Source organism: Variovorax sp. BGA-UO-ETr-C22 (assembly GCF_059567965.1).
In genome coordinates, this window is the sequence record NZ_JCAQPA010000006.1 from 284,657 (window position 1) to 339,102 (window position 54,446).

The 54,446-nt window shown below is 67.3% G+C and carries 58 protein-coding genes (2 of these 58 running past the window's edge); 24 read left to right on the forward strand and 34 right to left on the reverse strand.

Annotation, left to right across the window (positions count from 1 at the left end; all coding sequences use genetic code 11):
* From AC57B8_RS02890 to AC57B8_RS02935, 10 genes are all read right to left on the reverse strand, one after another.
* On the reverse strand, positions 1-1,101 hold the beginning of the coding sequence (locus AC57B8_RS02890) for a TonB-dependent siderophore receptor (protein WP_496478599.1). Its footprint begins 1,407 nt before the window's first position; 1,101 of the gene's 2,508 nt are visible here — the first part of the coding sequence; the start codon lies at positions 1,099-1,101; its stop codon lies off the left edge, out of view.
* A gap of 130 nt (positions 1,102-1,231) precedes the next feature.
* The gene (locus AC57B8_RS02895) at positions 1,232-2,221 is read right to left on the reverse strand and encodes a FecR domain-containing protein (RefSeq protein WP_496478600.1); all 990 of its coding nucleotides are present in this window, start codon (positions 2,219-2,221) and stop codon (positions 1,232-1,234) included.
* A 2-nt stretch (positions 2,222-2,223) separates the two neighbouring features.
* Positions 2,224-2,748: a sigma-70 family RNA polymerase sigma factor gene (locus tag AC57B8_RS02900; RefSeq protein WP_139703058.1), complete on the reverse strand. Its 525-nt coding sequence runs from the start codon at positions 2,746-2,748 to the stop codon at positions 2,224-2,226.
* A 73-nt stretch (positions 2,749-2,821) separates the two neighbouring features.
* A complete protein-coding gene (locus AC57B8_RS02905; RefSeq protein ID WP_496478601.1) occupies positions 2,822-3,193 on the reverse strand; it encodes a VOC family protein in 372 nt (123 codons plus the stop codon).
* A gap of 84 nt (positions 3,194-3,277) precedes the next feature.
* Positions 3,278-3,817 carry a DUF6886 family protein gene (locus AC57B8_RS02910; protein WP_496478602.1) on the reverse strand — a complete coding sequence of 180 codons (540 nt, stop codon included), beginning with the start codon at positions 3,815-3,817 and terminating at the stop codon, positions 3,278-3,280.
* Positions 3,818-3,918: 101 nt separating this feature from the next.
* On the reverse strand, positions 3,919-4,128 hold the full coding sequence (locus tag AC57B8_RS02915; protein ID WP_070061083.1) for a DUF4287 domain-containing protein: 210 nt from the start codon (positions 4,126-4,128) through the stop codon (positions 3,919-3,921).
* Between the two features lie 55 nt (positions 4,129-4,183).
* Positions 4,184-4,600, reverse strand: coding sequence for a VOC family protein (locus AC57B8_RS02920; RefSeq protein ID WP_159276378.1), 417 nt, complete (start codon positions 4,598-4,600; stop codon positions 4,184-4,186).
* A 123-nt stretch (positions 4,601-4,723) separates the two neighbouring features.
* Complete coding sequence (locus tag AC57B8_RS02925; protein WP_496478603.1) at positions 4,724-5,206, reverse strand: hypothetical protein; 483 nt, start codon at positions 5,204-5,206, stop codon at positions 4,724-4,726.
* Positions 5,207-5,253: 47 nt separating this feature from the next.
* On the reverse strand, positions 5,254-6,006 hold the full coding sequence (locus AC57B8_RS02930; protein ID WP_496478604.1) for a class I SAM-dependent methyltransferase: 753 nt from the start codon (positions 6,004-6,006) through the stop codon (positions 5,254-5,256).
* Positions 6,007-6,128: 122 nt separating this feature from the next.
* On the reverse strand, positions 6,129-6,443 hold the full coding sequence (locus tag AC57B8_RS02935) for a DUF3050 domain-containing protein (protein ID WP_143599017.1): 315 nt from the start codon (positions 6,441-6,443) through the stop codon (positions 6,129-6,131).
* Between the two features lie 27 nt (positions 6,444-6,470).
* On the opposite strand from AC57B8_RS02935, the gene AC57B8_RS02940 reads away from it, so the two are divergent.
* Complete coding sequence (locus tag AC57B8_RS02940) at positions 6,471-6,608, forward strand: hypothetical protein (protein ID WP_493192026.1); 138 nt, start codon at positions 6,471-6,473, stop codon at positions 6,606-6,608.
* 112 nt (positions 6,609-6,720) lie between these two features.
* On the opposite strand, the gene AC57B8_RS02945 is transcribed toward AC57B8_RS02940, so the two are convergent.
* The 7 genes from AC57B8_RS02945 to AC57B8_RS02975 form a co-directional block, all read right to left on the reverse strand.
* The gene (locus AC57B8_RS02945) at positions 6,721-7,029 is read right to left on the reverse strand and encodes a hypothetical protein (protein ID WP_496478605.1); all 309 of its coding nucleotides are present in this window, start codon (positions 7,027-7,029) and stop codon (positions 6,721-6,723) included.
* A gap of 131 nt (positions 7,030-7,160) precedes the next feature.
* Positions 7,161-7,409, reverse strand: a complete 249-nt coding sequence (locus AC57B8_RS02950; protein ID WP_496478606.1) for a DUF1272 domain-containing protein — start codon at positions 7,407-7,409, stop codon at positions 7,161-7,163.
* Between the two features lie 66 nt (positions 7,410-7,475).
* Complete coding sequence (locus AC57B8_RS02955) at positions 7,476-7,985, reverse strand: GNAT family N-acetyltransferase (RefSeq protein WP_496478741.1); 510 nt, start codon at positions 7,983-7,985, stop codon at positions 7,476-7,478.
* Between the two features lie 66 nt (positions 7,986-8,051).
* The gene (locus tag AC57B8_RS02960) at positions 8,052-8,501 is read right to left on the reverse strand and encodes a GNAT family N-acetyltransferase (protein WP_496478607.1); all 450 of its coding nucleotides are present in this window, start codon (positions 8,499-8,501) and stop codon (positions 8,052-8,054) included.
* Between the two features lie 20 nt (positions 8,502-8,521).
* Positions 8,522-8,845, reverse strand: a complete 324-nt coding sequence (locus tag AC57B8_RS02965; protein WP_496478608.1) for a hypothetical protein — start codon at positions 8,843-8,845, stop codon at positions 8,522-8,524.
* A 91-nt stretch (positions 8,846-8,936) separates the two neighbouring features.
* Entirely contained in the window at positions 8,937-9,377 is a 441-nt protein-coding gene (locus AC57B8_RS02970; protein WP_496478609.1) for a P-loop nucleotide/nucleoside kinase family protein, read from the reverse strand.
* Positions 9,378-9,460: 83 nt separating this feature from the next.
* Positions 9,461-9,955, reverse strand: a complete 495-nt coding sequence (locus AC57B8_RS02975) for an Lrp/AsnC family transcriptional regulator (protein WP_496478610.1) — start codon at positions 9,953-9,955, stop codon at positions 9,461-9,463.
* A gap of 65 nt (positions 9,956-10,020) precedes the next feature.
* Here AC57B8_RS02975 and ilvB point away from each other — a divergent pair, with 65 nt between their 5' ends.
* Positions 10,021-11,808: a biosynthetic-type acetolactate synthase large subunit gene (gene ilvB, locus AC57B8_RS02980; RefSeq protein ID WP_495303696.1), complete on the forward strand. Its 1,788-nt coding sequence runs from the start codon at positions 10,021-10,023 to the stop codon at positions 11,806-11,808.
* A gap of 101 nt (positions 11,809-11,909) precedes the next feature.
* On the opposite strand, the gene AC57B8_RS02985 is transcribed toward ilvB, so the two are convergent.
* From AC57B8_RS02985 to aptA, 10 genes are all read right to left on the reverse strand, one after another.
* On the reverse strand, positions 11,910-13,145 hold the full coding sequence (locus tag AC57B8_RS02985; RefSeq protein ID WP_496478611.1) for an NHL repeat-containing protein: 1,236 nt from the start codon (positions 13,143-13,145) through the stop codon (positions 11,910-11,912).
* Positions 13,146-13,586: 441 nt separating this feature from the next.
* The gene (locus tag AC57B8_RS02990; RefSeq protein ID WP_496478612.1) at positions 13,587-15,311 is read right to left on the reverse strand and encodes a hypothetical protein; all 1,725 of its coding nucleotides are present in this window, start codon (positions 15,309-15,311) and stop codon (positions 13,587-13,589) included.
* A gap of 23 nt (positions 15,312-15,334) precedes the next feature.
* Positions 15,335-15,973 (reverse strand): FMN-binding negative transcriptional regulator, encoded by a 639-nt coding sequence (locus AC57B8_RS02995; RefSeq protein WP_496478613.1) that lies wholly within the window; start codon positions 15,971-15,973, stop codon positions 15,335-15,337.
* Positions 15,974-15,983: 10 nt separating this feature from the next.
* Positions 15,984-16,973, reverse strand: a complete 990-nt coding sequence (locus tag AC57B8_RS03000; protein WP_496478614.1) for an alpha/beta hydrolase fold domain-containing protein — start codon at positions 16,971-16,973, stop codon at positions 15,984-15,986.
* Positions 16,970-18,631: an ABC transporter ATP-binding protein gene (locus tag AC57B8_RS03005; RefSeq protein ID WP_496478615.1), complete on the reverse strand. Its 1,662-nt coding sequence runs from the start codon at positions 18,629-18,631 to the stop codon at positions 16,970-16,972. The genes AC57B8_RS03000 and AC57B8_RS03005 overlap by 4 nt, the downstream gene beginning before the upstream one ends.
* Complete coding sequence (locus AC57B8_RS03010) at positions 18,628-19,443, reverse strand: ABC transporter permease (RefSeq protein ID WP_496478616.1); 816 nt, start codon at positions 19,441-19,443, stop codon at positions 18,628-18,630. Before AC57B8_RS03010 ends, AC57B8_RS03005 begins: the two co-directional genes overlap by 4 nt.
* Positions 19,440-20,384, reverse strand: coding sequence for an ABC transporter permease (locus AC57B8_RS03015; RefSeq protein WP_070061073.1), 945 nt, complete (start codon positions 20,382-20,384; stop codon positions 19,440-19,442). The genes AC57B8_RS03010 and AC57B8_RS03015 overlap by 4 nt, the downstream gene beginning before the upstream one ends.
* 15 nt (positions 20,385-20,399) lie before the next feature.
* A complete protein-coding gene (locus AC57B8_RS03020) occupies positions 20,400-21,998 on the reverse strand; it encodes an ABC transporter substrate-binding protein (protein WP_496478617.1) in 1,599 nt (532 codons plus the stop codon).
* A 38-nt stretch (positions 21,999-22,036) separates the two neighbouring features.
* Positions 22,037-23,134 (reverse strand): C45 family autoproteolytic acyltransferase/hydrolase, encoded by a 1,098-nt coding sequence (locus AC57B8_RS03025; RefSeq protein WP_447774672.1) that lies wholly within the window; start codon positions 23,132-23,134, stop codon positions 22,037-22,039.
* A gap of 47 nt (positions 23,135-23,181) precedes the next feature.
* A complete protein-coding gene (gene aptA / locus AC57B8_RS03030; protein WP_307585019.1) occupies positions 23,182-24,540 on the reverse strand; it encodes an omega-aminotransferase AptA in 1,359 nt (452 codons plus the stop codon).
* Between the two features lie 164 nt (positions 24,541-24,704).
* Between aptA and AC57B8_RS03035 the strand changes: the two genes are divergently transcribed.
* Genes AC57B8_RS03035 through gabT form a run of 3 tightly spaced genes read left to right on the forward strand, consistent with a single transcriptional unit; the run spans position 24,705 to position 28,226 of the window.
* The gene (locus AC57B8_RS03035; RefSeq protein ID WP_487849427.1) at positions 24,705-25,652 is read left to right on the forward strand and encodes a GntR family transcriptional regulator; all 948 of its coding nucleotides are present in this window, start codon (positions 24,705-24,707) and stop codon (positions 25,650-25,652) included.
* A 14-nt stretch (positions 25,653-25,666) separates the two neighbouring features.
* Positions 25,667-26,905, forward strand: coding sequence for a serine hydrolase (locus AC57B8_RS03040; protein WP_492742943.1), 1,239 nt, complete (start codon positions 25,667-25,669; stop codon positions 26,903-26,905).
* 31 nt (positions 26,906-26,936) lie between these two features.
* On the forward strand, positions 26,937-28,226 hold the full coding sequence (gene gabT, locus AC57B8_RS03045) for a 4-aminobutyrate--2-oxoglutarate transaminase (RefSeq protein ID WP_496478618.1): 1,290 nt from the start codon (positions 26,937-26,939) through the stop codon (positions 28,224-28,226).
* A gap of 4 nt (positions 28,227-28,230) precedes the next feature.
* Here gabT and AC57B8_RS03050 read toward each other — a convergent pair whose 3' ends face one another.
* Positions 28,231-28,614: a response regulator gene (locus AC57B8_RS03050; protein ID WP_062473196.1), complete on the reverse strand. Its 384-nt coding sequence runs from the start codon at positions 28,612-28,614 to the stop codon at positions 28,231-28,233.
* Positions 28,615-28,850: 236 nt separating this feature from the next.
* On the opposite strand from AC57B8_RS03050, the gene AC57B8_RS03055 reads away from it, so the two are divergent.
* From AC57B8_RS03055 to AC57B8_RS03070, 4 genes are all read left to right on the forward strand, one after another.
* Positions 28,851-29,648 (forward strand): acetoacetate decarboxylase family protein, encoded by a 798-nt coding sequence (locus tag AC57B8_RS03055; RefSeq protein WP_496478619.1) that lies wholly within the window; start codon positions 28,851-28,853, stop codon positions 29,646-29,648.
* Positions 29,649-29,694: 46 nt separating this feature from the next.
* Entirely contained in the window at positions 29,695-30,510 is an 816-nt protein-coding gene (locus AC57B8_RS03060; protein WP_496478620.1) for a helix-turn-helix transcriptional regulator, read from the forward strand.
* Between the two features lie 31 nt (positions 30,511-30,541).
* The gene (gene dusA, locus AC57B8_RS03065) at positions 30,542-31,537 is read left to right on the forward strand and encodes a tRNA dihydrouridine(20/20a) synthase DusA (protein WP_496478621.1); all 996 of its coding nucleotides are present in this window, start codon (positions 30,542-30,544) and stop codon (positions 31,535-31,537) included.
* A gap of 164 nt (positions 31,538-31,701) precedes the next feature.
* Entirely contained in the window at positions 31,702-32,487 is a 786-nt protein-coding gene (locus AC57B8_RS03070) for an IclR family transcriptional regulator (RefSeq protein WP_062473201.1), read from the forward strand.
* A 138-nt stretch (positions 32,488-32,625) separates the two neighbouring features.
* Here AC57B8_RS03070 and AC57B8_RS03075 read toward each other — a convergent pair whose 3' ends face one another.
* Positions 32,626-33,273: a GntR family transcriptional regulator gene (locus AC57B8_RS03075; RefSeq protein WP_062473203.1), complete on the reverse strand. Its 648-nt coding sequence runs from the start codon at positions 33,271-33,273 to the stop codon at positions 32,626-32,628.
* A gap of 130 nt (positions 33,274-33,403) precedes the next feature.
* On the opposite strand from AC57B8_RS03075, the gene scpA reads away from it, so the two are divergent.
* The 7 genes from scpA to AC57B8_RS03110 all read left to right on the forward strand — a co-directional run bounded on the left by scpA (position 33,404) and on the right by AC57B8_RS03110 (position 42,291).
* Positions 33,404-35,569: a methylmalonyl-CoA mutase gene (gene scpA / locus AC57B8_RS03080; protein ID WP_307693159.1), complete on the forward strand. Its 2,166-nt coding sequence runs from the start codon at positions 33,404-33,406 to the stop codon at positions 35,567-35,569.
* 11 nt (positions 35,570-35,580) lie between these two features.
* Positions 35,581-36,054, forward strand: a complete 474-nt coding sequence (locus tag AC57B8_RS03085; protein ID WP_062473207.1) for a GNAT family N-acetyltransferase — start codon at positions 35,581-35,583, stop codon at positions 36,052-36,054.
* A gap of 44 nt (positions 36,055-36,098) precedes the next feature.
* Positions 36,099-37,097, forward strand: a complete 999-nt coding sequence (gene meaB / locus AC57B8_RS03090; protein ID WP_496478742.1) for a methylmalonyl Co-A mutase-associated GTPase MeaB — start codon at positions 36,099-36,101, stop codon at positions 37,095-37,097.
* A 61-nt stretch (positions 37,098-37,158) separates the two neighbouring features.
* Positions 37,159-38,703, forward strand: coding sequence for an acyl-CoA carboxylase subunit beta (locus AC57B8_RS03095; protein WP_099790205.1), 1,545 nt, complete (start codon positions 37,159-37,161; stop codon positions 38,701-38,703).
* A gap of 20 nt (positions 38,704-38,723) precedes the next feature.
* Positions 38,724-40,772 carry an acetyl-CoA carboxylase biotin carboxylase subunit gene (gene accC / locus AC57B8_RS03100; RefSeq protein WP_496478622.1) on the forward strand — a complete coding sequence of 683 codons (2,049 nt, stop codon included), beginning with the start codon at positions 38,724-38,726 and terminating at the stop codon, positions 40,770-40,772.
* The gene (gene bioB, locus AC57B8_RS03105; RefSeq protein WP_496478623.1) at positions 40,772-41,809 is read left to right on the forward strand and encodes a biotin synthase BioB; all 1,038 of its coding nucleotides are present in this window, start codon (positions 40,772-40,774) and stop codon (positions 41,807-41,809) included. Before accC ends, bioB begins: the two co-directional genes overlap by 1 nt.
* Entirely contained in the window at positions 41,806-42,291 is a 486-nt protein-coding gene (locus tag AC57B8_RS03110) for a VOC family protein (protein WP_056580047.1), read from the forward strand. The genes bioB and AC57B8_RS03110 overlap by 4 nt, the downstream gene beginning before the upstream one ends.
* On the opposite strand, the gene AC57B8_RS03115 is transcribed toward AC57B8_RS03110, so the two are convergent.
* Positions 42,281-42,778 (reverse strand): Lrp/AsnC family transcriptional regulator, encoded by a 498-nt coding sequence (locus AC57B8_RS03115; RefSeq protein WP_062473217.1) that lies wholly within the window; start codon positions 42,776-42,778, stop codon positions 42,281-42,283. The genes AC57B8_RS03110 and AC57B8_RS03115 overlap by 11 nt on opposite strands.
* Positions 42,779-42,894: 116 nt before the next feature.
* On the opposite strand from AC57B8_RS03115, the gene yedA reads away from it, so the two are divergent.
* A complete protein-coding gene (gene yedA, locus AC57B8_RS03120; RefSeq protein ID WP_496478624.1) occupies positions 42,895-43,818 on the forward strand; it encodes a drug/metabolite exporter YedA in 924 nt (307 codons plus the stop codon).
* A gap of 12 nt (positions 43,819-43,830) precedes the next feature.
* Here yedA and AC57B8_RS03125 read toward each other — a convergent pair whose 3' ends face one another.
* The 4 genes from AC57B8_RS03125 to AC57B8_RS03140 form a co-directional block, all read right to left on the reverse strand.
* The gene (locus AC57B8_RS03125) at positions 43,831-44,466 is read right to left on the reverse strand and encodes a LysE family translocator (RefSeq protein ID WP_095947175.1); all 636 of its coding nucleotides are present in this window, start codon (positions 44,464-44,466) and stop codon (positions 43,831-43,833) included.
* A complete protein-coding gene (locus AC57B8_RS03130) occupies positions 44,463-45,095 on the reverse strand; it encodes an RnfABCDGE type electron transport complex subunit B (RefSeq protein WP_496478625.1) in 633 nt (210 codons plus the stop codon). Before AC57B8_RS03130 ends, AC57B8_RS03125 begins: the two co-directional genes overlap by 4 nt.
* Positions 45,096-45,114: 19 nt before the next feature.
* On the reverse strand, positions 45,115-46,572 hold the full coding sequence (locus tag AC57B8_RS03135; protein ID WP_139704962.1) for a polyhydroxyalkanoate depolymerase: 1,458 nt from the start codon (positions 46,570-46,572) through the stop codon (positions 45,115-45,117).
* Between the two features lie 155 nt (positions 46,573-46,727).
* Positions 46,728-47,924, reverse strand: a complete 1,197-nt coding sequence (locus AC57B8_RS03140) for an amino acid aminotransferase (protein WP_390343342.1) — start codon at positions 47,922-47,924, stop codon at positions 46,728-46,730.
* Positions 47,925-48,029: 105 nt separating this feature from the next.
* Between AC57B8_RS03140 and uvrB the strand changes: the two genes are divergently transcribed.
* From uvrB to hscA, 7 genes are all read left to right on the forward strand, one after another.
* Positions 48,030-50,147, forward strand: a complete 2,118-nt coding sequence (gene uvrB / locus AC57B8_RS03145) for an excinuclease ABC subunit UvrB (RefSeq protein ID WP_496478626.1) — start codon at positions 48,030-48,032, stop codon at positions 50,145-50,147.
* A 238-nt stretch (positions 50,148-50,385) separates the two neighbouring features.
* Positions 50,386-50,922, forward strand: coding sequence for a Fe-S cluster assembly transcriptional regulator IscR (gene iscR / locus AC57B8_RS03150; protein WP_056580055.1), 537 nt, complete (start codon positions 50,386-50,388; stop codon positions 50,920-50,922).
* A gap of 88 nt (positions 50,923-51,010) precedes the next feature.
* A complete protein-coding gene (locus AC57B8_RS03155; protein WP_062473230.1) occupies positions 51,011-52,231 on the forward strand; it encodes an IscS subfamily cysteine desulfurase in 1,221 nt (406 codons plus the stop codon).
* 50 nt (positions 52,232-52,281) lie between these two features.
* Positions 52,282-52,704 (forward strand): Fe-S cluster assembly scaffold IscU, encoded by a 423-nt coding sequence (gene iscU / locus AC57B8_RS03160; protein ID WP_062473231.1) that lies wholly within the window; start codon positions 52,282-52,284, stop codon positions 52,702-52,704.
* 1 nt (position 52,705) lies between these two features.
* Entirely contained in the window at positions 52,706-53,029 is a 324-nt protein-coding gene (iscA, locus tag AC57B8_RS03165; protein ID WP_007828190.1) for an iron-sulfur cluster assembly protein IscA, read from the forward strand.
* Between the two features lie 63 nt (positions 53,030-53,092).
* Positions 53,093-53,611 carry a Fe-S protein assembly co-chaperone HscB gene (gene hscB / locus AC57B8_RS03170; protein WP_070061053.1) on the forward strand — a complete coding sequence of 173 codons (519 nt, stop codon included), beginning with the start codon at positions 53,093-53,095 and terminating at the stop codon, positions 53,609-53,611.
* Positions 53,612-53,617: 6 nt separating this feature from the next.
* Positions 53,618-54,446, forward strand: the 5' portion of a protein-coding gene (gene hscA / locus AC57B8_RS03175; protein WP_496478627.1) for a Fe-S protein assembly chaperone HscA. The gene runs 1,034 nt beyond the window's last position; 829 of the gene's 1,863 nt are visible here — the first part of the coding sequence; the start codon lies at positions 53,618-53,620; the stop codon falls past the right edge of the window.

A 54,446-nucleotide genomic window follows, 5' to 3' on the forward strand; every position in this document is an offset into this window, starting at 1 on the left:
GCCGAAGCCGACGGTGGTGTCGGGGGAAATGTCGTAGTCGATGGCGCCGTAGAGCGAGCGCGTCTTGCGCCACACGTAGTCGGTGAACGAGTGGCTGCGGTCTTCGTCGACCACCACGCGGCCGCGCAGCGTGCCTTCGGCATTGAGCGGACCGCCGGCGTCGAGCTGCGCGCCGTAGTGGTCCCACGAGCCTGCCTTGCCGGTGAGCGTGAGCGTCTTCTCGGGCTGGCCGCGCTTGCGCACGAGGTTGATCGCGCCGCCCGGGCTGCCGGTGCCTTGCAGCAGGCCCGAGGCGCCGCGCAGCACTTCCACGCGGTCGAAGAACACCGTGTCTTCGGTGGCCCAGTTGCCCAGCGAGTACATGTTGCGCGGCACGGGCACGCCGTCGTATTGCCAGGCGTCGATCTGGAAGCCGCGCGACGTGAGGACCATGCCCGGCCCCACGCCCTTGACGCCCACCACGCCCGTGACGTTGTTGACCGCGTCGCGCAGGTCGACGAGGCCCTGGTCATCCATGCGCTGGCGCGTGATCACGCTCACCGATTGGGGAATGTCCTTGAGTGCCTGCTCGCCCTTGCCGAGCGTCAGCGCGCGCGCCGTGTACGAGCGCGTGCCTTCGGTGGTGGCGCTGCGCTCGGCCTCGGCCATGACGGTGACCGGTGCGAGCGTGGTGCTCCCGTCGGCGCCGGTGTCTGCAGGGCCGCCGATGCTCGAGCGGCGCAGTGCATACGCGCCGCCCGCACCACCCGCCGCCTCGAGGCCCGAGCCGGCCAGCAGCCGCGCGAAGCCTTCGCCCACGGCATGCTGGCCCTGCAGGCCGGGCGATCGCTTGCCCTGTGCGAGGGCAGGCGGAATCGTGATGCTCACGCCGGCAGAGGCGGCGAAGCTCGACAGGGCCTCGTCGAGTGGGCCGGGCGCGATGTTGTAGGCCTTGCGTGTTTCGGCTTGTGCGGCTGGTGCGTTGGGCAAACCCGGTGTCTGCGCGGCGACCGTCCCGGCGGCAGCGCACGCCATGGCGAACAACGCGCCATGCACGGCGAGCGACAGCGCACGCAACGAGACGGTGTCGGAATCAAGGGGGGACGGTCGGCGACGGGCCATGGATTTCTCTCTCTCCTGCAAGGGGTGTGAAGTTGCTGTTCCTCAAGGCTTCACACGCGAGGAAAGAAAAGGGGACAGGCCGCGACAGAAAAAATCGCAACGGCCGAAATCGCCGCCGGCACCCGATGCCTCAACCGCCCGGCGCCACCACCGTGACCCAGTAGCGCGTGCGAAAGAGCACGTCCACCGGCAAGGCCTGCGGCAGGCTGTCGAGCACCGGGCCCGTGTCGCGCAGCTGGAACACGCCCGACACGCGCAGGTCGGCCACGGCCGGATCGCAGCGCAGCACGCCGGGCCGGTAGCGGCCCAGCTCGGCGAGGAAGTCGTGCAGCCGCATGTTCCTGGCGCGCAGGACACCGCGCGACCAATCGTCGGCATCGGCGGCTGCCGCCGTGATCTCGCCGATGGCCGCCGAAGAGAACATGGCCTGCTCGCCGGCACGCACCACCGCCGCCAGGCTGCGCGCGTGGTCGGGGCGAACCTCGACCGCGCCGTCGAGCACCGTCAGATGGCTGCGATCGTCTTCGTGCTGCCGGACCACGAAGCGCGTGCCCAGCGCACGCAGGCGCCCCTGCGCGGTCTCGACGATGAAGGGGCGGTAGGTGGGGTCGGAAGAGGGCACGGCATCGGGCGCCGTCTCGATGAGTATTTCGCCCGCATGCAGCCGCACCACGCGCTGCGTCGCGCCGTAGGCCACGTCGATGGCCGTCGCGGTGTTGAGCTGGATGCGCGTGCCGTCGGCCAGGCGCAGTTCGCGGCGTTCGCCCGTGGCGGTGCGGTGGTCGGCCAGCCATTCGCGTGCCGGCGATGCGCGCCAGGCCAGCCAACCGGCAGGCGCTGCGGTCAGCAGCACTGCGAGTGCCTTGACGGCTGTGCGGCGATCGCTTCGCACCGCGCGGCCCAGCACCGGCATCGACAGCGCGCCCGGCAGCCTGCCGAACTTGCCACTGACTTGCTCGGCGCGCTGCCAGGCCGTTTCGTGCGCGGGGTCGGCCGCCCGCCAGCGCGTCCATTGCGTGCGATCGGCCGCCGTGGCCTCGCCCGACTGCAGCAGGACGAACCATTGCGCCGCCTGCAGGGCGACGGCCTTGTCGACCCCGACCGCCATCGTGCGTTGCATCGTCACGCGACCAGCAGGATGCAGCGGGCCATGGCCTCGGCCATGTAGCGCTTGACGGTGCGCTCGCTCACGCCCAGCTTCGTTGCGATCTCCGCGTAGCCCAGTCCTTCGAGCTGCGCCATCAGGAAGGCCTGGCGCACCGGCGGCGCCAGGCCGTCGAGCATCGCGTCGATCTCCTGCAGGGTTTCGAGAATGATCGCCTGCTGCTCGGGCGAGGGCGCCAACGGTTCGGGCAACGCGCTCAAGGCCTCGAGGTAGGCCTGCTCCAGCGAACGCCGCCGGTACAGGTTGGCCAGCAGCCGCTTGGCAACGACCGTCAGGTAGGCGCGCGGCTCCCGCAATTGCCAGTCGCACTGCTTCTCGGGCGTGTGATCGGGCGCGGTGAGGATGCGCAGGAAGGTGTCTTGCGCCAGGTCTGCCGCGTCGAAGGCATTGCCGAGCTTCCTGCGCAACCAGCCCTGCAACCACCCGTGGTGCTCGCTATAGAGGGTGTGGATGTGCGGGTGCAGAGCGGGATCGGCGGCCATGGCGGACGTAGTGCGGTGGCCAGGCCATCCAAATAAGAATTATTCTCATTGTATGACGGCTGCGCACCAATGGCTATGTTCGGGGCTGCTGCACCAACTGAAGTTCGTTGCCGGCGGGGTCGCGCAGCGTGGCGAGGATGCCGCCCCATGACTGCGGCTCGGGGAGGCCGCTGAAGGCGACGCCGCGTGACGAGAGTTCGGTGTACTTCGACTGGATGTTTTCCACGTCGAAAGACAGGCCTGTGAAGCGGCCCACCAAGGCCAGGTCTTCTGGCGGGGCATCTGCTTCGACACTTTCGACCACCAGGCTCAGGGGGCCTGCGTCGAACACGCAAAAGCCCTGGTCGCGGCCGTCGGCCTTCAGGGGCAGGCCGAGGATCTCTTCATAGAAGCGGGCGGCGAGGGCGAGGTCCTGGACGAAGATGCGGGCGGTGTGAAGCTGCATGGTGTCTCCCGGGTGAGGACGAGGTGTGTACTGTCGAAGGGCAACAGATCGAGATGACCACTTGCCCTCGGTTGGGCATTGAGGTCAGGCCCAACCCGACGCATTGCGCAAGCGTATGCCACTGGCATGCAGCGTGCTGTTCCAGACGCCACGCAAGGGCAGCAACGAGTCGACAACCCGCAACTCGGTGTGGCTGTCGTTCAAGGCCAGGGGAAGATTCGCGATTCTTTCGCAGCCCAGCGGACGCACCACGTTTCGACTGACGAACATGCCTGCGTCTTCAATGCACTCGAACGATTGGACGGGAAACTCGTAGCGGAAGATCGAGCCAGATCGATGGCGATCCACCCAGGCGCGCTCTATGAAAGCAACGGCCTGTACGCCGCACGGAAGATCGCCCATCCACGCCATTCGATCATCGTGGCTCGATGCCGAGTGCGCCCAGACAACGATGCGCGGGCACTCTCGCGGAAAGAGATACAGCCGCTGGTGATCGGCATCGATGGCCCACACGAGTGGGCTGTTGAGCCATTCCTGACCGGGTTTGCGCAGTGCTGGCTGGCGCACAGGGCGTGGAGTGAACTGATCGATCAGACCGTCTTCGCTGAAGTGAAAGAGGCGCATGTCGGGGCGTCAAAGGTCGACTCGAGTCGTCGCGGCGAAAAGGCCGCCCGCTCGCATGACCGCGAGCCGAATGTATGCATTCTTGCCGCTGATGGCGCGTGCTATTTCTTCGCAAGAAACGCTGCAACCAAGGCATTCGCATGCCCGTGACCCATCTGGTGCTGCGTCTTGAGCTGGCTCACGAGCTCCATGTGCTTCAGCGGACCCGCAGCCTGAAGAATGTCCATCCAATGCGCGATCGGCTGGCCGTAGGTCTTCTCGATGGAGGGGAAGTACGAGGCGGGTCCTTTTACCTTGGCGGTCTCGGTCATGGGCGGTTCTTTCGCAGGTGGAGAGTGAGGTTCACGCAAACGTGGGAGGGCATTCTTACAGCTGCCAGCTCCTGTTGCTGGCATTGGGCTGGATCAGGTCCCACATGTTTCCGCACAGGTCCTTGAACACCGCCACGATCCCGTGCGGCTGTTCCTCCGGTGGGCGAACGAATTCGACGCCGGCGGCCTTGTACTTTTCGTAGTCGCGCCAGAAGTCGTCCGTGTACAGGAACAGGAACACACGGCCGCCAGCTTGGTCGCCGACAGCGCGTTGCTGCTCTGGCGCCGACGCTTGCGCCAGGAGAAGGCAGGCCCCTTGTCCGCCCTGCGGCTTGACCACGACCCATCGCTTTCCTTGCGCAGGCACGGGCGTATCTTCGACGAGTTCGAAGCCCAGTGTGCCGACGAAGAATTCGAGCGCCTTGTCGTAGTCGGGGACCACCAAGGAGACGAGGCCGAGTGATTGGTGCATGGGTCGCGATTGGAAAAATCAGGGATGGTAAGGCGGTGCATCGCTCATGTGCGAACCTGGCCCGCTTGCGATCGGTATCGGCGCAAAGGGCCTGAAGCAGAAGCTCAGGCAGTGCGAGCTAGCCTAGGCTGACACCCCCGCTTCGCCAACACATTCATTGGAGTTGGGATTGATTCGACCCAGGCCAAAACTTCGCCCATTCGCGCCCCAGCCTCTGGCGTCCAACGCGTCATCGGTCACATCGAAAACTTTGAAGTTCCACTCCGCTCCGGGCCGAGGAAATAGTAGAGTCCCGTTCGACTCGGTGTACCTAAGTGTCCACTTGTTTCTTTGGACTTTCCAGGTGCCAGATGCCTTCACGACCTTAGACAGCTTCCTGTTGGTGATCAGGCTCTCTACACCACGCCCCTTGAATGTCCCATCCGCCTCGAACTTGAACACGACCGACCCGGGAAAAGCTGAGTCACTGCCTGAAGTTCCGACCCAACAGCCAACGAGCCTTCTCTCCAGATCTGGATTTCTTGAAAGAACCTTTTCGTTGAAAAGGGCACCGCCTACGAGCGCAGCAAGTGCGAAAAATCTCCAGGAGATACGGGGCAGCTTCATGGTTGGCTGGTGTCTGCTAGTGCCCGCATTCTGCCCGCGGAAGCAAGCTACCCAGTCACAGGCTTGGTTCCGACCAAGACGGGCTGATAGAACGCGGCGTCGAGTCGCTTCACGTCCTCGAAGCCAGCCTCTCTCATCAGCTCGCAAAGACGTTCGACTGAGATTGCGTAGTACCTGGAGCGCATGACATGGGTCTTCACCAGCCCGGTGGCCAGTTCGTTTTCGACGACGAACAAGGAAAGGTCGTAGTGGTCGCCGTCGAAATCCCAGACCTGGAACAGCACGTACCGCTTGCCGTCCTCAACCCGCGCGCCATAGTGCTTGACCAGGTTCGTCCCGCGCTCCTCTTTGTCGTAGTCCCTGACCGTGATGACGCATCCGCCGCCGGGGCGCAAGCACGCGATGAACTGGCGCAACGCAAGCAGCAGGTCTTCGTCGGTCAGCAAGTGAGGAACCGAGTTGTCGCACGAAATGACGAGGTCATATCCAGTACCGTGGTCCTCGTGGGCCGTGCGCATGTCTCCGACCCTGAAGTCGATAGCCAAACTGCGAAGGTCCGCTTCGCGCCGTGCACGTTCGATTTCTCTGGCCGACAGGTCAGACCCGACGACGGAGTAGTCCCGCCCGGCAAGCGCGAGAGTCTGGGTGCCGATGCCGCAGGAGACGTCGAGCACCGTGCGATGCCCGGGCCATTCTGATTGGATGACGCTGTCGAGCTGCTCGCCCTGCCGCCGGATGCTGTGGCTCCAGTCGGGGAAGATCAGGTGATACAGCGGGGCGAGGTCGTCGTAGAAGTCCATGGTTTGACGTCAGGCTGTGAGGGGCATCGCCAGTTTAGAAATGGTCGGCCGAGCGAAGGGCTGGTCCTGACTGGTGTCCGCCCTAGCGGCAATAGGTCAGTGTCAAGGTGGCAAGCTGTGTATCAGTTTCGAGGCTGCGATCCGATCGATTTACAGGCAGTGCAATAGCTGGAGAATTCTTCGATACCGTTGGAGCGCGCCCACACGAGCAAATCTTCCGGAGAATGTGCACATATCTTGATGTATCTACCGCCGGTAAACGCTGCTGCGTCGGTGTGCGGCTTGTGCGTGGAAATGGAATGACAGGTCGCGCGGTGGAGTACGAAGTAGCGTGCGGCTGGCCTTCGAAGAGTGTTGGCGACAAACCCTTCAGGATTGACGTGCAACCAACGTTCGTAGCTGGTTTCGTCGCGGTCGAAAAGCTCTGCATTGGACATTTATCTCACTCCTTCTTTCCTGTGGTCATGCTGACGCCACCTGACTTTGAAGAACAGGGGAATGCCCGGCAGTGGCCGAGCCTCGCCGCCGAGGAGCAGGTCGATACGGATACTTGCCTGCTTCGTCGTGGAGAACTGCACTCGGGATTTTTTGAAGATGCTTGAGGCAGCGGCTGTTTGAAGTCGCACTCATCGTGCCGGCATACATCTTTCTTTCGTCGCATTTTTGGCCAACGCGGTGAATGGTTGGTCGTGGCCGCATCCCGCCCTATTCAGGCTACGGAAGGACAAGATTATTGAGTGCTTCTTGAAGACTCCACTGCTGCCACCCAGGCTGCGCAATCGAACCATCAGAGCGCAGGGGAGAAAGATTGAATCCTTCTTCTACATCCTCGAAGTACATGGCGACGGAGCGATGCATCGCAACAATGAAAACGCTCTCGTATTTGCCGAAGCGCTCGATAGCCGTGAGGCGAAATGGAATGCGGTACTGGGAGAAAGTTTCCCGCTCCGTCAGCGTGCACTCTGAGAGTTGGAGTTCTACCAAGGCTTCAAGCTCACTGGCCGAGATCGGCGACCATTCCATGATTTCTCCCGAGCGAACTTGGATGGAAGGATTTTGTCCGAACAGTTTCGCAGGGCCTCGCGACGCAGACATCAACGTCCGCTCTTCTTGGCCACTGGCAGTCGTCGATGGGACGAATCTGGCGCGGCACTTCACGACGCCGCCGCGCAACCTTCAGGCTTGAAAACCCGCGTCGTCGAACCCGGAAACTTCTCAAGCTTGGCCGCTGGCCGCGACGGGCGCGGAAGCAATTCGCCGCCGCAGTTCGGGCATGTTCCTGCAAGGCGTCCGCTTGCGCACTCGCTGCAGAACGTGCACTCGAAAGAACAGATGCGGGCATCGACTGAATCCGGCGGCAAGTCTCGGTTGCAGCATTCACACCCGGGGCGCATTTGGAGCATGGCGAAACCTCAGAGAGAGTTTTGTCGGTTGAGCTTAAACGAGGGCAAGGTGGTCGATGGTGGAAGTCAGTCCGTCGATCCAACAGGGCCGAGTGCAAGGCTCATCGACTGCACCATCAGATTCGAGTGTTCCCGCAGTGGCTCCAGCGCGCCGTCGGGGCGGAAGCTGTGAGCTGCGTACAGGCGCATCGCCGGCGTATCTCCGGCAGTGACGCCCAAAAAAACGCGCTTCACTCCAACGCTCTCGGCCCAAGAAATCGCCTCCTTGAGCAAAGCTCGACCGGCTCCCATCCCTCGTGATGCGGGATCAACCCACATCTGGAAAAGATGGGCGACAGCCGGTTCATCACTGGACAACTTGCACCAGATCAGACCGCATGCGTCGTCGCGATTGAACGCGAAAAGGACACGATCCTTCCCGGACGACGTAGCCGTGGCAATTCGAGCGGACCACATCGCATCGCTTCTCGTGGCCTCCGCCTCGTACGTGCTTCCGAAGGCGTCCGGCGAGTCGAGCAACGCCCGCAGGCGCAGGTCTCGATAGGTCTTCCATTCGTCGGGTTTGGCTGGTTGCACCGAGATCAAGTCATTACCTTCGGGTTAGGGGTCATGTGTGGGCCGAATGCCGCCTATCGATCCGCTTCATCGATGCAGGGAAATCGGATGGCGAACCAGAAAGCAATGCGTGTCGCTGGCGCTCTCGTGGACGAACCCGTGGCGCCCGTACAGCGCGCCGACCGGGTTCCACTTCAGATGCTCCAGCCGCACCGCCTGGTTGTCTTGATCCGCTTGGGCCAGCAGTTGGCGAAGCACCGCTGAACCGATGCCGGCGCGCTGGAAGGCCGGCAAGACGTAGAACTCACCGATGCGGCGATGACCGTCGACCTCCCATGTGGCGATCGTGCCGACCGGTGTGCCGCCCTTGAGGATGACCGACCACGGGCGCTCCTGCCATCGGCTTTGGTGCAGGCTCCGCTGGAAGTCGTCATCCCATCCCCATCGCGCTGCCACGTAGGGGCCGAGCGCCTGTCGCTTGGCATCGAACGCAAATTCGAAATCCGAGTCGAGGGCGGTGCGCAAGGTGGGGGTCATGGGCGGTCGTTCATTCTGGTTCACCACCGGGTGTTGCGACGCATGCGATCCAGGCGGCTGCTCATGATCCACGCAACCACCGGCCCAATCACCATCCCAGCCAGGCAGCTCCACACAACGACATGGCTCTTGAGTTCCAGCAGCCAGGTGAGCATCGGGTACTGCGCGGCCACGGCGTCCGGGAAGCTCCACCAATAGGAAGAGCCGCGGCTGGCGCCCGTGCGATGCTTGGTGCCGTCGAGCCAGTACGCGGCCAACGGTGCAAGGCCCAGATAGGCAAACATCGCGGCCCAGGGCCCGAGCACGATGGCGCCCAGGAAGGCGTCGATGAAACGGGAGCGCATCGATTTACCGCTCACGCACGCGCCGCCAGATCAGGTCCGCCGCCTCGCTAGTACTCACCAGCGCCGAGTCGATGACCAGGCGGCTCGTGCCTCAGGCCTCGTAATCATTCCGAAGCACAGCCTCCCAGCTCGGCAACGCAAAGCCCGCCATGTCGGCTTCCCGGTTCTCCACGCGCCTGCGATGCTCAACGACGTCAGAGCACACGACCTCCACCTCCACCAGATGCGACGACGTCTCGGCCGCCACGGCCCGCCACGCCTCACGCGTGACTGACAGCGGATTGACGCAATCAGCAATCACGGACATGCCGAGCGCAAGGTTGGACCGAGCGAGCGCGTACGCGACGACATAGCCCGCCGGGCCCACGTCGTCAGCGCGTCCGTTCGCGGTCTTCAGCGCATGCTCGATGGCGTCGATGCGCAGGTACACCGAAGGGACGCGCGTCACGAGTTCGCGCGCGATGGTGGTCTTGCCTGTGCCGGGCAGTCCGCTCAGGACGATCAGGGTTCGGGGTTCCGAAGTCGATCTCATGGAAGGGGAAGGGGATGGCGTCTGCGAAGGGCCGTTCGTCGGCGATCGTACCCACCATTCGTTCATGCGGGCCCGTCGACCCGTCAGATCAGCGGCACCGTCGCTTCCTTGAGCACCCGCAGCACGAAGTGCGACTTGCTGTGGCGAATGCCGGGAATCTTGTAGAGCTTCTCGCGCAGCAGTCGCTCGTAGTCGCGCGTGTCGCGCACGGCGATGCGGATGTAGTAGTCGTAGTCGCCCGACACCAGGTAGGCCTCCTGGATCTCGGGAATGGTGGCGAGGGTGCGGCCGAAGTCGTACAGGGTTTCGTCGGTGTGGCTCTCGAGGGTGACCTGCACGATGACCGAGTCGTGGTACCCCAGCTTGGCCGGGTCGACGTCGACGGTGTAGCGCTTGATGACGCCCGAGGCCTCGAGCTTCTTGATGCGCGTCCAGCAGCTGGTGGGCGACAGGCCGACCTCGTTGCCGATCTCCTGCAGGGTCTTGCGCGAGTCGAGCAGCAGCACCCGCAGGATCGCCAGATCGGTCTTGTCGAAAGATCCTTCGTTGTCTGACGATGTTCGGCGATTAGTTTTCATGTTTCGTGCTTAAACAGCCAAAAGAAAGAAGCAAATTCTGCCTCAAGAGCGGAAGAATTGAGGGCATGCGACTGCTCGACCTTCCCCCCACATCCTCGCCCTCCCTCTCGCCGGCCATGCCCGAGACCCCACCCCGCGTGCGCAACGGCGCCGAAGCGCTGCTCGACACGCTGGTCGAATGCGGCGTCGACACGATCTTCGGCTACCCCGGCGGCGCGGCGCTGCCGCTGTACGACGCGCTGCACGGCGAACCCCGGCTGCGCCATGTGCTGGTGCGCCACGAACAGGCGGCGGTGCATGCGGCCGAGGGCTATGCGCGCAGCACGGGCCGCGTCGGCGTGGTGCTGGTCACCTCGGGGCCGGGCGTGGGCAACACGATCACGGGGCTGCTCGACGCGATGAGCGATTCGGTGCCGGTGCTGTGCATCAGCGGGCAGGTGTCGACGGCGGTGATCGGCACGCAGGCTTTCCAGGAGAGCGATGCGCTGGGCATGTCGCGCCCGGTGACCAAGTGGAACCGGCAGGTTCGCGCGGCCGACGACGTGCCCGCGCTGGTGCGCCGCGCGCTCGACATCGCCACCACCGGCCGCCCCGGCCCGGTGCTGCTCGACGTGCCGAAGGACATCCAGCTGATGCGCCTCACGCACGGCGCGGCGCCGGCCCCGCTGCGCGCGCTGCGCACGGGCCGCGCACCGCTGCCGCCGCGGGCGATGCTGCAGCGCGCCGCTGACCTGATCTCGACCGCGCGCCGGCCGGTGCTCTACGGCGGCGGCGGTCTCATCAACTCGGGGCCGGCGGCCTGCGAGGCGTTCACTCAGCTGGTGCACCGGCTGCATGCGCCGTGCACGCTCACGCTGATGGGGCTGGGCGCGTTCCCCGCGTCCGACCCGAAGTTCGTCGGCATGCTGGGCATGCACGGCATGCTCGAAGCCAATCTCGCGATGCACGAGGCCGACCTGGTGGTATGCGTGGGCGCGCGTTTCGACGACCGCGTGACGGGCAAGCTCGACGAGTTCTGCCCGCACGCCCGCAAGATCCACATCGACATCGACCCCGGCAGCATCAACAAGGTGGTGCACGTCGACGTGCCGATGGTGGGCGACTGCGGCGCCATCGTCGAAGCGCTGCTGGGGCTGCTGCCCGACGAGTTTGCACCCGAGCGGCTGGCGCCGTGGTGGGCGCGCATCGAGCGCTGGCGCGCCGAAGACTGCCTGGCTTTCACGCCGTCAACCGAAGAAATCCTGCCGCAGCAGCTGATGTCGTCGCTGCAGCGGGCCATCGCGGGCCGCGATGCGATCGTCTCGACCGACGTGGGCCAGCACCAGATGTGGGCCGCGCAGTACCTGCGCTTCGACAGCCCGCGCCACTGGCTCACCTCGGGCGGCGCCGGCACCATGGGCTACGGGCTGCCCGCGGCCATCGGCGCGCAGATCGGTCACCCCGACGCGCTCACGGTGTGCGTGAGCGGCGACGCCTCGGTGCTGATGAACATCCAGGAACTGTCGACTGCCATGCAGCACGGCACGGCGGTGAAGCTGGTGCTGAGCAACAACGGCTACATGGGCATGGTGCGCCAGTGGCAGGAGCTGAACCACGGCAACCGCCTGAGCCACAGCTGGAACGAGGCGCTGCCCGACTTCGTGGCGTTGGCGAAGGCTTTTGGTTGGGGGGCGCGGCGGGTGTCGGACCCGGCGGAGCTGGAAGAGGCGCTGGTCGAATGCCTGGAGAGCAAGGGGCCGTTTTTTCTCGACGTGCAGGTGGCGGCGCAGGAGAACTGCTTTCCGATGATGCCGTCGGGGTGCGGGCATCACAGGGTGATGCTGGCGAAGGACAGGTGGTACGAGGGGGAGTGAGGGCAGGGGCCTGACAACATCGCGCGGCCTCCATCGCCGCTCACCGCCGCAGACGGCGGCTGACGCGGCGACGCGCTCGGCGCACGTCGCCGCAGCATGCCTCAGGGCGCCCGAACCGGCGTGACCTTGCGGATCAAATTGCCGAAGGTGTCGGCGACATACAGCGTGCCCGCTGCGTTGATCGTGAGCCCCTGAGGCTGATTGAACGTGGCAGCCGCGCCGATGCCGTCTTGCGCACCCGTGACACCCTCTTGGCCGGCGAGCGTGGAGACCACCCCTGCCGGTGTGATCCTGCGCAACAGGCTGCTCCCGAAATCGGCCACGTAGACATTGCCGTCCGCATCGACGGCGACGCCGCGGGGATCGGAGAAAGTCGCGGAGTTCCCGGGTCCATCGGTGGCGCCGGGCGTTCCCGTCCCTGCAAGGGTTGTGACCACCCCGGTGGGGGTGATCTTGCGAATTCGATGGTTGCTGCTGTCGGCGACGTAGAGGTTGCCTGACGCGTCGATGGCCATGTTGTAGCCGAGCCCGAATTTCGCGGCGCTTCCCGTGCCGTCGGCAAAGCCCCGCGGGCTGCTGCCGGCCAGCGTGGTGACATCGCCGGTGGGGGTGATCTTGCGAATGACGCCGCCGAAATACTCCAGAACGTACAGATTGCCGGCAGCATCCACGGCCACCGAGATGGGCGTGTTGAAGGTGGCGGCGGTTCCGTTGCCATCGGTCGTGGTGTTCGTGCCATTGCCCGCCACCGTGGTCACATCGGCCGCCGGTGTGACCTTGCGGATTCGATGGCCTTGGGCGTCCGCGACGAAGGCGGTGTCGGTCGCGTCCATGGTGAAGCTGGCGAGGTCCTTGAACGAAGCGTTGAGGCCGTTGCCGTCCACCGACGCCAGGTTTCCGTTGCCGGCAAACGTGGTGACGTCGGCCTCGGGCGAAATCTTGCGCAAGAGGTTGTTTGACCAGTCGCCGATGAGCAGACCACCGTTCCTGGTGAGGGCGATGCCGTAAGGGAGATCGAACGATGCGGCCCTGCCCTTGCCGTCGGCGGTGCCCGAGACGCCGGTGCCGGCGAGCGTCTCGACCTTGGCGGCGGTGGCCGAGCAGGCCACCGTCACGTCGCTCACGTCGGCCGAGGCCTTGCCGGTGTCCTTGGTGACGGTGCAGAACTGCCACAGGGGTTGCGTACGGATGCTGACCTTGTAGTCCGAGCCCTCGACCAGGGTCGTTGCAAAGGTGAACTTGCCATCGGCCGACAGCTGGAGGTCGTCGCCGGCATTGTTTTGCAGCACCAGGCGGCCTTCAAGGCCGGTGACCGTGCCGCCGATGGAATGCTTCACGACGGGCGGCACTGTCGCCGGAGGGGGCGGTGCGACCATCGGCAGAAAAGCACCGCCACCTCCACCCCCGCCGCACGATGCCACCAACATGACCGCACCGGCCACGGCGCCGATTCGCGCGACCGAACTTGCTTGACTGAAAAGCATCTTGACTCCTCTTTATGGTTGTATGACTCAACAAAAAGAAGCCCCCTGCCGACGGGCGTGCAGGGGGTTTCTAAATGTCAATCATTGTTAAAAAGAGTGTCCGATGACATCCCTGGAACTGGGTATTTTTTGCGGTCGGCCCTCTCATCTGGCGCCAGCAATGGCTCCCTGGTCCGCCAGCCAGGGGGGACCCGACAACATCGCGCGGCCTTCATCGCCGCTCACCTTCACCCCAACGCTCTCCCGCAAGCGGGAGAGGGAGTCATTCATTCGGGAGCCGTACGGGAGCCCCCTTCACGAATGCCCGTCCACCCGCATCTGGAACAGGAAGTAGGGCGGAATGCACGCCCCGCGTCCTTCGGGTTGGCCTTCGGCCTGCGCGCAGATGTAGTCCTCGCGGCAAGGCTGTTGCGCCGAGCAGCTGCGCAGGTTGCCGGGTCGCGTGTGCTTGCTCAGGCAATCGCCGAAGGGTTGCTTGGCTGCCAGGCACTGGTTGAAGTCGCTGAGGATGGCGATGCCACCGCAGGTGCCGTTCGGGTCCTTCGGATCGCAGCGGCCCGAGCACATGCCGCCGGGGAAGCCGACCGAGGTTTTCTCGCAGACCGAATCCGCGCCTTCGCAGGTCGTGGCGGCGGTGCGCGGCAGCTTCTGTGCGCGGTCGCGCCACGGGTCGGCCGAGGCGGTGATGCGCGTGGGCTCGCAGCTGGCGCCGACGGTGGCTTTGTCGGGCGCGGCGTTGGCATCGTCCGGCGAGGCCAACGGGCGGAACGGGTCGGGCACTGGCGTCGTCAGCGCGGCCTTCACATAGCGTTCGCGCCGCGCCAGTTCATCCTGCAAATGCGGTGAGTGCGGCAGCGCGAGCGCGTTGCCGGTCGTGAAGGTGCGCGAGGCGCCGCGCCGGTCCACGCCCAGCAGGTGAAAGCCCGCGACCGCGCGGCTCTGGTGGCAGCCGGCGCAGCTCAGGTCGTCGAGACGGCGCAACACGGCCTGCGGTGACTGCAGCGTGCGGCTGCCGGGCACGGGCTGCCAGTCGCCGGGCGCGAACAGCTGTTCGAAGGGGCGGTTCGCCAGGCGCTCGAGGCCGCGCGGCGCGACGGAGACCGACTCGGCCGCCAGGAAGCGATCGGGGATGCGCACGGTGGCGCTGTCGAGCGCGCGCAACGTGTCGGGCTGTTGCAGCCACTGCAGCAGCGCCTTGCGCAGCGGGGCATCGGCCTTGAGCTTCACGACATCGGGCGTGTTCTCGAGCGGGCCTGCGTCGAAGCGCTGCGCGCCCGCGTTCCAGCGGAAGGCGCGCAGCAGGTACTCGGCATGGCCGCCGAGGTCGGGCCGCACGGCCGAGGGCCAGCGCACGCTCTGCAGGTTGGTCGTCACCTGCGCGATGCGGGCCTGCGCGAGCCGCGGCGGCGCGAGCGGGCCGTCGGCCGACACGAGCCAGCGGCCGAGCGCTTCGTCCTTCATCGATGCCTGTGGTGGCTGCCAACGCCGCGCCGCGCTGGCGCAGCTGCCGTCTGCATCGGGCGCATCGCCGCGCAGCTCGACGGCGACGGTCATCGGCAGGCGCGACTGCATCGCGGCCGAGCGGTAGGCCAGCCGGTACACGAGCCGCGTCTCGCCGCAGGCGCCGGGCTGGAACGGGCGGCGGTCCATGCGGTTGGCCACGCCGACCAGCTCGAAGAAGGCGTCGGGGCTGGCGAGCCAGCGCGCATCGAAGATACGGTGCGGGTAGCGCGCAATGCCGACGCCGGCTTGCGGGTCGCGGCGCTGCAGGGCGGCGAGACTGGTCTTCAGCGGGTCGGCGATCGATTGCCAGGCGGGCGAGCGTGCGAGCGCCTGGTTGGTGGCGATGCCGCTGGCCGCAGAGGGCACGTCGAACCAGCGGCCGAAACCGGCGCCAGCTTTCTCGGCGGCCTGCAGCGCGACGGGCGAGGTGACGAGCAGCGCTGGGTCGGCCGCGTCGGCACCGAGCGAGAGGGCCAGCGCGAGGCCGGCGGTCAGAAGGTGAAGTAGGCGTGGCACGCGGACGATTGTGCCGCCGCGATTCAGCCCGTCACCGTCAACGCCATCTGCTGCCGCATGAGCCCGGCCACGGCCACGCCCTGCGGATCGCCCAGCCGCTCCAGCGCGGCGATCACGCCTTTGCGGTCCTCTTCCGAGCGGTCCTGGTTGAGCTTGAACTTGCCTTCGAGCACGCGCACGGGAATCTCGACCGCCGCGATCATGTCCAGGCGCGGCGCCACGAAGTCGAAGGGCATGGCGTCGAAGTCCCAGTTGCCGCCCAGCGGCGTGTCGTACAGCGCGACGGTGCGGCGCAGCACGGCATGGATGGCCGTGCGGTCCTCGATCACGCGGGGCGTTCCGCGAGCGTGGATCGCGGTGTAGTTCCAGGTCGGGAAGGTGCTCTGCTTCACGTACCAGCTGGGGGTGACGAAGGCATGCGGCCCCTGGAAGATGGCGAGCACTTCGGCGCCCGCGCGCAGCTCGTCGAACTGCGGGTTCTTCTTCGACAGGTGCGTGGTGAGCAGGCCGGGGCCGTCGTCCTGCGCATCGAGCAAGAAAGGAAGATGCGTGGCGCTGGCGCCCGCCGGCCCCACGGTGATGAGCGTGCCGAAGCTCCAGGCGCGGATGCCGGCGTGCAGCGTCGCGAGGTCGTCTTCGATGTACGGCTTGGGCGTGTACATGGCGAGGGCTTCAGCGCGCGGCCAGCGTGTGCATCCAGCGGGCGGCATCGTCGAAGGCGCGGCCGGCCACGTCGGCGATGGACACGGCTTCGAGAAAGCCGTGGATCGTGCCCGGGTAGAGCACGTCGGTCACGGCCACGCCGGCCTCGCGCAGCCGCGCGGCCATGAGCACGCTGTCGTCGTGCAGCGGGTCGCACTCGGTGATCGCCAGGCACGCGGGCGGCAGGCCCTCGAGCCGCGCCGTGAGGCTGGCCAGGCGCGGGTCGCGAAAGTCTTCGGGCCGGCGCAGGTACAGGCCATAGAACCACACCATCATGTGCAGCGACAGGCCGTACTCGCCTGCGCCGTAGCGCACCACCGACTCGCGGTACAGCTCGGTGCTGTAGGCGCCGTAGTTCAGCAGCATGCCCAGGGGCAGGGCCTCGCCCGCGTCGCGCAGCACGAGGCAGGCACCCACCGACAGGTTCGCGCCCGCCGAGTCGCCGCCGATGAAGAGCTGCGCGGGGTCGATGTCGAGCGCGCCCGCGTTCGCCGCGAGCCAGCGCATCACGTCGACGCACTCGTCGTGCGGCTGCGGAAACTGCGCCTCGGGCGCCCGCGTGTAGTCGATGCCGATGACGGCGATGCCCGCGCGGCCCGCGTACTCGCGCATCACGCGGTCGTGGGTGTCGAGGCTGAACAGCACGAAGCCGCCGCCGTGGATGTAGACCAGCGCGCCTTGCAGCGATCGGTTCTTCGGGTAGTGCACGCGGATGCGCACGTTGCCGTGGCGCGTGGGCACTTGCTGTTCGACCGTGCGTGCCATCGTCGGGCCGCCTTCGGTCCACGGCGCGCGCACCTTCTCGGCGTTGGCGCGGCCTTCGGCGATCGGGATGGTGTGGCGCTTCGGGTAGCGGCCGCCCTCGGCCGCCATGAGGCGCATGAACTCGACGATCTGCGGATCGAGCGGGGGCGGGGCGGTGGGGTTCAGCCAGGTGGCGGGCAAGGGAGCGGCGGTCACGCGAACACTTTCTCGGGAGAGCGAAGGACGGGGTCGGCCAGCGACGCGAGCGGCCGGGGCGTGGCTGCCAGCAGCGCCTGCGTGTAGGCATGGCTCGGCTGGTCGAACACGGCGTCGCGCGGGCCTTGCTCGACGATGCGGCCGCGCTCCATCACGACGACGCGGTCGGCGATCTGTTCGACGGCTGCGAGGTCGTGGCTGATGAACAAGCAGGCAAAGCCGTGGTGGGCCTGCAGGCTCTGGAACAGGCGCAGCACCTGCGCCTGGATGGTCATGTCGAGCGCGGACACGGGCTCGTCGGCCACCACGAAGGCGGGCCGGCGCACCAGCGCACGCGCGATCGCCACGCGCTGGCGCTGGCCGCCCGAGAGCTCGTGCGGGTAGCGCGCGCCCAGGCCGTCCAGGCCGACTTCGTCGAGCGTCTCGTGCACGCGCTTTCCGCGCGCGGCGGCATCGAGCGCGGGCAGATGGCGCAGCGGCTCGGCCACGATTTCCTGCACGCGCATGCGCGGGTCGAGCGACGAGAACGGGTCCTGGAACACCAGCTGGCAGGCGAGCCGGAAGCGGTGCAGCGCGGCGCGGTCGGCGCTGCGCACGTCGTCGCCGCGAAACAGGATCTGCCCCGCGTGCGACGGCGCGAGCCGCAGGATGGCGCGGCCCAGCGTGGTCTTGCCCGAGCCGCTGCCACCCACCAGCGCGACCATCTCGCCGGGGTGGATGTCCAGGTCGAGCTTGTCGATGACCTGCACCGGCGCATGACGCTTGAAGAAGCCGGCGCGCGGGCCGGGGTAGCTCACGCACAGGCCGCGCACCTGCACCAGTGGCTGCTGCGCCGCGACCGGGGCCGGCTTCGCGGCCTGGCGGCGCGGCAGGGCGTCGACCAGCTTGCGGGTGTAGGGCTGCTTCGGGTCGACGAGGATGGCGGGCACGTCGCCCGTCTCCACCAGTTTGCCTTTCTCCAGCACGATGGCGCGCTGCGCATAGCGCCCGACCAGCCCGAGGTTGTGCGTGATGAGCAGCACGGCCGTGCCCTGGTCTTTCGCGAGGCCGACCATGAGGTCGAGCACTTCGCGCTGGCTCAGCGTGTCGAGCGCGGTGGTCGGCTCGTCGGCGATCAGCAGGCGGGGCTTGAGCAGCATCACGCTGGCCAGCATGATGCGCTGGCGCATGCCGCCCGAGAACTCGTGCGGGTAGGCGTGCAGGCAGCGCTCGGGGTCGGCGATCTGCACGCGCCGCAGCATGTCGAGGCAGCGCGCGCGAATCTCGGTGGCCGACAGCTTCGTGTGCATGCGCAGGCCCTCGGCCATCTGCTCACCGATGCGGTGCACCGGGTTGAGCGAGACCATCGGCTCCTGGAACACCATGCCGATGCCGGGCCCGCGGATGGGGCGCATGGCCTTCACGTCGCGTGTGCTCAGGTCTTCGCCGTCGAACACGATCTGCCCGCCGCTTTGCGCGATGCCGGGCGGCAGCAGCTGCAGGATGGCGCGCGCGGCCATGGTCTTGCCGCTGCCCGATTCGCCCACCACGGCAAGGAACTCGCCGGGGCGCACGTCGAACGAGAGGTCGTGCACCAGCGTCTGGGCGCCGCCGTGCAGGTCGATCTTCAGGTGCCGCACGGAAAGCACGGGCGCTGCGGAAGTAGAGGGATGGGTCATGACTTCTCCGTGCGCGGGTCGAGCCGGTCGCGCAGCGATTCGCCCAGGAGGTTGATGCCCAGCAGCGTGAGCGCGATGCACAGGCCCGGCACCAGGCACAGCCACACGGCCGAGGCCATGTAGGGGCGTGCGCTGGAGAGCATGTTGCCCCAGGTGGGTGCGGGCGGCGGCACGCCCAGGCCGAGGAAGCTCAGGGCGCTTTCCGACAGCAGCACCCAGCCGAACATGCTGGTGGCCAGCACGGCGACGGGCGCCACGCAGTTGGGCAGGATGTGGCGCCACATGGTGTAGATCTCGCCGTTGCCGATCATGCGCGAGGCCTCGACGTACTCGCGCTCGCGCAGCGACAGAACGGTGCCGCGCACCACGCGCACGACCGAGGGCGCGTAGGCCATGCTCAGCGCGAGCACGATGCCCCACTGGTTGGCGCCCACGATCACCATCACGCCCAGCGCCAGCAGCAGGCCCGGAAAGGCCAGCAGCGTGTCGTTGAAGGCCATGAGCACGCGGTCGGTCCAGCCGCGCACGAAGCCGGCGAGCACGCCCACCACGAGGCCGACGGCGGTGGCCAGCGCCACCGTGAGCAGCGCGATGAGGCAGCTGGTGGAGGCCGCGCGCATGGCGCGGCTGGCCACGTCGCGCCCGAACTCGTCGGTGCCCAGCCAGTGCGCGGCCGAGGGCGGCTGCAGCTTGCCGCGCAGGTCGATGCCCAGCGGGTTGTAGGGTGTCCAGAGCGCGGCTACCAGCGCCAGGGCCAGCAGCACGCCGATGAGCACGCCGCCCACGAGGGTATGGGTCTTGAGCTTTTTCACTGCACCGACACCCGGGGATCGAAGAGGGGATAGCACATGTCCACGATCAGGTTGATGACCACGTAGATGCAGGCCGTGAACAGCAGGCAGCCCTGCAGCACCGGGTAGTCGCGCGCGAAGATCGAATCGATCATCAGGCGGCCCAGGCCGGGCAGGGTGAACACTGTTTCGAGCACCGCGATGCCGCTCAGCAGATGGCCCAGGATGAGGCCGATCATGGTGAGCGTGGGGTTGAAGGCGTTGGGCAGCACGTGGCGGCGCAGCACCTGCGACTCGGGCACGCCCTTGGCGCGCGCGTGCGTCACGTACTCGAGCCGCAGCACCTCGATGGTGCTGGCGCGCGACATGCGCGTGAGCACGCCGGTCTCGACCAGCACCAGCGTGACGATCGGCAAGATGACGTACATCAGGCCCTGCGAGAAGTCTTCCGACATGGGCACGTAGCCCACCACCGGCAGCCAGTGCAGGTACTGGCCGAAGAACATCAACAGCAGCAGGCCGAGCCAGAAGCTCGGCACCGACAGCATCAGCGTGGCCGCGCCGATGATGGCGAGGTCGGTCGGCCGGTCCTTGCGCCAGGCGGCGACGAGGCCGGCGGGCACGGCGATCAGCGAGGCCAGCGCCACGGCCGTGAGCACGATCACGGCGCTCACGTGAAAGCGCTCCCAGATCAGCGGCAGCACGGCCAGGCCGTTGGTGGTCGACACGCCCAGGTCGCCGGTGAGCGCGTGGCGCAGCCACACGACGTACTGGGTGACCAGGGGCTGGTCCAGCCCCATCTGCTGGCGGGCGAGTTCGAGCTGCGCGGGGTCGGCGCCTTCGCCGAGCATGAGCTGCACCGGGTCGCCCGGAATCAGCCGCATGAGCGTGAAGACGGCAATCGACACCAGCAGCAGCGTCGGGACCGTCATGGCGATCCGTCGCAAGAGGTAGGCAAGCATGGCGGCGGCGCCCCGTCAGCCGCGCGCGTCGAGCCGGACGTTCCAGAACCGGGGCTTGGCCGGCGCCCAGCCCTTGAAGCCGGTCACGCTCTTGCGCATGGCGGTGGCGTCGCTGGCGTTGAAGAGCACGACCATCGGCACGTCCTGCAGCATCTGTTTGTGCAGCTCGTCGAACAGCACCTGGCGGCGCGCCTTGTCGCGCGAGACCATGCTCTCGGTGAGCCGGGTCTGCGCGGCGGCGTTGTCCCACACCTTGCGTGGCTGCGTGGCCTTGTCGCCCGACACCATCTCGTAGTTGAGCGAGGGGTCGATGCGCGCCGAGTAGATGAAGGCCATGCTCTGGTACTGGCCCTTGGTGTAGCGGTCGAGCTGCGTGGCCCAGTCGAGCACTTCGAGTTCGATGTTGATGCCGGCCTCGGAGGCCATGGCCTGCACCAGCACGGCGGCCGAGTACAGCGCCTCGTAGCGCTTGTTGGCGACGAGCTTGATCGGCTGGCCGCGGTACCCGGCTTCGGCCAGCAGCTTCTTGGCACCGGCGATGTCGCGCTTGTAGCCGCCGGCCTGCACGGGGCTGTAGAACGGGCTGGACGAAGGCACGACCGAGTTGTTGACGGCCGACAGGCCCTCGGTGACCGACTTGGCGATCTCGGGCGTGTCCAGCGCCAGTGCCAGCGCGCGGCGGATGCGCACGTCCTTCAGCAGCGGGTCGGTGGTCTGCAGCAGCAGCGCCACCATGGTCATCACCGGCGTGGTGTCGACGCGCACGTCGCTGCGCCCGCGCATCTCGACCACGTCGGCGGGGCTGGGGCTGATGAAGGCGTCGATGCCGCCGCTGTACAGCGCCGCCTTGGCCGCTGCCGAGTCGGGAATGACGACGAAGCGCAGGTTCTCGATCTCGGCCTTCTTGCCGCCCGTGAGGCCGTCGCGCGCTTCAGGGCGCGAGGTGTAGCCGTCGAAGCGCGTGAGCTCGATGTACTGGCCGCGCTTCCACTCCTTGATCTTGTAGGGGCCGGTGCCCACGGGCTCCTTCCACTGGCCGTCGGCGCCGAGCGAGCTGCGGTGCAGGATGGCGGCGCCGCCGCAGTCGGGGCGCGCCATCATCGTGAGGAACAGCGCGCTCGGGCGCTCGATCTTGAACACCACCGTCTTCGGCGTGGGCGCTTCCACCGCGAGCACCTTGGTCATGCCCTTGCCGTCGAACTCGGGCAGGCAGCGCCAGCCGCTGGTGGGCTTGAGGTAGCGCTGCCAGCTCCACACCACGTCGTCGGCCGTGAGCACCGCGCCGTTCTGGAACTTCACGCCGTCGCGCAGGGTGAAGGTGTAGGTCAGGCCGTCGGCCGAGGTGTCGACCTTGCTCGCGAGCATCGGGCCGACCGAGGTGTCTTCGCGCAGCGCGACCAGGCCTTCGACGACGTGGATGAGCACGTTGTCGGTGTTGTCGTCGCGGTTGCCGCCGGGGTCGGTGGAGCGGATGTCGGAGTTGATCTGGATCCGCATCGTCTGGCCGGCCGGGGCCTGGGCGAAGGCCGCGCTGGCGGCCAGGCCGAGGCCGAGGACCAGCGCGGCGGCGGTGCGCGCAGCGGGAGGGAGGGACGGGGGCGTGGGCAGGTTCATGGCAACACTCCTGGCGATGGCTGGGCGGGGCGGGCGGATCAGAGGGAATACTCGGTGAAGCGGTGCGCCTTGAAGGGCGCCGGCGCGATGCGCATCTTTCGTGCCGCCGGGTCCATGACGATGGTCGCCACGGTGGCCGACGAGGCACCGCCGGGGCCCGCGCTCGGGCTGCGGCACACGGCGCGCGGCGCGCCGAAGCGGTCTTGCAAGGCGTCGAGCACGTCCTGCTCGGTGAGCAAACCTGCCGCGCGTTTGTTGTGCAGCGCCTCGGTCACGCGGCGGTCGCGGTAGAGCGAATCGGGCGTGGTCTCCAGGCTGCGGTCGACCACGCGCGCCAGCGCCGCCGGGGTCTTGAAGTGGTTGGCGTGCACCAGGATGCCGCCTTCGGGCTGTTGCCAGAACACCTGCTCGGGGCAGGTCTCCAGGCTCACGGCCTCGCCCTCGGCGTGCGTGATGATCATGTTGTTGGAGATCGAGCGCGCGCTGCGGCACACCACGCCCAGCGCGTTGGCGTACAGCGTCGACTGCAGGATGCCGCGGCGGATCAGCGCCAGCGGCACGCCTTGCTGCTTGCCGTCGTTGTCGGCCTTGATGAAGTTGCCGGTGACGGCGATGCCCGCGCTGTTGAGCCCCGCGCGTGCCAGCGTGCCGGCCTCGGCGAAGGTGAGCATGGCCGGGCCTTCGTCCGGCTGGATGCGCAGCACCACGCCGAGTTCGAGGCTCTCGACGCGCCAGTCCCAGTTCTGCGCATGGATGAGCTTGCCGTCGCGCGCGGCCGAGGGCATGACGACCACGCCGGTGCAGCCGTCGGGCGGTTCGGTGGCTTCGAGCTGCTGGAAGGCGTAGAGCATTTCGCTGCGCGCGTTGAGCGCCACGATGTCTTCGGCCGGCACGCCCGCGCCTTCGGCCACGCCCTCGATCTCGCGCAGCATGCCGGCGTCGAAGGCCTCGACCATCGGCATGAAGCGGCGTGCCAGCGCGCGCGTGCGCTCCCAGCTCAGGCCCACGCGCTCGAAGGCGGCGCGGTAGGTGCGCAGGCTCAGGTCGATGCGGTCGCCGGCGGCGCGGCCGTACTGGCGCCCGCGCTGCTGCGCGTCGCCTTCGATGTCGTAGAGGGGGAACGATTCGATGTCCATGGTGTGTCTTGTCTCCGGGGCTTGTCTTGTCGGTGCGGCGTGAGGGCTCAGGCTGCCGTGTCGGTGGCTTGTGCGGTCTGCGCGATGGCGGCGCGCAGGCTGTCGATGATCTGGTCGATATGCCGGCGCTCCAGCGTGAACGGCGGCGACAGCGCAATGGTGTCGCCCACCGAGCGCACCAGCACGCCGCTTTCGTCCAGGCAATGTTGCGCCACCGCCTGCGCATGCGTGCCGAGGCCCGAGGCCCAGCCCTGCAGCTCGATGCCGGCCAGCAGGCCGACGTTGCGCACGTCGATCACGCCCGGCAGGCCGCGCAGGCTGTGCAGGCCGTCCTCGAAGTAGGGCGACAGCTCGGCGGCGCGGGCGATCAGGCCGTCTTCGGTGTAGGCGTCGAGCGTGGCCATGGCGGCGGCGCAGGCCAGCGGATGGCCCGAGTAGGTGTAGCCGTGCGAGAGCTCGACCGCGCTCACGCTGCCGTGCATGAAGGCGTCGTGCACCGCGCCGCGCATGAGCACGGCGCCCATCGGCACGGCGCCGTTGGTCAGGCCCTTGGCGGTGGTGATGAGGTCGGGCGTCACGCCGAACAGGTCGGACGCGAAGTTGCTGCCCACGCGGCCGAAGCCGGTGATGACCTCGTCGAAGATCAGCAGGATGCCGTGCCTGTCGCAGATCTCGCGCAGGCGCTTGAGGTAGCCGCGCGGCGGCGGCAGCACGCCGGTGGAGCCGGCCACGGGCTCGACGATCACGGCGGCAATGGTCGAGGCGTCGTGCAGCGCGACCAGCGCCTCGAGCGCGTCGGCCTTGTCGATGCCGTGCGCCGGCTCGCCGCGCGAGAAGGCGTTGCGCGCCAGGTCGAGCGTGTGCGGCAGGTGGTCCACGCCGTTGAGCAGCGGCCCGAAGGTGCTGCGCTGGCGCCCGATGCCGCCCACCGAGATGCCGCCGAAGCCCACGCCGTGGTACGAGCGCTCGCGCCCGATGAGCCGGTAGCGGCCCGCGTCGCCGCGCGCCCGGTGGTAGGCCACCGCGATCTTCAGCGCGGTGTCGACCGACTCGGAGCCCGAGTTGGTGAAGAACACGTGGTCCATGCCGGCCGGCGCCATCTGCGTGAGGCGCTGCGCCAGCGTGAAGGCGGCGGGGTGGCCGATCTGGAAGTTGGAGGCGTAGTCGAGCACGTCGATCTGCGCCTTCATCGCCGCGCTGACCCGCGGGTTGCGGTGCCCGGCGTTCACGCACCACAGGCCGGCAATGGCGTCGAGCACGCGGCGGCCGTCGGCCAGGTCGTAGTGCAGGCCCTCGCTGCCGACGATGAGGCGCGGCGCTTGCTTGAACTTGCGGTTGGGCGTGAAGGGCATCCAGAACGCGTCGAGCGAACCGGGTGGCGTTGTCAGGGTATCGGCGGAAGCCACGGTGTTTTTCTCCTTGGGAAACGACCCGTCGTCCGGGTCGGCGTGGGGCCGATCTTGGAATCCAAATTGTATTTTTGGCGTGAGATGTACATGGTTTTTTAGGGCCAAAAATACAAAGAACCCGCGATGATCGGCACCCAGCCCGTGTTTCCGGAGACCCATGGATGGCCCCGCAGCAGCAGATGCAGACGCAGATGGACAACAAGTCGGTCCCGCCGCTCACCCAGCGCGTGAGCCGCTACATCCTCGACCAGGCCTTGGCCGGCGGCTACGAGAACGGCCGCCACATGACCGAGACCGACCTCGCGGGCCGGCTCGGCATTTCGCGCACGCCGGTGCGCGCCGCGCTGCGCCTGCTGCACGAGCGTGCGCTGCTGGCGCACGTGCCCAACCGCGGCTACACGCTGGTGGCCGACCGCGAGGCGCTCGACCGCGCACGCCGCGAGATGCCGGAAGACGAGGAGAAGACGCTCTATTACCGCGTGCTGCGCGACCGCCTCGCGGGCAAGTTGCCGACGCGCGTCAACGAACTCGAGCTGGCCCAGACCTACGGCGTGCCGCGCCCGCTGCTGCGCAACGTGATGACCACGCTGCTGCAGGACGGCGTGCTGCGCGGCCGCCACTACCAGCGCTGGGAGTTCACCGAAACCCTCGACTCGGTCGAGAGCGAGCGCGAGAGCTACCGCTTCCGCCTGGTGGTGGAATGCGCGGCGCTGCGCGAGCCGGGCTTCAAGGTCGAGCACGAGCGGCTGCTCGCCTGCCGCGAACAGCAGCAGACCTTGCTGACGCACGCCTCGCGCCATTCGTGGATGGAGTTCTTCGAGGCCAACGCGCAGTTCCACGAGCTGCTGGCCAGCGCCTCGGGCAACCGCTTCATCCTCGATGCCGTGAAGCAGCAGAACCGGCTGCGCCGCATCTCCGATCTGTCGGACTACCCACTGGTGAACATCGACCTGCTGCGCAAGTCGTGCCGCGAGCACCTGCAGATCCTCGACGCGGTCGAGGAGAACAAGCTCGAAGTCGCCGCCAAACACATGCACGCCCACCTGAGCCGTGCCAGCGACATCCTGGAGCGCCGCGTGATGGGCGACCTGGATGCGCTCGGCGAATGAGCCACCGCACACCCATGATCACCCTACAAACGACGGTTTCCGATGCCGCGCTGGCCGACGGCTGGCACGATGGTTTTCCCACGGCCGGCACCGCGGTGCAGCGCCCACGCGAACGCCCGATCTTCCAGGCGCCCGAGAACCGCTGGGCCTTCTCGCACCTGCGCGAGCTGCAGCCGACACGCAACGTGTCGCGCGGCACCGGCCCGGTGTCGGTGCTGCCGCGCGCCGAGCGGCCGGAGCTCGACACGCTGGCCTTCTCCTTGCCCGCCGACGGCTCGCGCACCGACTGGCACAGCGCGCTCACAACGATCTGCGCCGACGGTGCGGTGGTGCTGCACCGCGGGCGCATCGTCTACGAGCGCTACTTCGGTGCGCTCGACGAGCACGGGCAGCACATGGCGATGTCGGTCACCAAGTCGGTCGTCGGCACGGTCGGCGCGATGCTCGCGGCCGAGGGTTCGCTCGATGAGCATGCGCAGGTGCGGCACTACATCCCCGAACTGGCGATGAGCGCCTTCGGCCATGCGACGGTGCGCCAGGTGATGGACATGACGACGGGCATCGACTACTCGGAGGACTACACCGACCCCGACGCCGGCGTGTGGAAGCACGCACGCGCCGGTCAGTTGCTGCCGCGCCCCGCGGGCTACGCGGGCGCTGAGGGCTACCGCCAATTCCTGCAGAGCGTGCAGGGGCAGGGCACGCACGGAGAGGCCTTTGCCTACCGCACGGTGAACACCGACGTGCTGGGTTGGCTCATCAGTCGCGTGGCGGGCCAGCCGCTGGCGCGGGTGCTGGGCGAGCGCATCTGGTCGCGCCTGGGCGCCGAGCAGGACGCGGCCTTTGCCGTGGACGGGCAGGGCGCCGAGTTCGCGGGCGGCGGCCTGTGCACCGGCCTGCGCGACCTCGCGCGGCTGGGCGAAATGATGCGGCTGGGCGGCGCCTTCAACGGCGCGCAGATCGTGCCCGAAGCCGTGGTGGCCGACATCCGCCGCGGCGCCGATCCGGCGCGCTTTGCGCTCGCGGGCTACACGCGGCTGGCCGGCTGGAGCTATCGCAACATGTGGTGGGTGGCGCACGACGCGCGCCGTACTTTCACCGCACAAGGCATCCACGGCCAGGCGCTGCACATCGACCCCGAGGCCGAGATGGTGGTGGCGCGTTTTGCCTCGCACCCGCTGGCTGCCAACGCGCACCTGCCGACCTCGATGCACGCCTTTCGCGCGCTGGCCGAGCACCTGATGCGCGGCTGATTTCTGTCTCTTCTCTTTCTATTTTTTCTTCATGCTCACCCAAGTCACGACCAACGCGAGCCTGCAGGCTCGCAAGAACGCCGCCTGCGCGCAGGGCATCGGCACGCTCACGCCGCACTTCACCGCCCGCGCCGACAACGCCGAGCTGTGGGACGTGGAAGGCCGGCGCTTTGTCGACTTTGCCAGCGGCATCGCCACGCTCGCCACCGGCCACCGCCATCCGCGCATCGTGGCGGCGGTGCGCGCGCAGCTCGACGACTTTCACCACACCTGCTTCCATGTCACGCCCTACGAGGAATACGTGGCGCTGTGCGAGCAGCTGAACCGCGTGGTGCCCGGCCCGAGCGCCAAGAAGAGCGCGCTCTTCACGACCGGCGCCGAGGCCATCGAGAACGCGATGAAGGTGGCGCGCGCCGCCACCGGCCGCAGCGGCGTGGTGGCGTTCTCGGGTGCCTTCCACGGCCGCACCTTCATGGGCATGGCGCTCACCGGCAAGGTCGCGCCGTACAAGGCGGGCTTCGGCCCGATGCCGGGCGACGTGTGGCACGTGCCGTTTCCGGCCGCGCCGCTGGGCGTGACGGTGGACGACAGCATCGCGGCACTCGACCGGCTGTTCAAGACCGACGTCGATCCGCAGCGCGTGGCGGCGATCGTCATCGAGCTGGTGCAGGGCGAGGGCGGCTTCTACGTGGCACCGCCCGCACTGATGGAGTATCTGCGCGCGGAATGCGACCGCCACGGCATCCTGCTGGTCGTCGACGAAATCCAGACTGGCTTCGGGCGCACCGGCAAGCTGTTTGCGCTGGAGCACTACGGCATCGAGGCCGACCTGGTCACGACCGCCAAGAGCCTGGCCGGCGGCTTCCCACTGTCGGCGCTCACGGGGCGCGCCGAACTCATGGACGCCACGCGCGTCGGCAGCCTGGGCGGCACCTACGCGGGCAATCCGCTGGCAGTGGCCGCGGCGCTGGAGACGATGCGCGTGATCGAGGACGAAGGGCTGGTCGCACGCGCCCGCATGCTCGGCGAACGGCTGACGGCGTGCCTCGCGGCACTGCGCACCGAGGTGCCGCGCATCTGCGACGTGCGCGGCCTGGGCGCGATGGTGGCTGTGGAGTTTCGCGATCCGCACAGCGGTGAGCCCGATGCCGAGTTCACGAAGCGCGTGCATGCGGCAGGGCTCGAGCGCGGCCTGCTGCTGCTGACCTGCGGCGTGCACGGCAACGTGGTGCGCTTCCTGTTTCCGCTCACCATTCCGGAGGCGGTTTTTGAAGAAGGGCTGGGGCTGCTGGCCGAATCGATTCGCGCGGCCAACGTCTGAACGACTAGCGGCGCGGCGCAATGCCGAGCGTGCGGCAGAAGTCGTAGAAGTCCTCGAGCTGCAGCGATTTGTCGAACACCGCATCGACGCCCGCCGACAGCGCGCCTTCACGCACCTCGGAGGTCGCGTGGTTCATGAACACCACGGTGCGCTGCGCGGGCGACTTGCGTTCCCTCAGGTGGTTGGCCACGGTCAGGCCGTTGCCTTGCGCGAGGAACACGTCGATCACGGCGGCGTCCCAGGCGTCGGGGTTGGCGTCGAGCCAGTCGATGGCTTCGTCGCTGCTGCTGGCGGTGGCGACGACTTCGCATCCGGAGAATTCCCTCAGTCCATCGGTCAGGGTGGTGGCGATCAGGGGGTTGTCTTCTATGAGGTAGATGCGGGTCATCGGTGCGTAGCCTGGAAATGAAATGCGTCGGCTCGTCTGCGCTTGTGGCGCGGGTCTGCCGGGCCGGTCCATTGTCACGAGGCGAGGGCGGGGCGGAGTCGGACAACGCCGCCACATGGCGTCCCCCGCGCACGCGAAAGTGCTGTTTGTGCATTGCATCACTGGCGTACAAGACGCGGGCGCGGGGCGTGCCTATCGTGCGGGGCTTCTTTGACTCCGTCACGACAGGTTCTTCGATGCCGCGTTCTTCTTCGCCTTCCTTCGCTCCTCCCTTCACCGCTTCGGGCCGCAGCGCGCTCGTGCAGGCGCCGCCGTGGCACTACGCCGGGTGGCTGGTCAACGTGGGCTTCTCGTTCGATGCCGCACGCGGCGCCGCGCTGGTGCCGCCGGAGGTCGGCGTGGCCACGGGCCATGGCTGCGTGCATTTCGCCGACTGGCAATCGTGCGGTGACGACGGGCGCGAAATGCTCGACCCGGTGTACGCGCAGTACCGCGAGACCATCGTGGTGCTCGAGATCGAACCGGTGCGCGGCGACACGTCGCGCCGCTGCTTCTACTGCCCGCTCATCTACGTCGACCAGGACATCTCGATGCTGCGCGGCTGGCTGCAGGGCTGGCCCAAGAAGATCGGCCAGACCTGGCTCACGCGCAGCCTGCCGCTGATCCATCCGGCCGCCGCGCCGATGGCGGCTGGCAGCCGGCTCGGCGCGAGCCTCAGCGTGAAGGAGCGGCGGCTGGTGGATGCCACGGTCACGCTGTCGGGCGAGGCGAGCGGGCCACTCGGCTTCCTGGCCGCGCCCACCATCGGCGCCATCGGCTGGCCCGACCTGACGCAAGCCGGCAGCGTGGCGGTGCCGCGCTACCTGCGCGCCGACATCATCGACCGTGTCGAAACGGGCTGGGTGCGGGGCGAGGCCACGCTGCGCCTTCACGAGCATCCGGTGGAGGAACTCGCGCTGCTCGGCCCCGTGCAGGCGACGCAGGCCAGCGCGGGCTGGATGGGCCTCACGGTGCGCGGCGCGATCGCGGTGTGAGGAGGGCGCTGCCTTCGGCGGGCGGCTGGGCTACCCTCGGCGGGCCATGACGCTCCCCGCCCCGACGACCTCGCATGTGATCGGTCTGCTGCTGAGCGACGGCACGCCGGTCGAGGTGATGTTCGCGGGCGATCCCAAGGCGCACTTCGCGCTGCACTGGCATGCGGAGTGGAGCGTGGGCGCGATCATCGAAGGCCGCTGCGAGTTCGTCTGCGCCGGCGCGCCGCGTTCGGCACAGGCCGGCGAGCTGGTGCTGATGCCGCCGTTCGCGTTGCACACCGCCGGCGTGAGCGCGCAGGGCTTTCGCATGGTGATGCTCTATGTGCCGCACGACTGGGTGGCGGCGCGAATGGAGTGGCCGAATGGCCGGCGCGGAGCGCTGCGCCAGGACGTCTGGCGCGACGAGGCGACCGTCGAGGCGCTCGCGCAGGCGGCATCGGCGAAGGACGGTGCGCGCATCGGCGCGCTGCTCGACGACATCTTCCGCACGCAGACGACCGAGCCGCTCGTGGCGGTCGCGCGTGCGGCGGGCGATGCGCGCGTCGAGGCGGTGTGCGACCTGCTCGCGACCGAGGACGCCTGCCGCATCGAACCCACGTCGCTCGCCGAACGGCTCGGCGTGTCGCGCGAGCATTTCCATCGCCTGTTCCGCGCGGCGGTCGGCATGGCGCCGGCGCAGTACGCGCGGCTGGCGCGCATCGCCCGCGCCAAGGTGCTGCTGCGCGAGGGCCATGCGCCCGCAGAGGTGGCGGCGCAATGCGGCTTTGCCGACCAGGCGCATTTCTCGCGCTGGTTCCGCCGCTGCTTCGGCGTGACGCCGGGGAACTACCGGGCGGGCGGCTCGCCAAAAACCGTCGCGTGAGAAACTACGCCCCCGAGCGAGCGCCCCGCGTATGAACGACAAGTCCTTGAATCTGAAAGAAAAAATCATCTCCGTCGCGCCCATGATGGATTGGACCGACAGGCATTGCCGCGTCTTCCACCGCCTCATGACGCGCCATGCGCTGCTCTACACGGAGATGGTGACCACCGGCGCGCTGATCCACGGTGACGTGCCGCGCCACCTGCGCTTTCACGAAGAAGAACATCCCGTCGCGTTGCAGCTCGGCGGCAGTGAGCCGCACGACCTCGCCCATTGCGCGAAGCTCGGCGAAGAGTGGGGCTACGACGAGATCAACCTGAACTGCGGCTGCCCGAGCGAGCGCGTGCAGCGCGGCGCGTTCGGGGCCTGTCTCATGAACGAGCCGCAGCTGGTGGCCGATTGCGTGAAGGCGATGGTCGACGTGGTCGACGTGCCGGTCACGGTGAAGCACCGCATCGGCATCGACAAGATCGAGAGCTACGAGTTCGTGCGCGACTTCGTCGGCGCGGTGAGCGAGGCCGGTTGCGTCACCTTCATCGTGCATGCGCGCAACGCCTGGCTGCAGGGCCTGAGCCCGAAGCAGAACCGCGAGATTCCGCCGCTGCGCTATGCGCTGGTGCACCGCCTGAAGCACGACTTTCCGGCGCTGCAGTTTTCGATCAACGGCGGCATCGCCACCAACGCGCAGGTGCATGAGCACCTGCGGCTGCTCGACGGCGCCATGATCGGCCGCGAGGCGTACCACAACCCCTGGTGGCTGGCCGAATGGGACGCCGAGTTCTACGGCGACGCCCCGCAGACGCTCACGCGCGAGGACATCGAGGCGCAGATGTGCGACTACATGGTCCGCGAGGCGGCCGAACACGGCACGAACTGGTGGTCGATCGCGCGCCACATGCTGGGCCTGCGCAACGGCCTGCCCGGCGCACGCCGCTGGCGCCAGGTCTGGAGCGACCACCGCCTGAAGACCCGCCCGCCGCACGAAGTGATGGCGCTGGCGCACGAACCTGCCGCTCAGGCCGCCTGAATTCCGGCGTCGCCGCCCCGACTTTGTAGACAGTCAACACAATTGAGCGAAGTTGACGCTCGATGGAACACAGTTTCATGACAATGCAACAACAAGTGTGAGCGAAGCACCTGTTTTTGCTCAAGAATAAGGCGGTCAGGGAAACAAGAAAAAGGTTCTGTCTTATGAGTGAAGCTGCAGGCAGCAAGGAAGAAGTCAGTGCGCTTGCCAGGGGGTTGTCGCTGCTGAAGGTCATCGGGATGGCGGCAGCGCCCGTCGGAAACCGGGAGCTGGCCGACACCACCGGCATTCCGAAGGCCACGGTGTCGCGCCTCACGGCGACGTTGGTGGGGGCGGGGTATCTGCGGCAGTCGCAAGACAGCGAGCGTTTCAGCCTGGGGCCGGTGTTGCTCGACATGAGCAGCCGCTACCTGCGCAATTTCGACCTGAGGGCGCTGGCGCGTCCTCATCTGAGCAACCTGGCCGAACTGTCGGGCGCCAGCATCCACATGGCGGTGCGCGACGACCTGGACATGCTGGTCATCGATTCGCTGCGCCCGCGCTCGGCGCTCATCAGCTCCCGCATCGACGTCGGCTCGCGCATGTCCATCGCCACCTCGGCCTCTGGCCGCGCCTACATCGGCGCCTTGCCCGGGCCCGAGCAGTCGGCATTGCTGGAGCAGATCCGGCTCGAAACCGGCGAGAACTGGCACGCCATCGAGCCGCGCCTCATCGCCAGCCTCGAAGAGCACGCCCGCCTGGGCTACTGCACCTCCTTCGGCGAATGGAACCCCCAGATCCACGCCCTGGGCTTCGCGCTCGAAGGCCCGCGCGGCGAACGCTACGGCGTGAGCTGCGGCGGCCCCGCCTACCTGTTGCCGAGGGAGGCCATGCTGAGCCGTGTTGCCCCGCGCATGCTGGAAATCGCCCAGCGCATCGCGACAGAGGCCGGCACCCTCACGCTAGGCTGAAAAAGGAAATAGACCGCGCCCGAAGGGCGTCGGTCACCTTCGCGAGACGCCGCGGAACCGGCTCTGCCGGGCCGCAGGCGTCGCCCCCGGAAGGGGGTTGGCGAAGCGACACGAAGTGCGCGCAGCCTGGGGGCGAACTCAGACTGCGGCTTCGAGGCCGTTGAGGAAGTGCTCGCGCATGCGCGCCATGGCCGTGGCGGCGTCGCGCGCCTCGATGGCCGCCATCACCGCCCGGTGCTCCGCCAGCGACTCGCCAATACGCCCGGCCTTCAGCAGCGAGTTGTGGCGATTGAGCTTCATCACCTTGCGCAGGTCGGCCACCATCTGGTCGCGCCACTTGTTGTTGGCAATGGCCAGCAGGCTCATGTGGAAGCGCTCGTTCACCGCAAAGAAGTGCTCGCGGTCTTCCTTGCCGGGGGCGGCGGCGGCTTCCAGCTCGGCGTGCAGCGCCTTCAGCTCGGCGCGCTGGGCGTCGGTGGCGCGCTCGGCCACCACGCCGGCGGCGTCGCTTTCCAGCAGCGAGAGCAGGTGGTACACGTCGGCCAGGTCCTGCTCCGACACCTCGGTGACGTACGCGCCGCGCCGCACCTTCATCGTCACCAGCCCTTCGGCGGCCAGCACCTTCAGCGCCTCGCGCAGGGGCGTGCGGCTGATGCCGTATTCCTCGGCCAGCTTGAGCTCGTCGATCCAGCTGCCCGGCTCCAACTCGCGGCGGAAGATCCGCTGGCGCAGGAGCTCGGCCACCTCTTCATAGAGGGCGCGGGGGGTCAGGGTGACGGCGGACATGGGCTGAACTGTACTTCAAAATCGCGTTTGAATTAATAATTACAGATGGGTTAGACTTGTGAACGGCTTGCAAATCCGTGCAAGCGACCTTGCGAATCCCGTCAGACCACCGCCTGGAGCGGCGCCTTCCATGAGCAGCAGCACACCCGAACCCACCTACAAGCCGGCCGACCTCGACGCCTGGGCCAAGTCCGCCGCCAAGTCGGCGCCCGGCGGCGACGTGAATGCGCTGAACTGGATCACGCCCGACGGCATCAGCGTGAAGCCGCTGTACACCGCGGCCGACCTGCAAGGCCTGAAGTACACCGACACGCTGCCCGGCTTCGAGCCCTACCTGCGCGGCCCGCAAGCCACCATGTACGCGGTGCGCCCCTGGACCATCCGCCAGTACGCCGGCTTCTCCACCGCCGAAGAATCGAACGCGTTCTATCGCAAGGCCCTGGCCGCCGGCGGGCAGGGCGTGAGCGTGGCCTTCGACCTGGCCACCCACCGCGGCTACGACAGCGACCATCCGCGCGTGACCGGCGACGTCGGCAAGGCCGGCGTGGCGATCGACTCGGTCGAGGACATGAAGATCCTGTTCGACCAGATCCCGCTCGACAAGGTGAGCGTGTCCATGACGATGAACGGCGCCGTGCTGCCGGTGCTCGCGGGTTACGTGGTCGCGGCCGAAGAGCAGGGCGTGGCGCAAGACCAGCTCAGCGGAACCATCCAGAACGACATCCTCAAGGAGTTCATGGTCCGCAACACGTACATCTTTCCGCCGGCGCCGAGCATGCGGATCATTGGCGACATCATCGAGTACACGGCGCAGAAGATGCCGAAGTTCAACTCGATCTCGATCAGCGGTTATCACATGCAGGAAGCCGGCGCCAACCAGGCGCTGGAGCTCGCGTTCACGCTGGCCGACGGCAAGGAGTACGTGAAGACCGCGCTGGCCAAGGGCCTGGACGTCGACGGCTTTGCCGGACGCCTGAGCTTCTTCTGGGCCATCGGCATGAACTTCTATCTCGAAGTGGCCAAGATGCGCGCGGCGCGTCTGCTGTGGTGCCGCATCATGAAGGAGTTCAACCCCAAGAACCCCAAGAGCCTGATGCTGCGCACGCACTGCCAAACGTCTGGCTGGTCGCTCACCGAGCAGGACCCGTACAACAACGTGGTGCGCACCACCATCGAGGCGATGGCCGCGGTGTTCGGCGGCACGCAGTCGCTGCACACCAACGCGCTCGATGAGGCCATTGCGCTGCCCACCGAGTTCAGCGCCCGTATCGCGCGCAACACGCAGCTCATCATCCAGGAAGAGACGCACATCACGAACGTGATCGACCCCTGGGCTGGCAGCTACATGATGGAGAAGCTCACGCAGGACATGGCCGACGCCGCCTGGACCATCATCGAAGAGGTCGAGGCGATGGGCGGCATGACCAAGGCCGTGGACAGTGGCTGGGCCAAGCTCAAGATCGAGGCCGCCGCCGCCGAGAAGCAGGCGCGCATCGACTCGGGCAAGGACGTGATCGTCGGCGTCAACAAGTACAAGCTCAAGAACGAAGACGCGATCGACAGCCTGTCGATCGACAACGTCAAGGTGCGCGAGCAGCAGGTGGCGCGCCTGCAGAGCATCCGCGCTTCGCGCGACAACGCCAAGGTGCAGGCCGCGCTGGACGCGCTCACCGATGCCGCCGAGAACAACACCGGCAACCTGCTGGCGCTGAGCATCGACGCGGTGCGTGCCCGCGCCACCGTCGGCGAGATTTCCGACGCCCTCGAAAAATCCTTCGGCCGCCATCGCGCCGACACGCAGAAGGTGACCGGTGTGTACGCTGCCGCCTATGACTCGGCCGAAGGCTGGGAAAACCTCAAGACCGAGATCAACGCGTTCGCCGAGGCGCAGGGCCGCCGCCCGCGCGTGATGATTTCCAAGCTGGGCCAGGACGGGCATGACCGCGGCGCGAAGGTCGTTGCCACCGCGTTCGCCGACCTGGGCTTCGACGTCGACATGGGCCCGCTGTTCCAGACGCCCGAAGAGTGCGCGCGCCAGGCCATCGAGAACGACGTGCATGCCGTGGGCGTGAGCACGCTCGCCGCCGGCCACAAGACGCTGGTGCCGGCCATCATCGAAGAACTGCGCAAGCAGGGCGCGGACGACATCATCGTCTTCGTCGGCGGCGTGATTCCGCGCCAGGACTACGACTTCCTCTACGAAGCCGGCGTCAAGGGCATCTACGGCCCGGGCACGCCCATCCCGGCCAGCGCCAAGGACGTGCTGGAGCAGATCCGCGCGGCCGTCGCAGTCTGAGACGAAGCGACGTGGGCGATCTCTTGTCGCGGCTGTCGCTGCAGCCCGTGGATTCCAGCGATTTCGAAGACATGCTGGCCGTGCGCATCGATGCGATGCGTCCGAGCTTGGAGCGCGTCGGCCGTTTCGACCTCACGCGCTCGCGCGAGCGCCTGTCGGCCGGTTTCGTGGTCCCGTATATGCACCACATCGTGCTCGACGGCGAGCAGCGCCTGGGCTTCATCACGCTCAAGCCCGAGGACGCGGATGCGCTGCGCCTCGATCACCTGTACCTGCGCACCGGCTTCCAGGGGCGCGGCATCGGCGAATGGGCGCTGCGCTGGGCCAAGGCGCAGGCGCGCGAACAGAAGCTGGACATCAAGCTCACCGCGCTCGTGCAGAGCGACGCCAACCGCTTCTACCAGCGGCACGGCTTCGTGCTCGAAGGCGAGGAAGGCGTTGACCTGCACTACCGCTGGCGCGTGGCGTCGGAGGCCGCGTGCTGAACACCGTCGGCGCGCTCGAACGCGCGCTGGCCGATGCGCCGGGCATGGCGCAGCGGCGTGCCATCGCCAAGGCGATCACGCTGCTCGAATCGACGCGCGCCGACCACCGCGCGCAGGCCGACGAGCTGCTCACGGCGCTGCTGCCGCGCACCGGCGCATCGTTTCGTCTCGGCATCTCGGGCGTGCCCGGCGTGGGCAAGTCGACCTTCATCGAAACGCTGGGCCTGTTGCTGATCGGCAAGGGCCACCGCGTGGCCGTGCTCACCATCGACCCCTCGTCCACCGTGTCGGGCGGCTCCATCCTCGGCGACAAGACGCGCATGGAGCGCCTGTCGGTGCACGAGCGCGCCTACATCCGGCCCAGCCCGTCGAGCGGCACGCTCGGCGGCGTGGCCGAGAAGACGCGCGAGGCCATGCTGGTCTGCGAGGCCGCGGGCTACGACATCGTCATCGTCGAGACCGTGGGCGTGGGCCAGAGCGAAACGGCCGTGGCCGGCATGACCGACATGTTCGTGCTGCTGCAGCTGCCCAACGCGGGCGACGACCTGCAGGCGATCAAGAAAGGCGTGATGGAACTGGCCGACCTGGTCGCCATCAACAAGGCCGACATCGACCGCGACGCCGCCACCCGCGCGCAGGCTCAGATCACCTCGGCGCTGCGCCTCTTCGGCCACCAGGGCAACCCCGACCACGCGCATGCGGTGCACGACGCGCACAGCGGCGTGGAGCGGCGCTTCTGGCTGCCCAAGGTGCTGCAGCTCAGCGCACTCGCCGGCACCGGCGTCGACGCCTTCTGGGACGCGGTGCTCGAATTCAAGACACTGCAGACCACCAACGGCAAGCTCGCGAAGCGCCGCGAAAAACAGGCGACCGCGTGGATGTGGGAACGCATCGACGCGGGGCTCAAGCAGGCGTTTCGCCACCACGCGCAGGTGCGCGAGCTGCTGCCGCAGCTCACGCAGCAGGTGGCCCAAGGCAGCCTGCCGGCCTCGACGGCGGCGCGCCAGCTGCTCGCCGCGGCAGCCATCACCGCCCGGGTGTGACACCTCGGCCCCTCCCCAAGACTCTCCCAGCAATCCAGAACCACAGCTTCGGAAGCACACCATGCAAGAACTGATCGAACAACTCGAAAAGAAGCGCGCCCAGGCGCGACTCGGCGGCGGGCAGAAGCGCATCGACGCGCAGCACGCCAAGGGCAAGCTCACGGCGCGCGAGCGCATCGAGCTGCTGCTCGACGACGGCACGTTTGAAGAATGGGACATGTTCGTCGAGCACCGCTCGGTCGACTTCGGCATGGCCGAGCAGAAGATCCCCGGCGACGGCGTGGTCACGGGCTACGGCATGATCAACGGCCGCCTCGTGTTCGTGTTCAGCCAGGACTTCACGGTCTTCGGCGGCGCGCTCAGCGAAGCCCACGCCGAAAAAATCTGCAAGGTGATGGACCAGGCCATGAAGGTCGGCGCACCGGTCATCGGCCTGAACGATTCGGGCGGCGCCCGCATCCAGGAAGGCGTGGCGTCGCTGGGCGGCTATGCCGACGTGTTCCAGCGCAACGTGATGGCCTCGGGCGTGGTGCCGCAGATCAGCATGATCATGGGCCCCTGCGCCGGTGGCGCCGTGTACTCGCCCGCCATGACCGACTTCATCTTCATGGTGAAGGACAGCAGCTACATGTTCGTCACCGGCCCCGAGGTGGTGAAGACCGTGACGCACGAAAGCGTGACGGCCGAAGAGCTCGGCGGTGCCATCACCCACACCACGCGCAGCGGCGTGGCCGACATGGCGTTCGAGAACGACGTCGAGGCGCTGATGATGCTGCGCCGCCTGTACAACTACCTGCCGCTGAACAACCGCGAGAAGCCGCCGGTGCGCCTGGGCAACGACGGCCAGGGCGATCCGGCCGACCGGCCCGACTACTCGCTGGACACGCTGGTGCCCGACAACCCGAACAAGCCCTACGACATCAAGGAACTGATCCTGAAGGTGGTGGACGACGGCGACTTCTTCGAGCTGCAGCCCGACTACGCGAAGAACATCGTGATCGGCTTCGCGCGCATGGAAGGCCAGACGGTCGGCATCGTGGCCAACCAGCCGCTGGTGCTGGCAGGTTGCCTGGACATCAAGAGCAGCATCAAGGCCGCGCGCTTCGTGCGCTTCTGCGATGCCTTCAACATCCCCGTCATCACCTTCGTCGACGTGCCCGGCTTCATGCCCGGCACCGGCCAGGAGTACGGCGGCATCATCAAGCACGGCGCCAAGCTGCTGTACGCGTACGCGGAGTGCACGGTGCCGAAGATCACCGTCATCACGCGCAAGGCCTACGGCGGCGCGTACGACGTGATGGCCTCCAAGCATCTGCGCGGCGACGTCAACCTGGCCTGGCCGCGCGCCGAGATCGCGGTGATGGGTGCCAAGGGCGCGGTGGAAATCATCTTCCGCGAAGACAAGAACAACCCCGAGAAGCTCGCCGCCCGCGAAGCCGAATACAAGGCCCGCTTCGCCAACCCGTACGTGGCCAGCGCACGCGGCTACATCGACGACGTGATCCTGCCGCACGAAACGCGCAAGCGCATCTGCCGCTCGCTCGTGATGCTGCGTGAGAAGAAGCTCGAGAACCCGTGGCGCAAGCACGGCAACATCCCCCTGTGAGCGACACGGAGAAGAAGAAAATGTTCAAGAAGATCCTGATCGCCAACCGTGGCGAAATCGCCTGCCGTGTGATTCAAACGGCCAAGAAGATGGGCATCCTCACCGTCGCCGTCTACTCCGACGCCGACAAGGAAGCCCGCCACGTCGAGCTGGCCGACGAGGCCGTGCACATCGGCGCGGCGCCCAGCCGCGAAAGCTATCTGCAGGCTGACCGCATCATCGCGGCCTGCAAACAGACCGGCGCCGAGGCCGTGCACCCGGGCTACGGCTTCCTGTCGGAGAACGAAGCCTTTGCGCGCAAGATCGAGGAAGAGGGCATTGCCTTCATCGGCCCGAAGCACTATTCGATCGCGGCCATGGGCGACAAGATCGCCTCGAAGAAGCTCGCGAACGAAGCCCAGGTGAACACCATTCCGGGCTGGAACGACGCCATCGAGACGGCCGAGCGCGCCGTCGAGATCGCCAAGGACATCGGCTACCCCGTGATGATCAAGGCCTCGGCCGGCGGCGGCGGCAAGGGCCTGCGCGTGGCGTTCAACGACAAGGAGGCCTTCGAGGGCTTCACCTCGTGCCGCAACGAGGCGCGCAACTCCTTCGGCGACGACCGCGTGTTCATCGAGAAGTTCGTCGAGGAGCCGCGCCACATCGAGATCCAGGTGCTGGGCGATTCGCACGGCAACGTCATTTACCTGAACGAGCGCGAGTGCTCGATCCAGCGCCGGCACCAGAAGGTGATCGAGGAGGCGCCGTCGCCCTTCATCACCGACGCCACGCGCAAGGCGATGGGCGAGCAGGCGGTGCAGCTGGCCAAGGCCGTGAAGTACCAAAGCGCAGGCACGGTGGAGTTCGTGGTCGGCAAGGACCAGAGCTTCTATTTCCTGGAGATGAACACGCGCCTGCAGGTGGAGCACCCGGTGACGGAGTGCATCACCGGCCTGGACCTGGTCGAGCTGATGATCCGCGTGGCGGCCGGCGAGAAGCTGCCGCTGGCGCAGGCCGACGTGAAGCGCGACGGCTGGGCCATCGAGTGCCGCATCAACGCCGAAGACCCGTTCCGCAACTTCCTGCCCTCGACGGGTCGCCTGGTGAAGTTCCAGCCGCCGGCCGAGAGCATGTTCGCGAGCGACACCGGCCACCTGCACGGCGTGCGCGTGGACACCGGCGTGTACGACGGCGGCGAGATCCCGATGTACTACGACTCGATGATCGCCAAGCTCATCGTGCACGGCAAGGACCGCAACGAGGCCATCGCGCTCATGCGCGAGGCACTCAACGGTTTCGTGATCCGCGGCATCAGCAGCAACATCCCGTTCCAGGCCGCGCTGCTGGCGCATCCGAAGTTCGTGGCGGGCGATTTCAACACCGGCTTCATCGCCGAGCACTACGGCAAGGGCTTCCACGCGGAAGACGTGCCGCACGCCGACCCGGCGTTCCTGGTGGCACTGGCCGCCTTCGTCAACCGCCGCTACCGCGCGCGCGCCTCGGGCATCAGCGGGCAGCTCGCGGGCCACGGCGTGAAGGTGGGCGAGCAGTTCGTGGTGGTCGAGCTGGGCCCCGAGGGCAAGCACGTGCACCACGCGGTGTCGGTGAGCGACTTCCAGGGCAAGACCGGCGCCAGCGCCGTCACGGTGGGCGACAAGCGCTACCAGATCGAGAGCGACTTCGCGCTGGGCGCTGTGCGCGTGCAGGGCACGGCCAACGGCAAGCCGTTCACGGCGCAGGTGGAGCGCGGCGCGGGCAAGAACCCGCTGGCGCTGCGCGTGTCGCACGACGGCACGCAGATCGAGACCATGGTGCTGTCGCCGCTGGGCGCGCGCCTGCTCGAGCTGATGCCCTACAAGGCGCCGCCCGACCTGAGCAAGTTCCTGATGTCGCCGATGCCGGGCCTCTTGGTCGAGGTGTCGGTGCAGCCGGGGCAGCAGGTCCAGGCCGGCGAGAAGCTGGCCGTGATCGAGGCCATGAAGATGGAAAACGTGCTGTTCGCCACGCAGGACGGCGTGGTGGGCAAGATCTCGGCGGCCAAGGGCGAATCGCTCGCCGTCGACCAAATCATTCTGGAGTTCAACTGATGGGTGCCAACGACCTGCAACAGGCAGCAATCACGCTGCACCGCCCGGCCAAGGCCGTGGCAACGCCCCGGGGCCCCTGGTCCGTGGAGGCCATCCAGGCGCTGCTGGACAAACCCTTCATGGAACTGCTGTTCGAGGCGCAGACCGTGCACCGCCGGCATTTCCCCGAAGGCGACATCGAGCTGGCCACGCTGCTGTCGGTGAAGACCGGCGGCTGCCCCGAGAACTGCGGCTACTGCCCGCAGTCGGCCGAGTTCGACACCGGCGTGAAGGCGCAAAAGCTCATGGAGGTCGACGAGGTGGTGCGCGCCGCGCAGGCCGCCAAGGACGCCGGCGCCACGCGCTTTTGCATGGGCGCCGCCTGGCGCGCGCCCAAGGACCGCGACGTCGAGAAGGTGGCGGTGCTGGTCGAGGCCGTGAAGGGCCTGGGCCTGCAGACCTGCGCCACGCTGGGCATGCTGGAGCCGCACCACGCGCAGCAGCTCAAGGCCGCGGGCCTGGACTACTACAACCACAACCTGGACACCGCGCCCGAGTACTACACCGACGTGGTCGACACGCGCACCTACCAGGACCGCCTGGACACGCTGGCGGCCGTGCGCGGTGCCGGCATCAGCGTGTGCTGCGGCGGCATCGTGGGCATGGGCGAGCAGCCGGTGCACCGCGCCGGGCTGATCGCGCAGCTCGCCAACATGGACCCGTACCCCGAGTCGGTGCCGATCAACAGCCTGGTGCGCGTGCCCGGCACGCCACTGGCCGACTCGGAGCCGGTCGATCCCTTCGACTTCGTGCGCATGATCGCCGTGGCGCGCATCACCATGCCGACCGCGCGCGTGCGCCTGTCGGCCGGCCGCCAGCAGATGGGCGAGGCGGTGCAGGCCCTGTGCTTCATGGCCGGCGCCAACTCGATCTTCTACGGCGACAAGCTGCTGGTCACCGGCAACCCCGACGTCGACGCCGACGTGCAGCTGCTGCGCAAGCTCGGCCTGCGCTCGCACCGCACGCAGGAGCAGGCGGAAGAAGGCGGCTGCGCATGACCACGCCGCGTCCCTTCAAGGTGCTGGGCATCCAGCAGATCGCCATCGGCGGCCCCGACAAGCTGCGTCTGCAGAAGCTGTGGGTCGACATGCTGGGGCTCGAGGTGACGGGCACCTTCCGCAGCGAGCGCGAGAACGTCGACGAGGACATCTGCTCGATGGGCAGCGGCCCGTTCAAGGTCGAGGTCGACCTGATGCAGCCGCTGGACCCCGAGAAGAAGCCGGCGGTGCACACCACGCCGCTGAACCACGTCGGCCTGTGGATCGACGACCTGCCCAAGGCCGTCGAATGGCTCACGGCGCAGGGCGTGCGCTTTGCGCCGGGCGGCATCCGCAAGGGCGCGGCCGGCTTCGACATCTGCTTCTTGCACCCCAAGGCCAACGACGAGTTCCCGATTTCGGGCGAGGGCGTGCTGGTCGAGATGGTGCAGGCGCCACCCGAGGTGGTGACGGCCTTCAACGCGCTCGCCGCTACGCGCTGAGCGCCTTGCGCACCGGCGGCTTCACGTCGGCGCGCTGCGGCGGCAGCATCGGCTGGTGCTCGCGCGCCGGGTTCAAAATGATCGAGGTCGCGGTCTCGGTCAGGATGCAGAACTTGGCGAGCACCGCATCGAGGTGCGGCACGTCGATCACGGCGATCTCGAGGATCCAGCTGTCCTCGCCGGTCACGTTGTAGGCATTGACGCATTCGGGCGTCTCCTGCACCAGCTTCACCACGAGGTCGTAGTCGGCGCGCCCGACGCGGATGATCCCCCGGATGCCGTAGCCCAGCCGCGTGAGGTTCACGGTGGCGCGGTAGCCGGTGATGACGCCGGCGGCTTCCAGCTTTTTCACGCGTTCGGTCACGGCCGGCTGGCTCAGGTGCACGCGGCGGCCCAGCTCGGCCATGCTCAGGCGGGCGTCGGCCTGCAGTTCGGCCAGGATGCGGGTGTCGTGGGCGTCCAGCGTGGGGGTCAAGGTGAAGTCCATGGAAGTCCTTTAATTCGACGGTGCGGTGCGAGCAGAACCATGAATTTCGCATGGCTGCCGGCCCATGGCTTTCATACCATGACGGGCATTCCATACCAAGAAGAGACACCCTCGATATGTCGACACTCGCCACGCCCGCGCAGCCCGCGCCTGCCGCTTCCTCCTCGCGTCCCCGGCTGACGCCGCTGCTGTGGCTGTGCCTGGCCGCCACCTGGGTGGTCTGGGGCTCGACCTACCTGGCCATCAAGTACGCGCTGATCAGCTTTCCGCCGTTCCTGCAGATGGGCTCGCGCTTCCTGGTCGCGGGCGTGCTGCTGGCGGCGTGGATGCGCTGGCGCGGCACGCCCTGGCCGACGCGCCTGCAGTGGCGCAATGCGCTGGTCGTCGGCGCGCTGATGCTCGGCGGCGGCATGGGCGGCACGGCCCTGGCCGAGGTGTCGATCGGCTCGGGACTGGTGGTGGCGTTCATTGCCGTCATTCCGTTGCTGATTGCGCTCTTGAACCTGATCTGGGGCGTGAAGCCGGCGCGGCTCGAAGCGGCGGGCATCGCGCTGGGGCTGGTCGGCGTGCTGATGCTCACGCAGGGCAGCGGCTTCAAGGCCTCGCCCGAAGGGCTGGTGGCGATCTGCGTGGCGTGCATGTGCTGGTCGCTCGGCAGCGTGCTGAGCCAGCGCAAGCTGCCGCTGGCACCCGGCGCGATGGGCTTCGCGAGCGAGATGCTGTGCGGCGGTGTGGTGCTGATGGTGCTGGCCGCGGCGTCGGGCGAAACGATGAGTTGGCCGCCGCAGCCGGTGGCGCTGGGGGCGTGGGTCTACCTCGTGGTGTTCGGCTCGCTGATCGCCTTCAACGCCTACATGGTGCTGCTCGCGCAGGCGCCGGCCGGGTTGGCGGCGAGCTACACCTTCGTCAACCCGGTGATCGCGATGCTGCTGGGCGTGTGGATCGCCCACGAGACGGTCACGCGCTTCGAGTGGTACGCCGTGGGCGTGGTGCTGGCGGGCGTGCTGCTGTTGCTCTTCAAGCGCCCGCAGAAGGGCTGAGTTCGACGAGGCTCAGGCGGGGCGGCGCCAGAAGGCGAGGGTGGCGGCCAGCAGCCACATGCCGACGGCGCAGCTGCGGTTGAGCACCTTGAGGCCGCGGCGCGAGAGCCAGCGCACGGCCTGCGTGCCGGCGCCGGCATAGGCCAGCATCACGCAGGTGTCGAGCGCCACGAAGATCGCGCCCAGCACCAGGTACTGCATGCCCTGGGGCTTGGCGGTGTCGATGAACTGGGGCAGGAAGGCGGCGAAGAACAGCACCGTCTTCGGGTTCGACAGCGCCACCATCAGGCTGCGCACGAGGGCGATGCGCCCGTGCGGACGGACCTCGACGGCCGACTTGGCCAGCGCCGTGCCCAGGTCGGTCGCCTCGCTGCGCCACAGCTTGATGCCGAGCCAGACCAGGTAGGCCACGCCCGCGACGCGGATCGCGTTGAAGAGCCATTCCGAGGCCGCGAGCAGCGAGCCCAGCCCGAGCGCCACGACCGCGATCAGCGAGACGCTGCCCAGCGAGGCGCCCGCGATGCCCCAGCTGGCGCGGCGCATGCCGCCGTCGATGCCGTTGGACAGCGCCAGCAGCATGGTCGGGCCAGGGATCACCGCCAGGGCGAGCGAGGCGACGGCGTAGATCAGCAGGGTGTCGAGGGTCATGGCTTGGTGGCGGCCTGGCGTTGTTCGGCGGCGGCGCGGGCGCGTGCCAGGGCAGCTTCGACGATGGAGCGCTTGCGCGTATCGGCGGCTTGCGGTTCGGTGGCAGCGGGCGCGGGTTCGGCTTCGCGTTTCGCCGTGTCGCGATGTTGGGCGTGCAGCTTGTAGCGCTGCAGGGCGGCCTGCGCCTGTGCCTGCGACCACGCCTGCCAGCCGCTGCGGCCGGGTGTTTCGACTTCGAGCGAGATGCAATCGACCGGGCAGACCGGAATGCACAGCTCGCAGCCCGTGCAGTGCGCCTCGATCACCGTGTGCATGCGCTTGTGGATGCCGATGATCGCGTCGGTCGGGCAGGCATCGAGGCACAGCGTGCAGCCGATGCACCAGGCCTCGTCGATGACGGCCATGGCGCGTGGGCCTTCGGTGCCGAACTGCGGATCGAGCGGCAGCACGGGCCGGCCCGTGAGTTGCGCAAGGCGTTCGATGCCTTCGGCGCCGCCCGGCGGGCACTGGTTGATGTCGGCCTCGCCGTCGGCGATGGCCTGCGCGTAGCCTGCGCAATCCGGGTAGCCGCACCGTGTGCACTGCGTCTGAGGCAGTGCGTCGTTGATGCGTGCGGCCAGCCCGTTCACGGTCGGTGAGGCGCGCGGCTCAGCGCGCGGCGCTGGCGCGGGGCTTCTTGGCTGCGGCCGGCTTCTTGGCGGCCGGCGCGGCCTTCACGGCGACGGCCTTCTTGGCGGCGACCGGCGTCTTGCGGGCCGCAGCGGTGGCCACGGCCTTCAGCTTCTGGCCCGGCTTGATGCGGTCTTCGGCCGGCAGCTCTTCGCGGGCACCGGCGCGGCGCTGGGGCTCGTCGCTGGCCGCGATGAAGTTGCGCACCTTCGGGTAGACCAGATCGCGCCAGCGGCGGCCGCTGAAGATGCCGTAGTGGCCCGCGCCCTTGACCTCGTAGTGCTCGCGCTTGGCATCGGCGATGCCGGTGCACAGGCTGTGCGCGGCCTGGGTCTGGCCTGAGCCGGAGATGTCGTCGAGTTCGCCTTCGACGGTGAGCAGGGCGGTGGCGTGGATGTCCTGCGGACGCACGCGCTCCACCTGGCCGGCGGGGCTCTTCACGTCCCAGGTGCCGTTGACCAGGTCGAAGTCCTGGAACACGGTGCGGATGGTCTCCAGGTAGTAGTCCGCGTCCATGTCGAGCACGGCGTTGTACTCGTCGTAGAACTTGCGATGGGCTTCGGCGCTGGCGTCGTCACCCTTGATCAGGTCCTTGAAGTAGTCGTAGTGGCTGCTGGCGTGGCGGTCGGGGTTCATGGCCACGAAGCCTGTGTGCTGCAGGAAGCCCGGGTAGACCTTGCGGCCCGCGCCCGGGAAGCCTTGCGGCACGCGGTAGATCACGTTGTTCTCGAACCACTCGAAGCTCTTGTTGGTCGCGAGGTTGTTCACGGCCGTGGGCGATTTGCGCGCGTCGATCGGGCCGCCCATCATGGTCATCGTGAGGGGCAGCGGCTCGCCGCGGCTGGCCATGAGCGACACGGCCGCCAGCACCGGCACGGTGGGCTGGCACACGCTCACCACGTGGCAGTTGCCGTACTCGGCCTGCAGGCGGCGGATGAACTCCTGCACGTAGTTGATGTAGTCGTCCAGGTGGAACTCGCCGTCCGACAGCGGCACCAGGCGCGCGTTCTTCCAGTCGGTGATGTAGACCTTGTGGTCCTGCAGCATGGTGCGCACGGTGTCGCGCAAGAGCGTGGCGTAGTGGCCCGACAGCGGCGCCACGATCAGCACCACGGGCTGGCTCTTGAGCGTCTTGAGGATGTGCGGTTCGTCGGTGAAGCGCTTGAAGCGGCGCAGTTCGCAGAAGGGCTTGTCGAGCTCGACGGCCTCCTGGATCACGACCTCTTCGCCGTCGACCTTGACGGACTTGATGTTGAACTCGGGCTTCTCGTAGTCCTTGCCCAGCCGGTACAGCAGGTCATAGCCGGCGGCCATGCGCTGTGCCATCGGCAGTTGGCTCCAGACGGCGCCGGGGCCGTAGAGCTTGGAGGCGGCCTGGGCGAAGTCCGAAAAGGGCTCCATCAGGGAACGCTGGGCTTCGTAGAGTTGATAGAGCATCGCGGGTCTTTGAGTGGATGTTGCAGTGCAATATATCAGTGCATTTGCCGCGGCGCAGGGGGCCGAACCCTAGCCCGGAGCGGGCTGGATTCGGCTTCTGTGGCCGAATGTGAACGAATCGTCAAAAAGTCGATTCAGTCACACCCGGTTGTCACCTAGATGACCTTCGCAATCGACGCGCAGACGTAGTCGATGTTCTTGCTGTTGAGCGCGGCGACGCACATGCGGCCGGTGTCGGTGCCGTACACGCCGAACTCGTTGCGCAGGCGAACCATCTGGTCCTTGGTCAGGCCCGAGTAGCTGAACATGCCGATCTGGGTGGTGATGAAGCTCATGTCTTCCTTCACGCCGGCGGCCTTCAGGCCGTCGACCAGCTTCTGGCGCATGGCCTTGATGCGCACGCGCATCTCGCCCAGTTCCTTTTCCCACAGGGCGCGCAGCTCGGGGGTGCCGAGCACTGCGGCCACCACCGCGCCGCCGTGGATCGGCGGGTTGCTGTAGTTGGTGCGGATGGCGATCTTGAGTTGCGACAGCACGCGGCCGGCTTCTTCCTTGTTCTCGCACAGCACCGACAGGGCGCCGACGCGCTCGCCGTACAGGCTGAAGCTCTTGGAGAACGAGGTCGACACGAAGAAGGTCAGGCCGGCGTCGACGAACTTGGCGACGGCCGCGCCGTCTTCCTTGAGGCCGTAGCCGAAGCCCTGGTAGGCCATGTCGAGGAAGGGCACGAGGCCCTTGGCCTTGACGGCCGCAACGACCTGGTCCCACTGCTCGGGGGTGATGTCGTAGCCGGTCGGGTTGTGGCAGCAGGCGTGCAGCACGACGATGGTGCCGGCCGGTGCCGCGTTCAGGGCGGCCAGCATGCCGTCGAAGTTGATGCCGCGCTGGGCGGCGTCGTAGTAGGGGTAGCTCTCGACCGTGAAGCCGGCGTTGGTGAACAGCGCGCGGTGGTTTTCCCAGCTCGGGTCGCTGATCAGCACGGTGGCGTTGGGGTTGAGCTTCTTGAGGAAGTCGGCGCCGACCTTCAGGCCGCCGGTGCCGCCGATGGCCTGGATGGTGGCCACGCGGCCGGAGGTGACGGGTTCGCTGTCGGGGCCGAAGACCAGGCCCTTGACGGCGTTGTCGTAGGCCACGATGCCGTCGATCGGCAGGTAGCCGCGGGCCGAGGGGGCCTTCATCATGTTCTGCTCTGCGGCCTGCACGCACTGGAGCAGGGGCAGCTTGCCGTTGTCGTCGTAATACACGCCGACGCCGAGATTGACCTTGAGGGGGTTGGTGTCGGCTGCAAATTGCTCGTTGAGGCCGAGGATCGGGTCGCGCGGCGCCATTTCGACCGCGGTGAACATAGACATGGAAAGGTCCTTTGGGATGAAAGCTTCGCTGGCAACCGGAGGAGGCTTTATCCTTTCCGGTTGCCTTGAATTTTACCGGCGCCACGCCACCTGTCGGGAACAGCCATGCCAGAGAACACCGAAGCCATAGCAGACCTGAAGAAAGTCGACCCGATCGGGCCGGCGAAACAGGGCGAATTCATCCGCTACCCCGACTCGCCGTTCGAGCTGTTCCAGCCTTATCCGCCGGCAGGCGACCAGCCCACGGCCATCGACGGCCTGGTGGCCGGAGTGCTCGACGGCGAGGTGTACCAGACGCTGCTGGGCGTGACGGGCTCGGGCAAGACTTTCACCATGGCCAACGTGATTGCCCGGCTGGGCCGCCCGGCCATCGTGTTCGCGCCCAACAAGACACTGGCGGCGCAGCTGTACAGCGAATTCCGCGAGTTCTTCCCGAAGAACGCCGTCGAGTACTTCGTGAGCTACTACGACTACTACCAGCCCGAGGCCTACGTGCCGCAGCGCGATCTGTTCATCGAGAAGGACTCCTCGATCAACGAGCACATCGAGCAGATGCGCCTGTCGGCCACCAAGAGTGTGCTGGAGCGGCGCGACACGGTCATCGTGGCCACGGTGAGCGCCATCTACGGCATCGGCACGCCCGAGGACTACATGGAGATGCGGCTGATTGCCCGCGTCGGCGACAAGGTCGGCCAGCGCGACCTGATCTCGCGGCTCATCCGCATGCAGTACACGCGCAACGAGCAGGACTTCGCGCGCGGCACGTTCCGCGTGCGCGGCGACACCATCGACGTGTTTCCGGCCGAGCACAGCGAGCTGGCGATCCGCTTCGAGCTGTTCGACGACGAGATCGAATCTTTGCAGCTGTTCGACCCGCTCACCGGGCGCATCCGCCAGAAGGTGCCGCGCTTCACGGTGTACCCGTCGAGCCACTACGTGACGCCGCGCGACAAGGTGCTGGCGGCCGTCGAAACCATCAAGATCGAGCTGGCCGGCCGGCTCAAGGAACTGACTGGCGCGGGCAAGCTGGTCGAGGCGCAGCGGCTGGAGCAGCGCACGCGCTTCGACCTCGAAATGCTGGCCGAAATCGGCCACTGCAAGGGCATCGAGAACTACACGCGGCACCTCTCGGGCGCGCAGCCCGGCGACCCGCCGCCCACGCTCACCGACTACATGCCGAAGGACGCGCTGATGTTCCTCGACGAGAGCCATCAGATGGTCGGCCAGCTCAGCGCCATGTACAACGGCGACCGGGCGCGCAAGGTCACGCTGGTCGAGTACGGTTTTCGGCTGCCGAGCGCGCTGGACAACCGGCCGCTCAAGCTCGAGGAGTTCGAGCAGCGGGTGCGCCAGTGCATCTTCGTGTCGGCCACGCCCGCGCAGTACGAGAAGGACCATGCCGGCAACGTCGTCGAGCAGCTGGTGCGGCCCACCGGGCTGATCGACCCCGAGGTCGAGGTGCGTCCCGCCACGCACCAGGTGGACGACGTGCTGGGCGAGATCCGCATCCGTGTCGAGAAGAACGAACGCGTGCTGATCACCACGCTGACCAAGCGCATGGCCGAGCAGCTCACCGACTACCTGAGCGACAACGGCGTGAAGGTGCGCTATCTGCACAGCGACGTCGACACGGTCGAGCGGGTGGAAATCCTGCGCGACCTGCGCCTGGGCTCGTTCGATGTGCTGGTGGGCATCAACCTGCTGCGCGAGGGGCTGGACATTCCCGAGGTGTCGCTGGTGGCGATCCTCGATGCCGACAAGGAAGGCTTCCTGCGCGCGGAGCGCTCGCTGATCCAGACCATCGGCCGCGCGGCGCGCAACCTGAACGGCAAGGCCATTCTTTATGCCGACCGGATGACCGAGTCGATGAAGAAGGCCATGGGCGAGACCGAGCGCCGCCGCAACCGGCAGATCGCCCACAACGAGGCGAACGGCATCACGCCGCGCAGCATCGTGAAGCAGGTGCGCGACCTGATCGACGGCGTCTACAGCGAGAAGACGGGCAAGGAAATGGCCAAGCTCGACCTGGAACGCGCCAAGGTCGAGGACATGAGCGAGAAGGACATCGCCCGGGAGATCAAGCGGCTCGAGAAGCAGATGCTGGAGCACGCCCGCAACCTCGAGTTCGAAAAAGCGGCCCGGGTGCGCGACCAGCTGGCGCTGCTGCGCGAGCAGGCGTTCGGGGCGTCGGGCGGCGACAACATCGCCGGTTTGGCGTCCTGATTTCAGCTAGGTCATAAGTTCGCTTTCTTCAAGCGAACCGCGCTGGGGTTTACCCGAGCAGATCTCAGGGGCTTCTGCTATACTTGACCGAAATACTCAACAACAAAGAACTTCGCGATGAAGGACCGACTCCTACCGGCTGGTTCACCAGCGTCGGGGTCGGGCAGGGCGGAGACGAAGTCACCGCGGCCCAAGGCTGTGGTGTCATTTCAACGGTAAGCACTTGAAGGAGCTTGCGATGCGTCTCACTACCAAAGGCCGTTTTGCGGTCACAGCAATGATCGATCTGGCGTTGCGTCAGAACACCGGTCCGGTCACGCTGGCTGCGATCAGCCAGCGGCAGCAGATTTCGTTGTCGTACCTCGAACAGCTGTTCGGCAAATTGCGCCGCCACGAGCTGGTCGAGTCGACCCGCGGCCCCGGCGGCGGCTACAGCCTCGGACGCAAGGCGGCGGACATCACGGTCGCCGACATCATCGTGTCCGTCGACGAGCCGATCGATGCCACGCAGTGCGGCGGCAAGGAAAACTGCCTCGGTGAGCAGGGTCGCTGCATGACGCACGAACTCTGGGCCTCGCTGAACCAGCGCATGGTCGAGTTCCTCGACTCCGTCACGCTGCAGAAGCTGGTCGACGACCAGATCGCCAAGGGCGTGCAGATCGAGAACAAGCCGGTCGTCAAGCGCGCCATCTCGGCCCAGCCGGTGGTCAAGCCCATCCGCGTGAATGCGCCGAATTCGGTCTTCGCCCTCGGCAACGTCTTCGCGAAGTCCTGACCCCGATGAGTCCGGCGATGCCTGCGGGCATCGCCCTGAGTTTGCCCTGATCCCAGAACACAACCCCCCACGCCAGCCCGAGCCAGCCATGGACGTCACTCCTCATTTCCCGATCTATCTCGATTACGGCGCCACCACGCCGGTCGACCCGCGTGTGGTCGACGCCATGATTCCCTGGTTGCGCGAACATTTCGGCAACCCGGCATCGCGCAGCCACGCCTGGGGCTGGGAAGCCGAAGAAGCGGTCGAGAAGGCGCGCGGCCAGGTGGCCGACCTGATCAACGCCGACCCGCGTGAGATCGTCTGGTCGTCGGGCGCCACCGAGTCGATCAACCTGGCGCTCAAGGGCGCGGCCCACTTCTACAAGGGCAAGGGCAAGCACCTGATCACCCTGAAGACCGAGCACAAAGCCGTGCTCGACACCATGCGCGAACTTGAGCGCCAGGGCTTCGAAGTGACCTACCTCGACGTCGAGGAAAACGGCCTCGTCGATCTCGAGAAGTTCAAGGCGGCCATCCGTCCCGACACCATCCTGGCCAGCGTGCTCTTCGTGAACAACGAAATCGGCGTGATCCAGGACGTGGTCGCGCTGGGCAATGCCTGCCGCGAAAAGGGCGTGATCTTCCACGTCGACTCGGCCCAGGCCACCGGCAAGATCGACATCGACATCACGAAGCTGCCCATCGACCTGATGAGCCTGGCTTCGCACAAGACCTACGGCCCCAAGGGCATCGGCGCGCTGTACGTGCGCCGCAAGCCGCGCATCCGCCTCGAAGCGCAGATGCACGGCGGTGGCCACGAGCGCGGCATGCGCTCGGGCACGCTGCCCACGCACCAGATCGTCGGCATGGGCGAGGCCTACCGCATCGCCAAGCTCGAGATGAAGGACGACATCGCCCATGCGGCCCGCCTGCAGAAGCGCCTGCTCGATGGCCTGAAGGATGTCGAGCAGGTCTTCATCAACGGCGACCTCGAGCGCCGCGTGCCGCACAACCTGAACATGAGCTTCAACTACGTCGAAGGCGAGTCGCTGATCATGGGCATCAAGGGCCTGGCGGTGTCGTCGGGTTCGGCCTGCACCTCGGCCAGCCTGGAGCCCAGCTATGTGCTGCGCGCCCTGGGCCGCAGCGACGAGTTGGCCCACAGCAGCCTGCGCATGACCATCGGCCGCTTCACGACCGAAGAAGAAATCGACTACGCCATCTCGACCATCAAGCACAACGTCGCCAAGCTGCGCGAGCTGAGCCCCCTGTGGGAGATGTTCCAGGACGGCGTCGACATCAGCACGATCCAGTGGTCGGCCCACTGACCCAGGCCAGCCCAAGGCTCCACGATTGAACAAAGTTTGAGAGGTACACCATGGCATATTCTTCCAAGGTCATCGACCACTACGAAAATCCCCGCAACGTCGGCTCCTTCGAAAAGGGCGACGACTCGGTAGGCACCGGCATGGTCGGCGCACCGGCTTGCGGCGACGTGATGAAGCTGCAGATCAAGGTCAACCCCGAAACCGGCGTGATCGAAGACGCGCGCTTCAAGACCTACGGCTGCGGCTCGGCCATCGCTTCCTCGTCGCTCGTGACCGAATGGGTCAAGGGCAAGACGCTCGACGAAGCGGCGGCCCTCAAGAACGCGCAAATTGCCGAAGAACTGGCGCTGCCGCCGGTCAAGATCCACTGCTCGATCCTCGCGGAAGACGCCATCAAGGCGGCCGTGAGCGACTACAAGGCCAAGCACGGCGCCAAGACCCCCGAGTCGACCGCCGAAGCTGCTGTTCACTGAGATGGCCGTCACGCTGACCGAAGCCGCTGCGCGCCACGTCACCCGCTACCTCGGCAAACGAGGCAAGGGCGTGGGCGTGCGGCTGGGCGTGAAGACCACCGGCTGCTCGGGCCTGGCCTACAAGCTCGAGTACGTCGACGAGTTCACGCCTGAAGACGTGGTGTTCGAAGACCACGGCGTGAAGGTGCTGGTCGACCCGAAGAGCCTGGCCTACATCGACGGCACGCAGCTCGACTTCGTGCGCGAAGGCCTGAACGAGGGCTTCAAGTTCATCAACCCGAACGAACGTGATCGCTGCGGCTGCGGCGAAAGTTTTCGCATCTGATGCGTCGTCGCTGACCGCGACCACAGCCGCCACCATGTCATGTGCTGGCGGTTTTTTCTTGCCATGAATCTGAACGACACCGACTTCCAACTGTTCGCCGTCCCGGCGACCTTCGCGCAGGACCGCGCCGTGCTCGACGCGCGCTGGAAGGAGCTGCAGCGCGAGGCGCACCCGGACCGCTTTGCCGCGCAGGGCGCCGCCGCGCAGCGCGTGGCCATGCAGTGGTCGGTGCGCATCAACGAGGCCTACCAGCGGCTCAAGGACCCGATCCGTCGCGCGAGCTATATCTGTGAACTCAACGGCGCGCCGCTGAATGCGGAGAACAACACGGCGATGCCGGGTGCCTTTCTGATGCAGCAGATGGAATGGCGCGAAGCGCTCGACGACGCCCGCGACATCGCCGCCGTCGAGGTGCTGCAGGAGGACGTCGAAACCACGCGCGCCCGCGCACTCTCGTCACTCGACTGGCTGATCGACGAGAAGGGCGACTACCCCGGTGCCGTTCAGCAAGTGAGAGCCCTCATGTTCATTGAGCGCTTCGGCGAGGACGTCGAGAAAAAATTCGATCAGTTGGGACAATAAGCCCTTATGGCTCTTCTTCAGATTTCCGAACCCGGCCAGGCGCCCGACCCGCACCAGCGCCGCATTGCCGTGGGCATCGACCTGGGCACCACGCATTCCCTGGTGGCCTCGGTGCGCAACGGCGTGGCCGAGTGCCTGCCCGACGACCAGGGCCGCGTGCTGCTGCCCTCGGCCGTGCGCTACCTCGACGGCGACCGCCGCCAGATCGGCTTCGACGCCGTGGCCGCGCGCGCCCAGGACCCCGCCAACACCATCACCTCGGTCAAGCGGCTCATGGGCCGCGGCCTGGCCGACATCGCGAACCGCGACGCCATGTCGTACCGCATCGGCGGTGACGACGGCGGCATGGTCAAGGTGCAGACCTCGGCCGGCGAGAAGTCGCCCGTCGAGATCAGCGCCGAGATCCTGGCCACGCTGCGCTACCGCGCCGAAGACACCTTCGACGACGAGCTCTACGGCGCCGTCATCACCGTGCCGGCCTACTTCGACGAAGGCCAGCGCCAGGCGACCAAGGACGCGGCGCAGCTCGCGGGCCTGAACGTGCTGCGCCTGATCAGCGAGCCGACCGCCGCCGCCATTGCCTACGGCCTGGACAACGCGAGCGAAGGCGTCTACGCGGTCTACGACCTGGGCGGCGGTACCTTCGACATCTCGATCCTGCGGCTCACGCAGGGCGTGTTCGAAGTGATCGCCACGGGCGGCGACTCGGCCCTGGGCGGCGACGACTACGACCATGCCATCGCCGACTTCGTACTCGCGCAGACCGGCCGCCAGGCCGGCAGCGACAACGACCGCGCCGCGCTGCTCGTGGCCGCGCGCGCCGCGAAAGAAGCAC

What these genes read in the sequence shown, in the direction of transcription:
- AC57B8_RS02895 (WP_496478600.1), bottom strand. Translation starts at nt 2,221, where the DNA reads ATGCAACGCACGATGGCGGTCGGGGTCGACAAGGCCGTCGCCCTGCAG.
- AC57B8_RS02900 (WP_139703058.1), bottom strand. Translation starts at nt 2,748, where the DNA reads ATGGCCGCCGATCCCGCTCTGCACCCGCACATCCACACCCTCTATAGC.
- AC57B8_RS02905 (WP_496478601.1), bottom strand. Translation starts at nt 3,193, where the DNA reads ATGCAGCTTCACACCGCCCGCATCTTCGTCCAGGACCTCGCCCTCGCC.
- AC57B8_RS02910 (WP_496478602.1), bottom strand. Translation starts at nt 3,817, where the DNA reads ATGCGCCTCTTTCACTTCAGCGAAGACGGTCTGATCGATCAGTTCACT.
- AC57B8_RS02915 (WP_070061083.1), bottom strand. Translation starts at nt 4,128, where the DNA reads ATGACCGAGACCGCCAAGGTAAAAGGACCCGCCTCGTACTTCCCCTCC.
- AC57B8_RS02920 (WP_159276378.1), bottom strand. Translation starts at nt 4,600, where the DNA reads ATGCACCAATCACTCGGCCTCGTCTCCTTGGTGGTCCCCGACTACGAC.
- AC57B8_RS02925 (WP_496478603.1), bottom strand. Translation starts at nt 5,206, where the DNA reads ATGAAGCTGCCCCGTATCTCCTGGAGATTTTTCGCACTTGCTGCGCTC.
- AC57B8_RS02930 (WP_496478604.1), bottom strand. Translation starts at nt 6,006, where the DNA reads ATGGACTTCTACGACGACCTCGCCCCGCTGTATCACCTGATCTTCCCC.
- AC57B8_RS02935 (WP_143599017.1), bottom strand. Translation starts at nt 6,443, where the DNA reads ATGTCCAATGCAGAGCTTTTCGACCGCGACGAAACCAGCTACGAACGT.
- AC57B8_RS02940 (WP_493192026.1), top strand. Translation starts at nt 6,471, where the DNA reads ATGCTGACGCCACCTGACTTTGAAGAACAGGGGAATGCCCGGCAGTGG.
- AC57B8_RS02945 (WP_496478605.1), bottom strand. Translation starts at nt 7,029, where the DNA reads ATGGAATGGTCGCCGATCTCGGCCAGTGAGCTTGAAGCCTTGGTAGAA.
- AC57B8_RS02950 (WP_496478606.1), bottom strand. Translation starts at nt 7,409, where the DNA reads ATGCTCCAAATGCGCCCCGGGTGTGAATGCTGCAACCGAGACTTGCCG.
- AC57B8_RS02960 (WP_496478607.1), bottom strand. Translation starts at nt 8,501, where the DNA reads ATGACCCCCACCTTGCGCACCGCCCTCGACTCGGATTTCGAATTTGCG.
- AC57B8_RS02965 (WP_496478608.1), bottom strand. Translation starts at nt 8,845, where the DNA reads ATGCGCTCCCGTTTCATCGACGCCTTCCTGGGCGCCATCGTGCTCGGG.
- AC57B8_RS02970 (WP_496478609.1), bottom strand. Translation starts at nt 9,377, where the DNA reads ATGAGATCGACTTCGGAACCCCGAACCCTGATCGTCCTGAGCGGACTG.
- AC57B8_RS02975 (WP_496478610.1), bottom strand. Translation starts at nt 9,955, where the DNA reads ATGAAAACTAATCGCCGAACATCGTCAGACAACGAAGGATCTTTCGAC.
- ilvB (WP_495303696.1), top strand. Translation starts at nt 10,021, where the DNA reads ATGCGACTGCTCGACCTTCCCCCCACATCCTCGCCCTCCCTCTCGCCG.
- AC57B8_RS02995 (WP_496478613.1), bottom strand. Translation starts at nt 15,973, where the DNA reads ATGTACACGCCCAAGCCGTACATCGAAGACGACCTCGCGACGCTGCAC.
- AC57B8_RS03005 (WP_496478615.1), bottom strand. Translation starts at nt 18,631, where the DNA reads ATGACCCATCCCTCTACTTCCGCAGCGCCCGTGCTTTCCGTGCGGCAC.
- AC57B8_RS03015 (WP_070061073.1), bottom strand. Translation starts at nt 20,384, where the DNA reads ATGCTTGCCTACCTCTTGCGACGGATCGCCATGACGGTCCCGACGCTG.
- AC57B8_RS03020 (WP_496478617.1), bottom strand. Translation starts at nt 21,998, where the DNA reads ATGAACCTGCCCACGCCCCCGTCCCTCCCTCCCGCTGCGCGCACCGCC.
- AC57B8_RS03025 (WP_447774672.1), bottom strand. Translation starts at nt 23,134, where the DNA reads ATGGACATCGAATCGTTCCCCCTCTACGACATCGAAGGCGACGCGCAG.
- AC57B8_RS03035 (WP_487849427.1), top strand. Translation starts at nt 24,705, where the DNA reads ATGGCCCCGCAGCAGCAGATGCAGACGCAGATGGACAACAAGTCGGTC.
- AC57B8_RS03040 (WP_492742943.1), top strand. Translation starts at nt 25,667, where the DNA reads ATGATCACCCTACAAACGACGGTTTCCGATGCCGCGCTGGCCGACGGC.
- gabT (WP_496478618.1), top strand. Translation starts at nt 26,937, where the DNA reads ATGCTCACCCAAGTCACGACCAACGCGAGCCTGCAGGCTCGCAAGAAC.
- AC57B8_RS03050 (WP_062473196.1), bottom strand. Translation starts at nt 28,614, where the DNA reads ATGACCCGCATCTACCTCATAGAAGACAACCCCCTGATCGCCACCACC.
- AC57B8_RS03055 (WP_496478619.1), top strand. Translation starts at nt 28,851, where the DNA reads ATGCCGCGTTCTTCTTCGCCTTCCTTCGCTCCTCCCTTCACCGCTTCG.
- AC57B8_RS03060 (WP_496478620.1), top strand. Translation starts at nt 29,695, where the DNA reads ATGACGCTCCCCGCCCCGACGACCTCGCATGTGATCGGTCTGCTGCTG.
- dusA (WP_496478621.1), top strand. Translation starts at nt 30,542, where the DNA reads ATGAACGACAAGTCCTTGAATCTGAAAGAAAAAATCATCTCCGTCGCG.
- AC57B8_RS03070 (WP_062473201.1), top strand. Translation starts at nt 31,702, where the DNA reads ATGAGTGAAGCTGCAGGCAGCAAGGAAGAAGTCAGTGCGCTTGCCAGG.
- AC57B8_RS03075 (WP_062473203.1), bottom strand. Translation starts at nt 33,273, where the DNA reads ATGTCCGCCGTCACCCTGACCCCCCGCGCCCTCTATGAAGAGGTGGCC.
- scpA (WP_307693159.1), top strand. Translation starts at nt 33,404, where the DNA reads ATGAGCAGCAGCACACCCGAACCCACCTACAAGCCGGCCGACCTCGAC.
- meaB (WP_496478742.1), top strand. Translation starts at nt 36,099, where the DNA reads ATGGCGCAGCGGCGTGCCATCGCCAAGGCGATCACGCTGCTCGAATCG.
- AC57B8_RS03095 (WP_099790205.1), top strand. Translation starts at nt 37,159, where the DNA reads ATGCAAGAACTGATCGAACAACTCGAAAAGAAGCGCGCCCAGGCGCGA.
- accC (WP_496478622.1), top strand. Translation starts at nt 38,724, where the DNA reads ATGTTCAAGAAGATCCTGATCGCCAACCGTGGCGAAATCGCCTGCCGT.
- bioB (WP_496478623.1), top strand. Translation starts at nt 40,772, where the DNA reads ATGGGTGCCAACGACCTGCAACAGGCAGCAATCACGCTGCACCGCCCG.
- AC57B8_RS03110 (WP_056580047.1), top strand. Translation starts at nt 41,806, where the DNA reads ATGACCACGCCGCGTCCCTTCAAGGTGCTGGGCATCCAGCAGATCGCC.
- AC57B8_RS03115 (WP_062473217.1), bottom strand. Translation starts at nt 42,778, where the DNA reads ATGGACTTCACCTTGACCCCCACGCTGGACGCCCACGACACCCGCATC.
- yedA (WP_496478624.1), top strand. Translation starts at nt 42,895, where the DNA reads ATGTCGACACTCGCCACGCCCGCGCAGCCCGCGCCTGCCGCTTCCTCC.
- AC57B8_RS03125 (WP_095947175.1), bottom strand. Translation starts at nt 44,466, where the DNA reads ATGACCCTCGACACCCTGCTGATCTACGCCGTCGCCTCGCTCGCCCTG.
- AC57B8_RS03135 (WP_139704962.1), bottom strand. Translation starts at nt 46,572, where the DNA reads ATGCTCTATCAACTCTACGAAGCCCAGCGTTCCCTGATGGAGCCCTTT.
- AC57B8_RS03140 (WP_390343342.1), bottom strand. Translation starts at nt 47,924, where the DNA reads ATGTCTATGTTCACCGCGGTCGAAATGGCGCCGCGCGACCCGATCCTC.
- uvrB (WP_496478626.1), top strand. Translation starts at nt 48,030, where the DNA reads ATGCCAGAGAACACCGAAGCCATAGCAGACCTGAAGAAAGTCGACCCG.
- iscR (WP_056580055.1), top strand. Translation starts at nt 50,386, where the DNA reads ATGCGTCTCACTACCAAAGGCCGTTTTGCGGTCACAGCAATGATCGAT.
- AC57B8_RS03155 (WP_062473230.1), top strand. Translation starts at nt 51,011, where the DNA reads ATGGACGTCACTCCTCATTTCCCGATCTATCTCGATTACGGCGCCACC.
- iscU (WP_062473231.1), top strand. Translation starts at nt 52,282, where the DNA reads ATGGCATATTCTTCCAAGGTCATCGACCACTACGAAAATCCCCGCAAC.
- iscA (WP_007828190.1), top strand. Translation starts at nt 52,706, where the DNA reads ATGGCCGTCACGCTGACCGAAGCCGCTGCGCGCCACGTCACCCGCTAC.
- hscB (WP_070061053.1), top strand. Translation starts at nt 53,093, where the DNA reads ATGAATCTGAACGACACCGACTTCCAACTGTTCGCCGTCCCGGCGACC.